The organism is Bacteroides caecigallinarum (assembly GCF_016902295.1).
In the GTDB taxonomy this organism is placed as follows: Bacteria; Bacteroidota; Bacteroidia; order Bacteroidales; family Bacteroidaceae; genus Phocaeicola; species Phocaeicola caecigallinarum_A.
Window position 1 is genome coordinate 1 of record NZ_JACJLQ010000005.1, and the last position, 57671, is coordinate 57671.

Genomic DNA, 57671 nt, shown 5'->3' on the forward strand with positions numbered 1-57671 from the left:
TTATTGTAAATTAATAGTTTGATCACTTCTAATTTACTAATAATCAGCGATAAGCACAACCTTTTATACATATTTATTTTATCAATTTAATTCCGCCAACGGGTTATAATATTAAAACCCTATACAAAACAATAATGCATCATTAATGCATACACTTACGGAAATGTATATAAACAAAAAGTGGAAGTCGTAATAAAAGCAACTTCCACTTCTTTATATTTATTTACATATACCGGTACGATTGCCGGCAATGCAATTTAAAATCAAGCATAAATATTATTCAGCCAATTTGTTGTCTGAACCCAATACGTTGATGATTTTGTGCTTGTAAAGTTTTTCCATGTTGTCACGAGCAGGGCCCAAGTACTTACGTGGATCGAATTCAGCTGGTTTTTCAGCGAATACCTTACGTACAGCAGCAGTCATTGCAAGACGAGAGTCTGAGTCGATGTTAATCTTGCAAACTGCAGACTTAGCAGCCTTACGCAACTGATCTTCTGGAATACCAATAGCAGCTTCCAATTTGCCACCATACTGATTGATTGTATCAACTTCTTCCTGTGGAACTGAAGAAGATCCGTGAAGTACGATAGGGAATCCAGGAAGTTTTTCCATAACAGCATCCAACACATCGAATGCCAATGGAGGAGGAACCAAACGACCTGTTGCAGGATCAACGTGGCACTGTTCTGGTTTGAATTTGTAAGCACCGTGAGAAGTACCGATTGAGATAGCCAATGAATCGCAACCTGTACGAGTAGCGAAGTCGATTACCTCTTCAGGGTTAGTGTATGTGTGGTGGTCAGAAGAAACTTCGTCTTCAACTCCAGCCAATACACCAAGTTCACCTTCTACAGTTACATCGAACTGATGAGCGTATTCAACAACTTTCTTAGTCAAAGCAACGTTTTCTTCGTATGGAAGGTGTGAACCGTCAATCATTACTGAAGAGAAACCTGAGTCGATACAGCTCTTGCAAGTTTCGAATGAATCTCCGTGGTCAAGGTGAAGAACGATTTCAGGATGTGCACAACCCAATTCTTTTGCATATTCTACAGCACCCTGAGCCATGTAACGCAACAAAGTAGCGTTAGCATACTGACGGGCACCTTTAGAAACCTGAAGGATAACAGGTGATTTTGTTTCAACTGCAGCCTTGATGATAGCCTGCATCTGTTCCATATTATTGAAGTTGAAAGCAGGGATTGCATATCCACCTTTGATTGCTCTGGCAAACATGTCTCTTGTGTTCACCAAGCCTAAGTCTTTGTAATTAACCATTGTTTTTGATATTTATAATGTTAGTGATTAAATTCCATTGCAAAAATAACAATTAATATATTCCATACGCATATTTTATAAGAAAAAATATACATAATAACAGAAATACAGATAAAATATGGCAATCAGGCCAAATTTATGTATGCATAATGCAATGTGGATATTGCAAGTTTTACCATCTTATTTATGAAAGAACTTATGCATTAGTGGCGCACTATGACTTCGTTCGAATGAAATCACCCTTAACCTAAATATGATTATAATACATTAATATATAATCTACAGAAAGATTTTAGAAAAAACATCAATAAAGTTTTCCAGTTTAAAATAAATAGTATATCTTTGCACCCCGAAACAGACCATTACACACGACTAAGTGTTACCAACTAAGTCAAAAAAACAATAATAATAAAAAGTATATACTGAAATGAAAAAAGGAATTCATCCAGAAAACTACCGTCCGGTAGTATTTAAAGACATGTCAAACGGTGATATGTTTCTGTCTCGTTCAACTTGTGCAACAAAAGACACAATTGAATTCGAAGGTGAAACTTATCCATTAGTTAAGTTGGAAATCTCTAACACTTCTCATCCGTTCTATACAGGTAAGTCTAAGTTGGTTGACACAGCAGGACGTGTTGATAAGTTCATGAGCCGTTACAACCGTATCAAGAAATAATCTATACGTGTTTTTTTATAATAAAAGCGGGCAATCTTTCAAACAGGTTGCCCGCTTTTATTTTTGATATTATCATTTTTTAATTACCTTTGCGCTATGTTTAACATATAATATAATACAATGAAATATATACTAATCGGAATTCTTTTTTTCATATTTTCATTTACATACGCAGATGCACAAACGAGTGTAATCTATACAACTGGCGACCATATATCCAGCAGTTTGATAAACAACATTTATCAAGACAGAAGAGGATTTATATGGATATCCACAGAATACGGATTGAACAGATTCGACGGTAACAGATTCACCATATATACTCATGATGAAAAAGACTCAACGTCTATATGCAACAACTATCCAAGAGTGGTTTACGAGGACAAGAATGACAATATATGGATAGGCACAGTAGCCGGAATGATGAAATACAATCGTGATGAAAACAACTTCACGAACGTAAACCTTTTCATGAACGGAGAAATAACTACACCACATATTTCATATATACTGGAACGTAAAAACGGAGAGATATGGGCGGCGAGTTCAAATCAAGGTTTATTCAAAATTAATACTAAAAATAATACCGGCTCATACGTAAACGATATAAGTAACAAAGGTATCTCAAAGGTAAATACTATAGCTGAAGACAATTATAGCAGAATATGGATTGGTACTGAGGACAACGGTGTATTTATTTATGATACCCAAAAAGGTCTTATATCAAGGCCTAAAAGCGATGAATTGGAAAACACCAACATTACTTCAATTGCTATCAACAGCAATGGTGATATATATCTTGGTACGTTTTCCAAAGGACTTTATGTGTTCCATAACAATAATGAAAAAGTAGAAAAGATAACGAGTTGTGGAAATATCCCAATAAAAACGCTCATATTTGTTGATGACGATTTATATATAGGCACAGACGGAGCTGGTATAAAAATATACAAGGAAAACAGCAAACAAATCCATGACATACACATATCTGATTCAGCTATAGATTTACGAAACACAAAGGCGCACAGCATATTGTCTGATAAAGAAGGGAATTTATGGTTCGGAATATTCCAAAAAGGAGTAGTACTGGTACCAAGAAAAATAAATCCATTCAGATTTTACGGTGGAAAACAGATAAATGATAGTCCTATTGACAACGGATGTGTCATGTCAATTTTTAGAAACAGCAACAGTGAGATACTTGTAGGGGTTGACAGTAAAGGATTATATATTCTAAACTCCAACTACGAATTAACAAAGCACTATACACCACAAGAAGGTAAAGAGCCATTTCCAAACACTATAATAAATATATTTGAAGATTCAAACCACAATATATGGTTAGGAAGCTACAGTCAGGGGATAGGACAATTCAACACCAAGACAGGCATATTCAAACATATACCTGGGCTTGAAAATGAAAGTGTTTTCAGCATCACGGAAGACCATGAAAAGAATCTGTATATCAGCACTTACGGAAAAGGAATGTGTGTATATAATCTCGACAGCAAGGTAATTACATATTTCAAGGAAAGCGACAAATATGAAAATAAGAACTGCCTTGCTGACAACTGGATAAACACACTATATTGTGATAGTGAAGGATATATATGGATAGGGCATTTCAAGGGAATAAGCTGCTTCAATCCTAAAAACAAAAGTTTTATTAATTTCACAGAGAACAACTATATAATAAAAGACATGATGTGCTACTCTATCCTGGAAGACAATACAGGATTAATATGGATAGGTACATCGGAAGGATTATATTCATTCGACAAGAAAAACAATAAAATAGCCAAATACGGAATTAACGACGGATTATCAAATGAGGTTATATGTGGATTATGCGAAGACAACGGAGGAAATCTATGGATTAGCACATTCAACGGAATTAGTAAATTCAATAAGCAAAACAAGATATTCACCAATTATTATAGTGAAGACGGACTTCAAGGAAACGAATTTACCAGAGGAGCCGCATACAAAGCGACAAACGGAGAAATGATGTTTGGAGGCACAAACGGCATCACATGTTTCTATCCTTCTGAAATAACCGATTCAATATCAAAACCAGAATTAACGATTTCTGACTTTCAGGTGTTTGGAAAAAGTATAAATACAAACACATTGTCCGGAGGGAAAAAAATTATTGCCGAAGACGTGACAAAAGCCAAAACATTCAATCTCAACCATAGAGATAACACATTCAGAGTCATGTTCACAACAATGGACTATGGAAACACATCTCACATTCTATACAAATATAGAATACAACAACTTGGAAAAAACTGGCTGTCAACCAGAAGCGGTGAAAACTATATTACATTCAACAACCTGCCTCCAGGCAATTACAAACTTGAGGTATATGCAGTAAACAGAAATATTTCTTCCGGCACATATATATATAATATAAATATATCCTATCCGTGGTATCAAACGTGGTGGGCATACATCTTATTCTCAATACCTTTTATTGTATTTATATGGCTTACAATAATTTATATTCGTATAAAGATGCGCCGCAAACGTGATTTCATGGAAATACGTCATGCAAGAGATATTAATGAAGCCAAATTACAGTTCTTCATCAATATTTCACACGAAATACGTACTCCTATGACACTGATTATCAATCCACTTGAAAAACTGATAGCGGCGAATAAAGACAAGGAAACAGGAAAGACATACATGATGATCTATAGGAATGCAAAAAGAATACTGCGACTTATCAATCAACTTATGGATATAAGGAAAATTGAAAAAGGACAGATGCAGATGCATTTCAGTGAAACTAACCTCGTAGGCTTCATTAATGATTTGATGATGACTTTCGATAATACTGCCCGCCAAAAAAACATAAGTTTCAGCTTTGAGCATAAAGAAGACACATTAATGGGATGGATAGATATCAATAATTTCGACAAGATATTGATGAACCTGTTGTCGAATGCTTTCAAATATACCCCAAATAATGGTAAAGTATGTGTATGCATATCTCAAGGAGAAAACCCTAACGCTAAAGGTCCATTGAAAAACTATATTGAAATTAAGGTTACAGATACAGGAATAGGACTGGATGAGAACCAAAAAGAACATATCTTCGAAAGATTCTACCAGATAAGCGGAAACGGTGTACATAACCAGGGCGGTACTGGAGTAGGACTCCATCTGACGCGTTCACTCGTGGAAATGCACTATGGAACAATTACAGCCGAAAACAATCCAGACCAACAAGGCTCAACATTTACAGTGAGGATACCTAAAGGATGTGACCATATAAGTCTGGAACAGATTGATGATAACGACACATACGTAAACAATGATTACAGTTTGTCGCAATTACCTACACCAGAACCAGAGACAAAAGAAGCAGAGACAATAACAAAGAAAAAGGCTAAAACCAATTTCACGATACTAATAGTTGATGACGAAAAAGAAATACAGGAATTACTGAAGGAAGAGTTGTCCGACGAATACAAAATATCGCTTGCAAGCAACGGCCGCGATGCTTATGAACAGATACTTACAAGCCATATCGACATTGTTGTGAGCGACGTAATGATGGACGAAATGGACGGACTCACTTTATGTAAGAAAATAAAACAAAATGTTAATACTAACCATTTGCCTGTAATACTACTTACTGCCAAAAGCAAGCCGGAAGAACAAGTTGAAGGAATCGAACATGGTGCAGACGCATACATAGTAAAACCTTTCAATACCGAAGTGCTTAGGAGTACTATTTCCAACCTCCTAAACAACAGACGTATTCTTAAAAACAAGTTCAGCGGTGCACAGGAACAGAAAGAAAAAGTAAAGGGAATTAAACTCAAATCTTCGGATGAGGCATTGATGGAGAAAATCATGTCTGTAATAAACAAAAACATGGCTGAACCAACTCTAAACGTAGAAATGCTCGCCCATGAAGTTGGACTTAGCCGTGTACACTTACACCGCAAGTTAAAAGAACTTACAAACTTATCAACTCGCGATTTCATCAAAAATATAAGAATGCAGCAAGCAGCAAAACTGTTGAAAGAGAAGAAACTTGGAATATCCGAAGTTGCGTACGCCGTAGGCTACAATAACCTGTCGCATTTCTCAAGTACTTTTAAGGAAATATTCGGAGTATCACCAAAAGAATATACTTCAGGACATAGCGACGAGGAAAAAGGTATGAACATTAATAATGAATAATATCATTATATAATAAAGCAATACCGCTATTATCAGGTGGCAAAATCAAAGCTATATGCCAGAGATAATGAACTTCAAACAAAAGCGTAGAGTAATGAAAACATTCTTTTTAAAAAAGATATTATACCTGATAGTAATATTGGCAATTTCACAAAGCGCCTTTTCTGAAAAACATTACGTATTTTCATTGTTGGATGCTTCGGATGGACTATCAGGAAATAAAGTAAGAAACATAGCCCAACTGCCTGATGGACGTATGGTATTCACCACAGAGGGGCAGATGAACATTTATGACGGAACGAGTTTCACATATCTGCATTACAATTCACAGAACATCTGTCGTTTGTCGGAATATTCAGGGTTTAATCACACTTATATTGACAACAGAGGATATATGTGGTTTAAAAACAATCATACCCTGATGATTGCCGACAGTGGTAAAGAGGCTTTTCTGGAACATCCCGATTCATTATTCACACAATTTGGAATCACTACTCCACTGAAGGATCTGTTTGTTGACAAATACAGCAATTTGTGGGTTATCACAGACGAGGACGATTTGTGGGTTATTGATAGTGACAGAACAAGATCTTCTGTATTCATGAATAATGTTTCGTTAGGTAACGACCAGATATATGATTTAGGTGTACTTGACAACAGACTTTACTTGTTCTACCGTTCAGGAACACTTATATGCCATGACTTACCGACAGGAAAAGAATTGTATAGACGTATAATACCAACTCAAACACTCTCAGGAAAATACGGAAACACTTCGTATGTAGTACAGGGGGATGACGTATTTTATCAATTATGCAATGGCAATTCCGGTGGCGTAATGCTGGCTTTCAACATATCCAAGAAGACATGGGACGTAATCATGACAACAGATTCATGGTTCAATTACCTCTCTATCGATACAGACAAAAATTTATGGATTAGTGGACATGACGGACTATACAACATGTCGAACAACCTAAAAGACAAACAGTTCATATCTTCACTAAAGCTCGTTGACGGGAAAAAAATAGAGACTGAAATAAGTACAATTTTCAATGATCTTCAAGGCGGTATGTGGATTGGAACTCTTAACAGAGGGCTTTTGTACTACCATCAAGACCGTTTCCGCTTTCAAAACATTGGAAAGGCTGTATTCCCCATCCAAGGAAATGCCACAATACATATTACCGGATTTGAAGAAACAGACGAAAGTAATATTATCGTAAAAACAGATATCAAAGATTACATTTACGACAGTACATCAGGGAATATATCTGAATATCATGGTAAGACAAATATTGCAGAACAATACAATATTCCTGATATCACCGAAAAGGTATTGCAAATAATAGATATAAATAAGAATAAACAGGCGGGTATCACCCGTAACGGATGGTTCATATATGACAAACAAAATCAAAAAACAGATTTTCATCCCACATATCATCATTGCAATTGTATTGCACAAGCCGACAATGAAAGTTTCTGGATTGGATTCGAAGACGGACTTGCTCTAATTGAAGTTGACGGCTCAGAACAAAGATTTTATTCATCAGACGGACTGGTGAATAATTCGGTACGTTCAATAATACGTACTCCAAACAAACTGACTTGGATTTCAACAGCCAACGGTATAAGCTGTATAAAAAAAGAGAATGACGGGAATGATTCTACGCGTTATTCATTCGTAAACTACAATCAGTACGATGGAGTTATTTCAAATGAATTTTGCGAACGGTCTGTATATTTATCTTCCGAAGGGACTCTATATTGGGGTGGCATAAACGGATTTAATATATTAAAACGACATTCAACTTCAACGAATGAAATGCCATATTTACCTTTGTTTGTTGGATTAAAATTATTCGGTGAGGAAATAGAAAACAGTAAGGCATACCAAGATAACACAATATTAACAGATCCGATAACAAAGACTAAAAGCATCATACTAAAACATGACCAGAACTTCCTGACTATAGAATTTTCTGCAATGAATTACGTAAACCCGACACAGACATACTACAGATATCAACTTTGCGGGATAGACAATACAGAACGTGAAATTCACTCAACAGATGGAAGAGGAGATGCTTCATATACAGATCTTCCTCCTGGTAACTATATATTCAGGGTTAGAGCCGCAGGCAACGGAAAAGATTGGTCTGATAAATATTCTGAACTGAAAATCAGTATAAAAGCTCCTTTTTGGAAAACAGGTTACGCCTATACAATTTATTTATTTCTAAGTGTCTGTATATTGTCGGCTTCAATCATTCTTTATATCAAGAGAAAAAAACGTAACATTATACGTGAACAAAAAGAGAAATTAGATGATATGAAAACGACATTCCTGCAAAATATCAACCAGGAATTGGAGGAGCCTATCAAAAAAATTATATCTCCTTTGGATTCCGTAATAATGTATATGGACGAAGGAAGAAACAAGCTACAACTACAGGAGATAAGACAAAACACATTAGAATTACAGACTCTTGTAAAACAACTATCCAAAGGTATATTGTTACCAATACCGACAGACGAAAACAATTTGAAATTAGACGTATTGATGATTGAAATGCGTCAGTTGCTTGAACAGCAAGAAAAGCGTAAAGTACAATTGGCAAACGCGAAAGAGAATGACAATAAGAATGTTTTATTAAGTGAAGCTGATGAGAAATTTATAAGAAAGATTCTGAAATATGTAGAAGATAATATTGGAAATACTGAATACTCAGTAGAGTCCTTAAGTCGTGACATAGGAATGGATCGTACAGGATTATACAGGAAACTCATGGCCGTAGTTGGAAAAACTCCGACAAGCTTCATACGTTCTGTTCGTTTGAAACGTGCTGCTCAACTACTCGAAGAAGGATATACAGTAGCAGAAGTAGCTGACAGTGTAGGATTCAGTACTTCGAGTTATTTATGCAAATGTTTCCAAGATGAATTCGGGGTTCGCCCATCACAGTATGTTCAAGGACTTAAAAAACATTGAATATGCTTTTTTTCAACATTTATGTTGTAATATGCAACATATTTACTGCTTTTTCTCATCACATAATGATAATTTTGTAACTGAAATTAAGACCTATAATTTTCAGGTTTTAATATGTTACATGCAAGCCTTTTAAAACGACATTATACTTTTATTATAAACCATGAGAAAAAGAGTTTTATTTTTAGCATTATGTTTTATGTCGGCTTTTGCGTGGTCGCAAAAGTACAGTCAAACAGAAACCGGCATTAAAGCTTCCATATCAGACAAACAATATGACGTGGAAGTACAGTGGTTCAATCCAAACAGTCTGAGAGTATTGAAAACTCCTGCAGGAAAAACAGTAGAAAAGAACAGCATTTCAGTAATTGCCAAACCTGAAAAATCAGGAATTAAAATTTCTACGTCCGACAATGGAGATATTGTAATGAAAAGCAATAGCCTCATCGTTACACTTAACCAGAAAAACGGTACGATGACTTATGCTAAAGCTGACGGTACAATTCTGCTTAAGGAACTGGAGAATAACAAAGCTTTTACTCCATTCAATGACGCCGGAAAATCAACTTATACTGTCTATCAGGGATTTCAAACCGACAAGGAAGAAGGTCTGTACGGATTGGGACAATTGCAGAACGGCCAGATGATGCAGCGCAACATGACCAAAGAATTAATTCAAGGAAACATTGAAGATGTCTCCCCTATTTTCCAGTCAACAAAAGGTTATGGAGTATTCTGGGACAACTATTCTGCAACAACTTATACCGACAATGAAAAAGAAACATCATTCAGTTCTATAGTTGGCGACTGTATAGACTACTATTTCATGTATGGAGGCTCAGCAGATGGCATAATAGCACAAATACGTGAACTTACAGGAGAAGTTCCTATGATGCCTTTATGGAGTTACGGTTTCATGCAAAGTAAGGAAAGATATAAAAGTCAGGATGAAACTGTGGGAATAGTCAAAAAATACAGGGAATTAGGTATTCCGCTCGATTGCATCATACAAGACTGGCAATATTGGGGAAATAACTACTTATGGAATGCCATGGATTTCCAAAATCCGTTATTCTATAATCCAAAAGAAATGATAGACAGCATACATGGTATGAACGCACACATGATGATATCTATCTGGTCGTCCTTTGGTCCTGCTACCAAGCCTTATCGTGCTTTAGACCCAAAAGGGCTTCTATTCAATATCGAAACATGGCCTCAATCAGGAATTGAAGGATGGCCTCCAAACATGGAATATCCGTCAGGTGTACGCGTATATGACGCTTACAGTCCTGAAGCACGTGATATATATTGGAACCACCTCAACAAAGGTATCTTCCAATTAGGAATGGACGGATGGTGGATGGACTCTACTGAACCAGACCACTTCAACTGGAAAGACAGTGACTTTGATCATCAGACTTATTTAGGCTCATATAGAAGCGTACGCAATGCCTACCCTATTATGACAGTTGGTGGTGTATATGATCATCAACGTGCAGAAACGAGCGACAAACGTGTTATCATATTAACCCGTTCAGGCTTCCTCGGACAACAACGTTATGGCTCCAATGTCTGGTCAGGAGATGTACAGTCTTCATGGGATATGTTCCGTAAACAGATAACAGCCGGATTGAATTTCTCACTCACAGGTATGCCGCATTGGAACTCAGATTTAGGCGGTTTCTTTGCTGGCTCATACAATACAAACGGTAGTACCAGTGCCACCAAGAATCCTATGTATCAGGAGCTATATGTCCGCTGGGTACAATTCGGAGCCTTCTGCCCAATGATGCGCAGTCATGGTGCAGACACGCCTCGAGAATTTTTCTGGTACGGCAAAGCCGGCGAACCTGTTTACGACGCATTGGTTGATGCCGTAAAACTGCGTTACTCACTGATGCCTTACCTTTACTCAACAGCATGGGACGTTTCACACAATCAATCAACATTCATGCGTGCCCTGTTCATGGACTTTATAAACGACAAAAAGACTTGGAATATAGGTAACGAATATATGTTTGGTAAAGCTATTCTTGTAGCGCCAGTACTTCACGCCCAATACACGCCGGAACAGAAACAAGACCTTCTGAAAGAAAATGAAGGTTGGGGACAAGTGAAAAAAGATAATGGAACTGCAATATGGTCAGTTGATTTTACTCAACCCAAAGATATGGAAGTATATCTACCTTCAGGATGCAAATGGTATGATTATTGGACAAACGAGTATTATGAAGGAGGACAGAATCTGAAAGTCACAACTACTCTGAACAAGATTCCACTTTTTGTCCGTGCAGGAAGCATCATACCTATAGGTCCGGATGTACAATATACAAACGAGAAGAAATGGGACAATCTGATAATAAACGTATATCCGGGAGCGGACGGAACATTTACACTTTATGAAGACGAAGGTGACAATTACAATTATGAATCTGGAGCATATACTGAAATTCCTATGACATGGAATGATACCAGCCATACACTTACCATAGGATCTAAAAAAGGTTCATACAACGGTATGCTGTCAGAACGTAAATTTACAGTTCGCACTCCAAATGGCAATGAAAAGACAATCACATATAAAGGTAAAATAGTTACCGTCAAAATGTAATGTGATAATCTGATTATCAATCCAATCGGATTTAAATAGGAATGCAATATTGCAAACAAGACGAAACAGATGTTTGCAACATTTGCATTCCTATTTATATTTTATTCATTGCAGAAGAAATACATTTTTGTAACTTTGTACCTCAATCATTGAATTTCAACATATATGGAATTAAAAGAACATTTCTCCGATAAAATATTCAATATTATATCAGAAACCGCTGATGAACTCGGACTGGAATGCTACGTAGTAGGCGGTTACGTTCGAGACCTCTTCCTTAAACGTCATTCCAAAGATATTGATGTTGTAGTTGTAGGTAGCGGTATCGAAATAGCTCAGGCTCTCGGGAAAAAATTAGGTAGAGGAGCTAATGTTTCTGTGTTCAAAAACTTCGGAACAGCACAGGTGAAATTCAGGGACTTAGAAGTGGAATTTGTAGGTGCAAGAAAAGAATCATACAGTCATAACAGCAGAAAACCTGTTGTTGAAAACGGGACACTGGAAGACGACCAGAACAGACGTGACTTCACAATAAACGCTATGGCGGTATGCTTGAATAAAAACAGATTTGGTGAGCTTGTGGATCCGTTCGACGGTATGGAAGACCTTAAGGACAGAACAATAAGAACTCCTCTCGATCCGGATATTACATTCAGCGATGACCCTCTACGAATGATGAGATGTATCAGATTTGCCACACAACTGAATTTTTATATTGAAGATGAGACATTCGAAGCATTGGGTAGAAACAAAGAAAGAATTAAGATTATATCAAAAGAACGTATCGCTGACGAGTTAAACAAGATAATCTTGTCTCCTATACCATCGAAAGGGTTCGTAGATCTTGACAGATGCGGACTGCTGGAACTTATATTCCCCGAACTGTGTGCTCTACAGGGTGTTGAGACAAGAAATGGCAGAGCACACAAAGACAATTTCTACCATACACTCGAAGTATTGGACAATATTTCGAAAACTACAGATAATCTTTGGCTCAGATGGTCCGCACTGCTTCATGACATAGGCAAACCCAAGACAAAAAGATGGGAACAGAAAGCCGGATGGACTTTCCATAATCATAATTACATAGGCGAAAAGATGATACCGGACATATTCAGAAATATGAAACTTCCTATGAACGAGAAAATGAAATACGTCCAGAAGATGGTAAGCCTGCACATGCGCCCTATTGTAATAGCCGACGAAGAGGTTACAGACTCGGCTGTGAGACGACTGCTTTTCGAAGCCGGCGATGATATTGACGACCTGATGTGTTTGTGTGAAGCAGATATTACTTCTAAAAATGAAGCCAGAAAACAACGTTTCCTCGACAACTTCAAACTGGTTAGACAAAAGCTGAAGGATCTTGAAGAAAAAGACAGAATACGAAACTTCCAGCCTCCAGTGGACGGCGAAGAGATTATGAGAGTTTTCAATCTTCAACCTTGCCGTGAGATAGGAGACTTGAAAAGTTATATAAAAGATGCTATTCTTGACGGTGTAATACCAAACGAACATGACGCAGCATTTGAATATATGATGGAAAAAGCCAGAAAAATGGGATTAAAACCTGCTAACGGATAAAATAATATATCATATACGTCCTATAGAATATCTTAAAAACTATAGGACGTATTATTATATATTGAGCACAAAACATCCTAAGCAATACACTAAAATATAATATAATTTAAAAATCAGATATAACAAAGTTTTCCAATATATAGCTCTACAAGCCACTACAACGCAATATTACAGCCATTAAGTTTCTATTTTTGAAAATTCAAAGAAAATGCAGATTTTTATTTTCGAAAATTTGTTTTTACTTTTGCAATGTTTTTCAGAGTGACATCAGTCTCAAAAGGGAATACCGTGAAAGTCGGTAACAGTACCCGCTGCTGTGATTCTTGATGAAACGGAACAGGAGCAATCCAACCACTGCCCAATGGCGGGAAGGTGTTCCGTGGAAAGATCAGTCAGAAGACCTACTCTGAAAAAATATTATTAACAGTAGCACAATAAATCAAAAATGGAAACAAAAGAAATCTGTATCATCAAAAGGGACGGGAAGCGGGAAAACTTCTCATCTGCTAAAATCTACAACGCCATCACCAAAGCTTTCGTAGCATCAGACCTGACAGACTGCGAAGCACTGATCGACGAAATAACAAACAGAGTCATAAAACATTTCAACACTCCAACAATCGGTGTGGAAGACATCCAAGACCTTGTGGAAATGGAATTGATGAAGGTAAAACCGGAAGTGGCAAAGAAGTACATAATCTACAGACAGTGGAGAAATACTGAACGCGACCGCAAGACAAAAATCAAACATATCATGGACGGCATAGTAGCCATCGACAAGAATGATGTCAACCTGAGCAATGCCAACATGTCAAGCCACACTCCGGCAGGACAGATGATGACTTTCGCGTCAGAAATAACAAAAGACTACACGTACAAGTATCTTCTGCCTAAAAAATATGCTGAAGCGCACCAGTTAGGCGACATTCATATTCACGACCTGGATTACTATCCTACGAAGACTACTACTTGCATACAATACGATCTTGAGGACTTGTTCGAAAGAGGCTTTCACACAAAGAACGGCAGCATACGTACTCCTCAGTCCATTCAGAGTTACGCCACCCTTGCTACCATAATCTTCCAGACCAATCAGAACGAACAGCATGGAGGACAGGCAATACCCGCATTCGATTTCTTCATGGCTAAAGGTGTTCTGAAAAGTTACCAGAAGAGTGTAGCTTCAATCATGTCTTTCCTGATGGAAATGAAAGGTATCGACATAACAGAAGAAACTCTGAAAGCCTGTGTAAAAAAGCACCTTCTGACAATTGCTCCGCCAGAAGATGCAAAGAAAGCATTGGCAAACGAACTTAAATCTATAGGTGCAAACATAGAAAAAGAAGATTTGGAGCATATACTGAACAAGGCAAATGAACGTACACGCAAAGACACCCATCAGGCTATGGAAGGTTTCATACACAACCTTAACACAATGCATTCCAGAGGAGGTAACCAAGTCGTTTTCAGTTCCATAAACTATGGAACAGACACTTCGGCAGAAGGAAGAATGGTTATAGAGGAATTATTGAAATCGACAATAGAAGGACTTGGAACACATGGTGAAGTACCTGTATTCCCTATACAAATTTTCAAGATAAAGGATGGCGTGTCGTATTCAGAAGAGGATTATCAACTTGCAATGAGCGACTTCGATGCTGCTATGGAAGGGAAGTTGCAGTTTAAGGTCCCCAACTTCGACCTTTTCCTGAAAGCTTGCCGCACTACGGCAAAGGCTTTGTTCCCTAACTTTATGTTCCTTGACACCCCATTCAACAAAAACGAACTATGGAGAGCCGATGACCCACACAGGTATAAATACGAGCTTGCCACAATGGGATGCCGAACAAGGGTATTCGAAAACATTAATGGCGAAAAGACATCGCTCGGAAGAGGAAACCTGTCATTCACCACTATGAACATGCCAAGACTGGCAATAGAAGCCAGAATCAAGGCAGAAAGTATAATCGACTCAAACAACAAGGAAGCTATTGAGCAAAAGGCAAAAGAAGTATTCCTTCAATCCGTAAAAGAAATGGCAGAACTCATTGCTGAACAGCTATACTCAAGATACCAGTACCAGAAAACCGCCCTGGCCAGACAGTTCCCATTCATGATGGGCAACAACGTATGGAAAGGCGGCAGCAACCTGAATCCTAACGAGGAAGTTGGCGACGTCCTGAACCAGGGAACATTAGGAATCGGTTTCATAGGTGGACATAACGCAATGGTTGCGCTCTACGGTCAAGGACACGGACACAACAAGAAGTCATGGGATACTCTTTACGAAGCCGTTGAGAAAATGAATGAAGTAGCCAAGAGATATAAAGAGAAATATCATCTTAACTACTCTGTACTTGCCACTCCCGCCGAAGGATTGTCTGGAAGATTTACAAAGATGGACAAACGTAAATATGGTATCATTGAAGGAGTAAACGACAGAGATTATTATGTAAACTCATTCCATGTAGATGTAAAAGAACCTATCAACATCGTGGATAAGATTAAATGCGAGGCTCCTTTCCATGCACTTACGCTCGGAGGACACATCACATACGTGGAGCTGGACGGCGAGGCACAGAAAAACGTAAAAGCAATAGCCAAAATCGTGAAAGTAATGAACGACGAAGGTATCGGCTACGGTTCGATAAACCATCCGGTTGATACATGCCACAACTGCGGATTCAGAGGTGTAATCTACAGCAAATGTCCGATATGCAATAGCGAGAATATACTCCGTATGCGCCGCATTACAGGCTATCTTACCGGCGACCTGAACAGTTGGAACTCGGCAAAACGCGCAGAAGAACGCGACAGGGTAAAACACGCCTGATTGTAATATGCTGCTATGTTACATTATTTATATACATATCCTGAAACCATTGTTGACGGTGACGGCATCCGGTACTCAATTTATTTAGCCGGATGCAGTCATCGTTGCAAAGGTTGTCACAATCCTGAATCATGGAATCCTAAAGCCGGGAAGCCACTTACCGAAGAAACTTTGGAATACATAATCAAAGGGATTAACAGCAATCCTTTGCTCGACGGAGTAACATTTACAGGAGGCGACCCGTTCTTCAATCCAGAAGAATTCCGCACCGTACTGGAAAAGGTCCGTAAATCCACCGGAATGAATATCTGGTGCTATACCGGATATACTCTTGAAGAAATTTTAAACGATAGCCGACGAAAAGATTTACTACAATACATAGACATACTTGTAGATGGAAAATTCGAAGAAAGTCTCTACTCACCTACCCTTGAGTTCAGAGGAAGCAGCAACCAGAGAATTCTGGACATTAAAGAACTTCTTAAAGAATAACAGAAAAAACATATATGTAAAAAACGCTGACAATAAATACTATACAACATCAATACAAATAGACATTCCCATGTCATATTTAACATTACAATCTCAATCATTACATTTTAATTAAGATTTCATCAACTAAAACACACAAACATCCTATAACACTTTAATAACCCACAAAAACCGTTGTCGCACACGAATCAGTCAAAAGCTGAAAAATGATATAAATCAAGAAAAATACATATTAATATAAAAAACATATCAAAACTATTGCAGATAAAAAAAATATACATACCTTTGTAACGTGGTTGTGAAACCAAAGAGATTATAATTAATAAATAGCACAAAAATATTATAAGGTATTAGACTTACTTAAGGTATTAAAAACATAAGGTATTAGATAAAGGTTATTAGATTAAGGTTAAAGATTAGGTATTAGATTTAAAGTAAGGTATTAGTAAAAAAGGTAAAAGGTTTTCAGTTTAAGGATAAAAAGGTAAAAAGAACAATAGGTTTAGTGCTAAGGTAAAAGAAAGATTTAAAAAGAAGGATAACAAAAAAAACTTGAAAAACCAAAGAAACAAAGAACCCTTAAATGGGGGGTTCTTTCAGGAAACCGGCGGCATTCGGAATGATGAATGACGCCTTTTTTATTTTATACAACATAATAAATTCATCTCAACAATTGCAACATCATCATTACAATTTCTATACATCTAAAATGAAATAATGATTTTTTTCCGTAATTAAGTATAAAAGCACAAAAAATCCTATTTATTTACACGTCCTATATCGATTATTTACTCGATAATTTCTTAACTTTGTAGCGTAAGAAAAAAAAGGGAACTAAACACTTTTATAACATAACATAAATAATTAGAATTATGAATTTTGTAACTAACGAAAAACTTACTATCGTAGGTGCTGCCGGTATGATCGGTTCTAACATGGCTCAGACTGCAATCATGATGGGCTTGACTCCTAACATCTGCTTGTACGACCCATACGCTCCAGGCTTGGAAGGTGTAGCTGAAGAATTGTTCCACTGCGGTTTTGAAGGTGTAAACATTACTTTCACTTCTGATATCAAAGAAGCTTTGACTGGTGCTAAATATATTGTAAACTCAGGTGGTGCTGCTCGTAAAGCTGGCATGACTCGTGAAGACCTTCTTAAAGGTAACGCTGCTATCGCTGAAGAATTTGGTAAGAACGTTAAAGCATACTGCCCAGATGTAAAACACATCGTTGTTATCTTCAACCCAGCTGACATCACTGGTCTTATCACTTTGTTGTACTCAGGTTTGAAACCAGGTCAGGTTACAACTCTTGCAGCTCTTGACTCTACTCGTCTTCGCAGCGAACTTGCTAAACACTTTGGTGTTTCTATGGATGCAGTTGAAAACTGCCGTACATACGGTGGCCACGGCGAACAGATGGCTGTATTCGCTTCTACAGCTAAAGTTAACGGTAAGGCTTTGACTGACATCATCGGTACTGAAGCTCTTAGCGCTGAACAGTGGGCAGAAATCCAGCAGAAAGTAACTAAGGGTGGTGCTAACATCATCAACCTCCGCGGACGTTCTTCATTCCAGAGCCCATCATACGTTTCTATCGAAATGATTGGTGCTGCTATGGGTGGTAAAGCATTCCGTTGGCCAGCTGGAACATACGTATCAAACGATAAGTATGACCACATCATGATGGCATGGGAAACTTCTATCGACACTGAAGGTTGCCACTGCGCTGCTTTGAACGGAACAGCTGAAGAACAGGCTGCTTTGGATAAGAGCTACGAACACTTGTGCGCTCTTCGTGACGAAGTTATCGCTATGGGCGTTCTTCCTCCAGTATCTGAATGGAACGCATTGAACCCAAATATTAAATAATAATATACAGGTTTTAAATTATATCAGGGGAAACCGCTAAATGTGGTTTCCCCTATTTTTATACCCATAAATCATATTTTTTTATGTACTTTTGCAGCTAATATGATAGATCAGGCCACTATAGACAGAATTCTTGATGCAGCACAAATAGTTGATGTTGTTTCCGACTTCGTTACTCTGCGCAAGCGTGGAGTCAACTACGTTGGTTTATGCCCTTTTCATAACGAAAAAACTCCATCGTTCAGTGTATCCCCAAGCAAGGGTGTATGCAAGTGTTTCAGTTGCGGAAAAGGTGGAAACGCTGTACATTTTATAATGGAACATGAACAACTGTCATATTACGAAGCCCTTAAATGGCTTGCAAAAAAATATAATATTGAAATCAAGGAAAGAGAGCTTACAAAAGAAGAAAAACAATCGCAAAGTCTCAGAGAAAGTCTCTTCCTTGTGAATCAATTCGCAGCAGAATATTTCCAGGACGTTTTATACAACAATATTGACGGACAAAGCATCGGTATGACTTATTTCCGTCAAAGAGGCTTCAGGGACGATATTATCAAGAAATTCCAACTTGGCTATTGCACTGAAGCAAAAGACGCATTGGCAAGAACCGCGATACAGAAAGGCTATAAGCAGGAATTATTGCTTAAAACCGGACTTTGCTACATGAAAGACGATGGAAAAACCATACGCGACCGTTTCTGGGGACGAGTGATTTTCCCTGTTCATAACATAACCGGTAAGGTGGTTGCATTCGGAGGACGTGTGCTAAGTGCGGCAACTAAAAACGTACAGATGAAGTACGTAAACTCTCCAGAATCCGAGATTTATCATAAGAGCAAGGAACTGTACGGTATTTATTTTGCAAAACAGTCAATCATCCGCCAGGACAGATGTTTCCTTGTTGAAGGATACACTGACGTTATTTCAATGCACCAAAGCGGCATAGAGAACGTAGTGGCATCATCAGGTACAGCACTTACATCGGACCAAATCAGACTGATACACAGATTTACCAATAATATAACAGTATTATACGATGGCGACGGAGCCGGTATCAAAGCCAGCATCCGTGGTATTGACATGCTTCTTGAAGAGGGAATGAACATTAAGGTATGCCTGCTTCCAGACGGTGAGGACCCTGACAGTTTTGCCAGAAAACACAATGCTACAGAATATCAGGCGTATATCAACAACAATGAAGTCGATTTCATACGTTTCAAGACAAATCTGCTTATGGAAGAAGCAGGAAAAGACCCTATCAAGAGGGCAGAACTGATTTCGAGCATCGTAAAAAGCATATCTGTAATTCCAGACAGTATTGTACGCTCTGTTTACATTAGAGAGTGCAGCCAGTTGCTGAAAATGGATGAAAAAGTCCTTGTTGACGCCACAGCAAAGCTTATTGAACAAGCTGTAGAAAACAAAGCGAAAGAAGAAGAAAGAAAAAAACAGAGAGAGGAATACAACAGAAGACAAGAGATTGCAGCACAGGCTGAAAACCAGACTACTGCCATCGGCAAAAACGAAAATACCGATAATAATATCAACATTACACAAACGGAATACACAGCCTCTCCAACTGAAGGGGATACACCTCTACCGGAATATATCCCAGAGGAAACGCCACAGATTATAGATACATATTCGTCATACATTCCGGCACAGGGAAATGAGAACAAGGTATTCTATAAACAGGAAGAAAACCTCGTAAAGATGATTATCAGATATGGCGAGAAAATAGTATGCTGCGTACAAGACGAGGAAGGCAATGAACAGCCGTTCACCGTTACCGAGTATATAGCATATAACCTGAAGGTTGACGACATCCAGTTCCATAATCCGATACACAGAAGAATTCTCAAAGAAGCGGAAGAGAATGTACGGAAAGAGAATTTTGTCTCAGAGAAATATTTTCTTTCAAATCCTGATCCGGAAATAAGTAAAGTCGCGGCAGACATGTCGAGCGACAGATACCAGCTCAGCAATTATCATTCCAAAGGACAGAAAATAATAACAGACGAAGAACGCTTATACGAACTTGTTCCCCGTCTGCTGATGGATTTTAAAATTTCAATTTTAAAGGAAGAAATGAAACATACGTTGCAAGCCTTGAATGACCCTGCCATAGCTTCAAATCCTGAAAAATGCGCTGAGATAATGACTCATTTCAGAGATTTGACAGAAACACAAAACATGATTCTTAGAGATGCTGGCGACCGTACAACAAGCCTGTATTAACTATTGTTTCTAATCAGATTCATAAACTCTTCGCGAGTCTTGGCCTGATTGAAGGCTCCTGTGAAATCGGATGTGGTGGTAATTGAATTCTGCTTTTCTACACCACGCATCTGCATACACATGTGTTTGGCCTCAACAACAACCATCACTCCAAGCGGATTCAATGTTTCCTGGATACATTCCTTTATCTGCAATGTCATTCGTTCCTGTACCTGCAGCCTGTGGGAAAATATATCAACTACCCGTGCAATTTTACTTAATCCTGTTATATATCCGTTAGGTATATATGCCACATGCGCCTTGCCATAGAATGGAAGCATGTGATGCTCGCACAATGAGAAGAAATCTATATCCTTTACAATAACCATCTGGCTATATTCTTCCTGGAATTTAGCGGCGTTAAGAACAGCCTTCGGATCCATTTCATATCCTCTGGTCAGAGTCAACATAGCCTTTGCGACACGCTCTGGTGTCTTTAAAAGTCCCTCACGTTCAGGGTCCTCTCCAAGTAAAGAGAGTATTTCCTTGTAATGCCCCATCAATTTCTGAACCTTTTCCTCAGGCCAGTTTATTATATCAGTTGTCATCATTATATATTATTCTATAGGAATATTTATCTGTTCACGCACTATTGCCACTTCCTTGAAACTTCCTTCAGCTTTCAGTTGTCTCATCGCCACATGGGCTTCTTCTATACTCTTATAGTCACCTACTCTGCAAAGCCAGCGTGGAGGCTGAAAAAATGTATAAACCGGCATATCAGGAAACTTCTCTTTTACCTTTTCCGCCACAGCGTTAGCCTCATCCCTTGCCTGCCTTGAGTTATTACCTGCATATACCTGCACACGATATCCACGCGACTTGATAACCCTATGGGACTCAGAAGCTCCAGTTTTGACAAAACGCTTACCAATCATGTCGGTTATCTGCGCATCCTGATGTACAGTCACCTTTCCCTGACCGGGAACATTTGCCTGCAAACTTTCAACAATATTACTCTGTGCCACGGCAATACCCGAAGAAACACTAAAGATTAAAGATAAAAGATATTTCATCATACCGATAGATATAATTTTAAAGACAGTATGCCGGACGCAATGTCCGGAATACCGTCATATTAATTTCACAACAGACCTACGTCTGCAAATAAATTATTTGAATGCGTCGATGATACCTTTGAAGTCAGCAGCTTTCAATGCAGCTCCACCGATAAGACCACCATCAACATCAGGATTAGCGAACAATTCCTTAGCGTTAGAAGGCTTGCAGCTACCACCGTAAAGAATAGAAGTGTTTTCAGCTACTTCTTTACCGTATTTAGCAGCAACCAAAGAACGGATGTGAGCGTGGATTTCCTGAGCCTGTTCAGGAGTAGCAGTCTTACCTGTACCGATAGCCCAAACTGGTTCGTAAGCCAAGATTACTTTGCCGAAATCTTCAGCAGACAAAGAGAATACAGAAGCAAGCTGAGCTTCAACAACTTCATTCTGTTTGTTAGCTTCACGTTCTTCAAGAACTTCACCGATACAGAAAATTGGCTTAAGGTTGTTAGCCAAAGCAAGTTTAACTTTTTCTTCAAGGATTTCTACTGTTTCGTGATAGTAAGCACGACGTTCAGAGTGACCAAGAATTACATACTGTGCACCTGTAGAAGCTACCATTTCAGCAGAAACTTCACCAGTATATGCACCTGAAACTTTGTCTGCGCAGTTTTCTGCACCTACACCTATGATTGAGCTGTCAACGATAGGAGTTACAGAAGCCAAGTGGATGAACGGAGTACAGATTACTACGTCACAGTTTGGCTTGTCAGCAGTCAAAACTTCATTCAATTCTTTTGCCAAAGCAATACCTTCTTGCAGGTTCTTGTTCATTTTCCAGTTACCTGCTACAATGTTTTTTCTCATCTGTTTGAAATAATTAAATTGTTAAATATAAAAGGTTATAATCAAATTTTCTTTTCATTTTTTTTCTCAGGAGCCGGTATAAATTTTTTCTTCCTGCGAACATTCAACCAAATAATATCTATAATGATAAACAGTGCCAAAGGCCCAAAGAACCAGATCAGCATTTCCATAATCTTAGTCCACAAAGTGTTATCATCCAAATTTCCTATTGGCAATTTATCCAACGAATCGGTAAGCTGATACTCGTCAGGCATAGAAAAATTACTCCATTTTCTTATTACTGTTCCATTCTTAAGCAAAACAAGTCCCGGATTGGAACGTATTATGGTCTTAAGCGTAATTTCATCCATAGTAGCAAACGGATATTCAGCACCTGTATAGTCTTGCCAACGCGATATGGCCTCGTCTGAAGAAGCCGTTAAGCAATAGAACTTATAACCATAATCCAACGAATAATCATATATCTCGTTGATAAGGTCCATAGAACTGTCGTCGGCATTCTCGAGCCACGGTGATATAAGCAGAAATACATATTCATCGTTTAGAACATCTTCCGTTATATCAAATCCGTCATCATTTGAGATTATGACAAAATCCTTAATCGGAGGTTCATATCCCGCTTTCTTCAATACAGTTTGTGATTCTACAAAATGCCATGTAGAGTCTGTCGGGAAGTTATCAATTGTAAAATCTTTATTTACGCCATCCTTCTGATAAGTAAATATTGTTTCATATTCCGGCAACTCCTCTCCTTCAGGTATTTCCATTCCTGCCTTTATATCTGCTCCGATATGATACGGGCGAAAATCGAACACAGGTAAATGGTTCAGAGTGAAATAAGTGAACAGGAAAATAAACACTGTACTGTACATCGCAACAAGCCAGTCCATCTTGTCGGATACAAGTTTTACTATATCCCTATTACGTATGAAAACAAATATTGTCGCAATGAGCAATACAACATTTTTCCAAAAAGTATTCCAATTGGACAAATGTATGGCGTCACCAAAACATCCGCAATCGGAAATTGGATTTGCCACAGCCAGCCATAATGTTAACGGAGTCATTACAAGCATAAACAGAAGACACAATATCGAAGCCAATCGTCGTCTGATACCAAAAAGCAAATATGAACCTAAAGTGAATTCCACTATCGCCAAAGCCCAAGCTACAAGATATGGAATAAATCCTGAATTCCACACCTCACCCCCCCAGGCCTCAAAATAGTCTTGTATCTTATAAACCGTTCCCATTGGATCATTTGCCTTTATAAATCCCGAGAAGAGAAACACAAAAGCTAAAAGAAAACGGCAAATATTAACGCCTGTAACAGCTATCTTATGTATATATTTATTCTCCAAATTCCAGTTTTATTAGTCCGAATACAGAATAATTAATCATATCCATATAATTGGCATCAACACCCTCGGAAACAAGTGTTTCCCCGCCAAGTTCTTCAATCTGCTTGGTTCTGTATATCTTCATGAGAATTAAATCTGTATATGACGATATACGCATACTGCGCCATGCTTCATCGTAATCATGATTTTTTGCCAACATAAGTTCAAGGGCTTTCTTCGCATACTTATCATACATTTCAAGAGCACATTCAATACTCATATCGTTTGTCTCGGCAAAACCAAGCTCAAGCTGAATCAGTCCTATTATTCCATAATTTACGATTGCAATAAATTCCGAACGGATTCCTTCGTCGATAAGAGCCACCCCTTTAACCTCAATACTACGAATACGGTTTGCCTTTATGAATATCTGATCTGTAACAGATGACGGACGCATAATACGCCACGCCGCGCCATAATCATGCAATTTCTTTTCGTAAAGGCTACGACATATTTCTATAACGTGTTCAAACTGTTGTTTAGTATCTTTCATAAACCATAATGAATATGTGGCAAAGTTACTTATTTTTCAAATAAACGCATAATAAAAAAGGTGGAAATGATTTCTCACCCCACCTTTTAATCATATTAACGTCAAATAAGATTTCTATATTTAAGTATATATACAGACTTAAGAACAACGCAATACCTGTCCAATCCTAAGCACTGTATTGCGCTTAATACCATTCATACTACAAAGTTTATCTATCGAGATATGATATTTTCTTGATATAGAGCCCAAAGTATCTCCGCTCTTAATTTTATGATAACGTATTGAAGCGGCAGCTACTGTAACCTTATCCAAATCGCCTCTCTTCAAAGCGGCCAAAGCTTTTGTTCTCTGGTAGTTGTACATGTTTGCACCTTTGATGAACAAATAACTGTCCGAAACAATGTCCTGATTTGGAAAATCGAACAGGAATTCAGGATTTATCACCTGACCAAGAAGTCTTGTTTCGAAATGCAGATGCGAACCTGTAGAACGTCCTGTATTACCACCAAGACCTATAACTTCACCAGCCTTTACAAACTGGTCTTCCTTTACAAGCTGTTTTGAAAGATGACCATAAATTGTTTCAAGGCCGTTATCATGACGTATTACCACATATTTTCCATAACCAGACCTTTCGTATCTCACGATTCTTACTCTTCCGCTGAATGCAGCACGGATTGTATCACCTATATAGACTTTAATGTCCAACCCATTGTGCATACGTCTCCATCGAGGGCCACACTTTGAAGTAATTTTTGTATGCGGTGTCGGCATACAGAATCCGGTAAGATCTATTCTGAAAGTATCAGGTACTGTCACTTTATTGCCATAAGCATGCACTCTTTCATTACTCCATTCAGGATACAATGAATATGCAGGATAAAAGGCCTGTTCTGTTTCAATCTGACGTACCAAAGCTAATGAGTCAACAGACTTGAGCTTTCTGTCTATAGGTGCTTGCTTAGCCAACAAGTCCTGTGCCGAAGTATTTATTGACACCAAAGCAAAAGCTGCGACTGATAATGTTCTAAGAATTTTAATAAGCATTTCTATTACAAATATTTTTATCTATACGTATAAGAAAAACATCATTAATTACGACAAATAGAACTTATACGTAATAATTCGAAATCAATTTTAGTTCAAAAATCTTTGTAAAGATAAGTTTTTTTGTAAAGGGAGACAAACCGAATTAAATATTTTTTGCGTACTTTCAGACATTATATATGTAATCATATTGGTTTTATGCTTAACAACATATATACAACCTGATAGTATGTTACTATTCCTTTACAAATGTACCATCAACCCATTTATAGTTCAATGAATCTGCCGTATAAGGTTTCAATTTTTCGGCAGTCTCCTTATCCATTGCCTCAAAGGAAGTAATCTTAAAAACAATATCATTATCATTGCTTGAAAGATTTGCTTTCATAACAGGCATATCCATCGTAAAATCGTCTATACTTACACTGTTGATACTGTCGTTCTGAGATTTGTAGAAATCTTTATAATCCGGCAGCTTAATAAAGTCACTCAACGGCAGCTCTTTCCAGTCTGTAGTATAGAATGAAACCTTGCTGTCTTCGGCAGGGCCTGAATATGTATTTACCACACAAACCACATTGACTGAATCGTTGAGCGGCAACAATTTCATTTCTTCCGAAGATACAGATGTAGTTTTCAGCAGCAGATAATCATCTGTCAATTTAAGCATTTCTGATTTCCCGTCAAATTTATTCTTTACTACAGCTTTCATGCCGGATGACAAGAAATCGGAAAAATCCTGACGGTTTACTTTTGTCAGTATCGGAGAAAGGGAATCCGGCATTGAAATAAATACAGAATTTATGTCTTGGGCATTTACCGACAAGCCAAAGAATATAGAAAACAATAGAATAAATCTCATATATACCATTATAAAAACATTAAACTCAAATTGAAGCAACATGACTCTTCTGTCTGCCGACTATAGTCAGCAATGGTGCCGACTACAGTCAGCAATGCTGCCCACTACAGTCGGCAGCTCTGCCCACTATGGTCGGCAGCAGAATATTCATAGTCTTAACGGAAAAGTTTCTCTATATCATCATCATTCATGAGCGCAAGGACAGTTTTTCCATCCGGTGTATAATTAGGAGCCGAAACAGAAAACAGCCCGTCAACCAAAGCATTCATCTCGTCATTTGAAAGAATCTGCCCGGCAACTATGGCCGACGCCCGTGCCATGGAAAGCGCAATCAGACTCTGAACTTCTTCTTTCACCTTGCATCCCTTCTCAATAGCAGAATGAACGATATTGGTTATCAACGTTTCCGGATTCAATCCCTCAATATCGGCCGGAACGCCATTTATAGAATAAGTACCGCCTCCAAGAGAACTTAAATCGAATCCTAATGACACAAGATCGTCCATTATTTCTTCCACAACCGGGACTTCAGACGGAGAGAAATGCACCATATCAGGAAACAACATTCTTTGTGACAGACCTACATGTTTTTGTATCTGCTCCATGTATTTGTCATACAGGATACGCACATGAGCCCTATGCTGGTCTATTATCATAAGACCCGACTTTACAGATGTAAGAATATAAGTACCTTTATACTGATAATGCTGTGCCGACTTCTCTGCTACCAACGCATCAGGATGTTCATGATAAATAGTCGGTTCATCTGTTCCACCAGCATGCGAAGGTGAATCTACAAAACTTTCCTCCTCTGGAAATACGTCGGCTGCTTCATTATAATAAGAAGTTTTTTTCTCGAGTCCCTGATAAAAAGGTTCCCACTCAGTTTTCTTCTTACCAGCGGAAGAATAAGATGAAGGAGGAACAATAGACGACTGATTGAATGGATTGTACGAAGGGTCATACGATGTGGCCGGCAGCTCACCTCCGGAATAATTACCCATATCGATTGCTGGAATTTCAGGCATTCCTTCTGTATCGAAATCTATCGAAGGTACCGCATTAAACCTCCCTAATGTCTCTTTCACAGCAGCTGACAATATCTGCCATATAGCCTGTTCATTTTCAAACTTGATTTCAGTTTTTGTAGGATGGATATTAACGTCAATATTTGCAGGATTGACATCGAAATAGATGAAATAAGACACCTGTTCGCCGATAGGCACCAAATGTTCATAGGCATCGGCTACAGCCTTATGGAAATATGGATGGCGCATATATCTGCCGTTAACAAAGAAGAATTGTCTTGCACCTTTTTTTCTGGCAGTTTCCGGCTTCCCGATAAAACCGTTAATATTCACCATAGTTGTATCAATATCGAGTGACAGAAGCTCTTGATTCAGCTTTTTACCGAAAACCCCCATTATTCGCTGTCTTAACTGTATGGAAGGCAGGTTAAGTATCTCGGTCCCATTATGATGAAACGTGAACGACACATCCGGATTAACCAAAGCTATCCTTTCAAACTCTGAGATTATATTGCTCAGTTCTGTCTGGTTTGATTTCAAGAATTTTCTTCTTGCCGGCACATTGAAAAACAAATTTCGAACTATGAAATTACTTCCTTCAGGACATGCTACAGGCTCCTGCTTTTCAACCTTCGATCCGGATATAATAATAGAAGTACCCAACTCCTCGCCGTGCTGACGGGTTCTTAACTCCACCTCAGCTACAGCGGCAATAGACGCAAGTGCCTCGCCCCGGAAGCCCATTGTCCTTAGAGCGAACAAATCCGAAGCCTCGCGTATTTTTGACGTTGCATGACGTTCAAAAGCCAGTCTGGCATCTGTTTCAGACATACCCTTACCATTATCTATCACCTGTATGCAGGTTTTTCCGGCATCGGTCACAGACACATCAATATGAGTGGCTCCGGCGTCAATGGCGTTTTCCACCAATTCCTTAATAACCGAAGCCGGTCTCTGAATAACCTCTCCCGCAGCTATTTGATTTGCAACGGAGTCGGGCAACAATCGGATTATATCGCTCATAAATTATTATTCTCCCTTTAAATCAAAATGTAAAGCTACCAGTAATCAGATAATGCAGTATATATAGCAAAATCAGTATGGCAACGAACAATGTAGCATAGCTCAATGGCTTTCTTCCACTATCCTTTCTGCGTTTCAGATAAGTAGTACCTTCTACAAACTTTCCTCTGATGTCTTCAGGAGAAAATTCCTTTGGCGGGAGCATTCCCAGTTCACGTTTTGCAGTTTCCTCTATCTTCTGCAACTTTTCCTTACGCTCATCCACATAAATATATTCGTGGTGGTAAGCTCTTGGCTTTCTCATTGTAAACATTCCCATAATACTATCTATTTATTGTTAAACAAATGCTCATTAGGCAACTCAACCGGTCCACGCACCTTCTTCTTGAACTGGTCTTCCAATTTCTTGCCTCTCCATATAAATATATCTTTCTTATTCAAAGGGCGAATATAGTCAAACCAGACGAAATTGTCAAGATGACTCTTCTCCAAAGGAATCTGCGTCATAGGATAAAGCGTACCGTTGGACTTCGGACTCATCACCATACGCTCCAACTGCTGATTTTCCAAATAAATGTCGAGCTGACTGGTTTCTGAAACATTCATTCCTATAAGCAGACTGTCAGAGTCCATTGGGTAATAAACGAGTCTCACAGACCCTATAACTTCAACCTTCTCCATAAGTCCGTCCTCAAAATAAGCCTTTATTTCTTTGCCGGTTATCTGATTGTACAATGTAGTATCGACCGGTATCTGTTCAACCGACAAGGCCTGATTAATAATATGTGCCCAGTCAATGGTACTGTCATTCATATAGATATTAATCTGCTCACCGAGTAATTGCTGATTTTCATTCCACAACACCGGATCCTTATACATTATCAGACACGAATCTTTAGAAGAGAAAACAAGCGAATCGGCAACTCCCTGTATGTCAGTCCTGTAAAATCTCACCTTGTGATATGCTCTGACTTCCCTATACATGGAATCAGTATCGAGATGAAACGTATTAAGACTGAGCGTATCTGCATGAAGGAAAAGGCTGTCACCCTGAGAATAGTCCACCGCAAGAGCATTCTTAGTAACGAAAGCATTTTTCAGTCTTTCATTATAAAACCCATAGTCGCCAAACATCATATTCTTATTTACAGTATCTGTCAATACAATATTCGAAAAAGCCTCACCTATACCTGTGTTTCTATCGTAAAACAAGGAATCGCCAGTCAGTTCTTTTCCATCATTCGACAATATTGAACGCTGATACAAGTCTGCCTTACCAGTCTGGGTATAATAATATCCGGATTCAGAATATATATAATTGTCGTCACTGTAAATATCGGACGGACCAACAATATTTGCGACCTTAGTCATCGTATTGTATCGCAATGTATCAGACAGCATTGTAAACTGCGGATTTTCAAGTTTTACGTTATAGTAAAACACCGACATCTTGGTAGCCGGACTATATTCACCCCACTCGGAAGTCAATACGTTCTGATCGTCCATCATTGTACCACCATCAAAAAAATATCCCAGATTGAATATTCTATCATAGTTCAAACTGTCTGTCAGTAAGGTTGTATTACGGTTCTCCATCCTTACGTTCATCCTCATCTGCGCTATCTGGGTCAATCCGTCATAGTACAGTCTGTCCCCATACAGGAACAGCGTATCACCCTGCTCCATACGTACGTTACTGAACGCCTCGAAAGAGTTTATCTTATCATAATAATATGCACTGTCGCAATACATATATACACTGTCATGACGGAAAACCACATTACCTACTACAACCTGCGCATCAGGATTGGCAGCATCTTTCTTCAACTTATCAGCCTTCAACAAATACACTTTACTTTTCTGCTTAGGCTGTGTGTTATTCCTTCCGTCCTGTAAATTAGCAGCAGTCAGGCAAAAGCCCAACAGGCAGAGAGCACACAACAACAGTACTCTCTGCCCGCCAAATAATCTTATTTTATTTTTTAAGTCAAACATTCAGTCTATTTAGGCAATAATGAAAATTTATCATTCCTTAATCCATCCCGGATATTTAAAATCACATTTTCTCCACTTAGGATTTATTCTGACATAAGTACTTTTCTGTTTCTGCAGAATCCATTCCTGAAGTTTCTCCTCACTGCGTTTGGCTGTCACCATACTTTTCAGTCTCTGATAATCTTCTGTGATAGTAGCCTTATGAGCATCTATTCTGTTTTTCAACTTAACTATGGCACAAACCTCTTTACCCTTGGAATTAATCATTGTGAATGGCTTTGACACTTCACCTATCTGCATACCTTCTACAACCTTAGCAACCTCCTGAGAAACAAGTCCGGCAAGATGCTGCATCTCAAATCTTGCAGTACCCGTCTGTGGATTAGCCAACAAACCATGGTTATTTCTTGTATCCTTATCCTGTGATACCCATGTAGCAGCCTCGTCGAATGTAACCTTTCCCTTTCTGATGTCATTAGCCAAAGTATCAAGTTTATTCAGGGCTTCTTCTATTTCCTGTTCGTCCACTTTAGGTTTTATAAGGATATGTCTATAACTGACACGGTCACCACGTTTTTCAATCAACTGCGCTATATGATATCCATATTCTGTTTCAAACACTTTTGAAATCTTTTTAGGATCTGTCATGTTGAATATCACATTTGCAAATTCAGGAGTCAATTCACCTCTACCTGTAAATCCGTATTCACCACCACGGCGTGCAGATCCAGGGTCCTCAGAATAATACATCGCCAATACCGAAAATGAAGATTCACCCTTATAAATCTGTTCTGTGAAATCACGCAATTGTTTCTTAACTCTTTCTATTTCCTCTTCCTTGATTTTAGGCTCACGTATTATAATCTGCACCTCTACCTGTGTTGGAATACTCGGAATACTATCTGAAGGCAAGTTCTTGAAATAATTTCTAACCTCAGCAGGAGTAAGTTTTATATCCCCCACAAGTTCACGCTGCATTTGCTGTACAATCAATCCATTACGGATATTTTCCCTTAACATCTCACGTATCTGAGTAGATGTCTTGTTATAATATTCCTCCATTTTTTCTTTAGAGCCAATCTGGTCTATCAGCCATGAAGCCTGTTGCTCAACTTTCTGAATAACTTCCTGTTCAGAAACTTCTATACTATCAATTTCAGCCTGATGTAAAAACAATTTCTGAACTGCAAGTTCCTCAGGGATAACACAATATGGGTCTCCGTCGAAACGTCTTCCTTCGTATTGGGCATTCAATCGCTCGTTTTCAACATCCGATTTTAAGATAGCCTCGTCTCCTACTACCCAAACGACTTCATCAATCACATTGTCCTGGGCTTTCACGGTTAATCCTACAAACATCAGGAGTAGGAATAAACTTGATTTTATTACACCTAAATTATTCATTTGAGCTATTAAAATATTTTATATCATTACTTTCAAGAGCTTCATCATACAAATCTTCCTTCATCTTTGTTATAAACTCCACTCTTTTATTATTCATTATTATTTCTCTAATATCATTACCAGCATATTCCAAAGGCAAGATTTCACCCTTTCCCAAATAATCTTCAACATGAAGGAAATAATGAAAAGCCGAATCACTAACCTCTATATTCTTATTCTTACCGATACTATTCTTCACCTTATCACCTTCCTTAAGCGGAAACTTGAGAAAGATTTCATTTACAGGTCGCCATTTGTCATAGAAATATTCATAATCTACAGCATTACGCAAACCATATTTTTCAATTCTGTCAACAGAATACTCAGAAGAATTTTTATACCATTGTCTTACTTGAGATATTCCTGAAGCCGTTTTCGGAACTTTAATATATAAACCTTTTATGTAAGGTTCCGAAGCCAGAAACACTTCCTTATTCTTATCATAATATTCCTCTATCTCTCTATCAGGAATAGCGTTTCCTACTTCCTGACTGACGATATGTTCTATATAGGTATGAGTAATCAACACCTTACGATACGAATTGACCAATTCGTTTATCCTTTCATTATCAGGAATATTACCTTCAGCTTTTGTATAAAGCAATATATCATCAACCCAGTTTCTTATATACCTATCTGCTATATCGGCACTGTCTTTTTCTGACACATTAGGAGGAATTACAGACATGACATCCTCTTTATACAGAAAATTCTTACCCACCTGTACCAATGGGGTTTTACCTCTATGGTCAACAGTTTCCGTACAACCAACAGTAAGTAATCCTAAAACCGTTATTACACAAAAAAGATACTTATAATACATTTTTCCATCAATCAGTGAACGAAGATACTGTATAAATCAATTACTTCCACAAGAATTAACTGTTTTTAAAACGTCAATATACTTTTCTACCTTAAATTTACGTTCCAAATCTCCAAAATAAAGTTTCTCACGTTCTTGTTTATAGTCCTGAAGGAGTGTCTCATAAACATCTTTGTAACTGTCTGGCATATAATCAATACGCTTACCTATAAGAAAAGTATATGGATATTCATCCATTGCTTTAAAATCACCACACTTAAAAGCAAGTTTATCTACATATTCATTTTCACCAATACTGAAAAGACCTACATTTATCATAGACTGATAGTCCGCATTATCTTCGATTAATTCATTCAATCTGTCAGTCCATTGTTCCATAGGCAATTTCTTCAACCTTCGTTTTATCTTCGAAGCGACCTTCTTACTTTTACAATGAACCACCGCTCCCTTATAATGAGGATATTCCCATTTATATTTTTTCTTATGCGATTTGAAATATCTTTCAAGCTCGTAATCCGAAAATTCGCCGTAAGCCAAAATTATATTTTTGTCAAGTTCAGCAATAAGCAACGCTTCATAAGCATGTTTAAGCACTGTTTCAGTTTCACATTCACAACTTGTTTCTCTCACTATATGCACTCCTTCCGGAGAGACAAATGGCTTGGAATATTCACCTGAAGGAGTTCTCCCTAATGCTTCTTTCGTTTCATTTAGTAATGCACTTAAATCATGAATCCCTTCGATTTTTAGCATTTCATCCGGATATTTACGGGTTGCCTCAATAATGGATACTCCTGACGAAAATTCGGAATACAATTTTTTCATGAAATTCAATCCATTATCCGTATCCTCATTCTGGCGTAATTTGTATGTCAATATCTGAATAACAACATTATCCCCATTCTGTTCATTTCCTTTCACACAGTGCAAAGATTTATTATATAAAAGTTCCTGTCTTAAAGCGCCAAACTCCCTTATGAATTTTTCGTCTTTATCAAGTTTCCTCTCTATCGCCTCACGAACCTTCAGCTTATATCTGAGGAAATAGTAAAAATAATCTTCTTTTGAGCAACTGGACATCCCATCAATACTCCTGTAATAATCCTCATATTCTGACAAATAAATATTACTGCCATCTATCTTTAACAATACCACGTCAGAGTTATTGCCGGAATACAGATACTGGCAACACCAAATAAACATCAGACAAAATAAACAGAGCTTTTTCATGTCATCAAAAAAAAACATGGACCATACATAAGCGTAAGCGCATTATATATGATCCATGCCAACACTAATATTCAGTTAATATTATTGAGGACGGCTATAGTTAGGAGCCTCACTTGTAATAGCTACATCATGTGGATGGCTTTCCAAGACACCTGCATTTGTGATTCGAGTGAACTTGGCATTATGAAGTTCCATAATGTTATGAGCCCCACAATAACCCATACCGGCACGCAGACCACCAGTCAACTGATAGATTACTTCATAAAGTGTACCTTTATAAGGAACACGTGCAGCGATACCTTCCGGAACAAGTTTTTTAACATCAGTAGTAGAACTCTGGAAATAACGGTCCTTAGAGCCATTTTCCATAGCTTCCAACGATCCCATACCACGGTAAGACTTGAATTTACGTCCGTTGAAGATAATTGTATCACCAGGAGCCTCTTCAGTACCTGCAACCAACGAACCTATCATTACGCTATATCCACCGGCAGCCAATGCTTTAACAACGTCGCCGGAATAACGCAATCCACCATCAGCAATCAAAGGAACTCCTGTACCTTCCAAAGCTTTTGCCACATCATAAACAGCTGTCAGCTGAGGTACACCCACACCGGCTACCACACGTGTAGTACAGATAGAACCCGGACCGATACCTACTTTAACCGCATCTGCACCAGCTTCAACCAATGCTTTTGCAGCTTCGCCTGTAGCAACATTTCCTACTACGATATCCACATTAGGGAAACGTTTTTTTGCTTCTCTAAGTTTATCTATAACATATTTGGAATGTCCGTGAGCAGTATCGATAACAATGGCATCTGCGCCTGCATTAACCAAAGCTTCCATACGTTCCAGGGTATCAACTGTAACACCAACTCCAGCAGCGACGCGCAAACGTCCCTGAGCATCCTTACATGCCATAGGTTTATCCTTAGCTTTAGTTATATCTTTATAAGTGATAAGACCGATTAACTTGCCTTTTTCGTCAACTACAGGAAGTTTCTCTATTTTATTTTCCTGAAGAATCTGTGCTGCAGTCTCCATATCAGTTGACTGAGTTGTAGTAATGATATTCTCAGAAGTCATAACTTCATTAATCTGCTTATCCATATCCTTCTCGAAACGAAGGTCACGGTTAGTAACTATACCTACAAGATTATTTTCATTATCTACAACAGGAATACCACCGATTTTGTATTCAGCCATTATATTAAGGGCGTCTTTCACTTTTGCATCTCTATTAATTGTAACAGGGTTTGAAATCATACCATTCTCAGCACGTTTCACTGTTGCAACCTGGCGAGCCTGCTCAGCAATAGACATATTCTTATGAATTACACCGATACCACCCTCTCTGGCAATCGCTATAGCCATTTGAGATTCTGTAACTGTATCCATAGCCGCAGTTACGAAAGGGATTTTCAACTCGATGTTACGTGAGAACTTAGTCGTTAATTCGACTGTTTTAGGCAATACTTCAGAATAGGCAGGGATTAACAAAACGTCATCATAAGTCAATCCATCCATAACAACTTTATCTGCAATAAATGACATAGGGCTTTATGCTTTTGATTATTATTGCGTGCAAATATACTATTTTTATACGAATTATATAAATGAGAATTATTATATTAACATATTTTTATGACAAAAAAAATGCTTCGCCACAGTTAACAAACCGGCGAAGCATCTCATATCTTTAACAAGCTTCAATTAATTAGCCATTTCAGAAATAAACTTAATTCTAACCAACCTTATTTCTTCTTCAGTGTAGTCATCACCAAGTTCATCCATAGCATCCTCGATTTTATCTGTTTCAGATTCCTTGAAATAATCATAGATATCCAACATGTGGTCCTCATCCATTATTTCATCAAGGAAATAATCAATATTCAGTTTTGTACCCGAATATACTATAGCTTCAACTTCATCAAGCAGTTCCTGAAAATCTATACCTTTTGCAACAGCAATATCATCCAATGCCACCTTTCTGTCAATACTCTGTATAATTGATACTTTAAGTTTAGACTTATTAGCAACCGTACGGACTCTCAAATCTTCAGGTCTGTCAATTTCATTTTCCTCACAATGAGTTTTAATCAAATCGCAGAATTCCTGACCATAACGTTTTGCCTTTCCAGCTCCTACTCCCGGAATATTCTGCAATTCCTCAAGAGTTATAGGATATATAGTAGCCATAGCCTCAAGCGAAGGATCTTGGAAAATAACATAAGGAGGAACATCCAATTTCTTGGACATTTTCTTACGCAAATCTTTAAGCATAGAATACAACACCGGATCCACCGCACATGAAGCGCCGCCTCGCATTGGAGTTTCTTCTACCTCATCCTCGTCAAAATCAGTGTCTTCAACAATCTTAAAAGATTTTGGATTCTTAAGGAACTTATGACCGCTCGGAGTAACCTTAAGCAATCCATAATTCTCCACATCCTTTGTCAAATATCCAGCAATAAGAGCCTGACGTATTACCGAGTTCCACAAGCGTTCTTCTTCACCCATACCCGAACCAAACACTTCCAGTTCATCATGTTTATGGGCCAACACCTCTGATGTCTCTTTACCAAGCAATACATCTATTATATAATCTTGTTTGAAATTTTCTTTAACAGCAACGATTGTTTCAATCACTGCACACAATAATTCCTGAGCCTCCACTTGTTTCTTTGGATTTAAACAGTTATCACAATTACCACAATTATCTTCCGTATATTCCTCACCGAAATAGTGCATCAAAACTTTCCTTCTACACACGGAAGTCTCCGCATACGCGGCAGTCTCCAGAAGGAGTTGTTTACCTATTTCCTGTTCAGATACAGGTTTTCCCTGCATGAACTTTTCAAGTTTCTGTAAATCCTTATTCGAATAGAATGCTATACACTGTCCCTCGCCACCATCTCTACCTGCACGTCCGGTTTCCTGATAATATCCCTCAAGACTTTTAGGAATATCATAATGCAATACATATCTCACATCCGGTTTGTCAATACCCATACCGAAAGCAATTGTCGCAACTATCACGTCAATATTCTCCTTAAGGAAATCATCCTGATTAGTATTTCTTGTTGCGGCATCCATACCTGCATGATATGGTCTTGCCTTTATACCGTTTGCTACAAGTATTTCGGCCAGTTCTTCAACCTTCTTTCTGCTCAAGCAGTATATAATACCTGATTTCTCAGGATTCTGCTTAATGAATTTTATTATATCCTTGTCTATATTATTGGTTTTCGGACGTACCTCATAATATAAATTAGGACGGTTAAAAGAAGATTTAAACTCTGCGGCATCAGTCATGCCCAAATTTTTCTGGATATCCATTTTCACCTTAGGTGTAGCCGTTGCTGTCAGTGCGATAACAGGCGCCTTGCCTATTTCGTTTATTATAGGACGAATCCTTCTATATTCAGGTCTGAAATCATGTCCCCATTCCGAGATACAATGAGCCTCGTCAATAGCATAGAAAGAAATCTTCACATGCTTAAGGAAGTCCACATTCTCTTCTTTCGTAAGAGACTCAGGAGCGACATACAACAATTTTGTCTTACCTGACATGATGTCCGATTTAACCTGATCTATAGCCGATTTTGATAATGAAGAATTTATGAAATGCGCAACTCCATCTTCTTCACTAAAGTTACGCATAGCATCCACTTGATTCTTCATAAGCGCAATAAGCGGTGATATTACAATAGCAGTACCTTCCATAAGCAAAGAAGGCAACTGATAGCATAACGATTTTCCCCCTCCGGTCGGCATCAGTACAAAAGTATCATTACCATCAAGCAGACTTCTTATTATAGCCTCTTGATTTCCCTTGAAAGTATCAAAACCGAAATACTTCTTCAATTGTTCTGCTAAGTTGATTTTTTCCGCCATTGCTCCCTATGAATTAAATGATTCAACTATATACTGAAAAGTTCTTATGTAACAAAGTTATAAACAACTTTCAATATTTTACAAATAAATACAGAAAAAAAATCATCTGAACATGTATTTTTTTCATTTACAATTTATACAGACTGTAAACGCGACAAGTTAGATTTTTCAACCTGTTCTTTGGCATAATCAAGCGTTACCACGAACTCTTTTACGTCATGGGAAGGCACATTATACATGACATCTATCATAATCGTCTCAACGATAGATCTCAATCCTCTGGCTCCCAATTTGTACTCAATAGCCTTATCTACAATATAGTCAAGAACTTCTGGCTGAAATATTAATTTTACTCCATCCATTTCAAGGAGTTTGATATATTGCTTAATAATAGAGTTCTTAGGCTCTGTCAGAATATTACGCAAAGCTGTTCTGTCCAATGGATTAAGATAAGTCAATATAGGAAGACGGCCAATGATTTCAGGTATCAGCCCAAAGGATTTCAAATCCTGAGGAGCGATATACTGCATCATATTACTCTTATCAATTTTCACAGATTCTTTCACAGAATTATAGCCTACTACATTAGTATTCAGTCTCTGAGCTATTTTGCGTTCTATACCTTCAAACGCTCCACCACAAATAAAAAGAATATTCTTGGTATTTACAGGTATCATTTTCTGTTCAGGATGTTTTCTACCACCCTGTGGCGGAACATTTACAATCGAGCCTTCAAGCAGTTTCAATAAACCTTGCTGAACACCTTCACCGCTTACATCCCTTGTAATAGAAGGATTATCTCCCTTGCGGGCTATTTTGTCTATTTCGTCAATAAATACTATACCGCGTTCAGCCTCTTCCACATTATAATCGGCAACCTGCAGTAATCGTGTAAGAAGGCTTTCAATATCCTCACCCACATAACCTGCTTCGGTCAATACTGTAGCATCGACAATTGTAAATGGAACTTTCAATAGTTTAGCTATAGTTCGTGCAAGCAAAGTTTTACCTGTACCTGTACTTCCCACCATGATAATGTTAGATTTTTCAATTTCCACATCATTATCATCAGGGCCTTGAAGAAGACGTTTGTAATGGTTATATACAGCCACAGACAAATATCTTTTGGCATCATCCTGACCAATTACATACTGATCAAGAAAGTCCTTGATTTCAGCAGGTTTAGGCAGTTCATCCATTCTCAGATTACTGTTATGTCCTGCATGCGAACGTTTATTTGCTTCCTTTACTATCTCGTGAGCCTGCTCTACACATAAATCACAGATACAGCCGTTAACACCAGTAATCAGAAAACCAACCTCGTTTTCCGAACGTCCGCAAAAGCTGCACTTATTTTTATTTCTGGTTGTTTTTGAATTTTCCAATGACTATAATTATTTAGTTATAAAGTTTTCTATACAGTAATTTTCAGGTAATACGCAATCAACTGACCGCATATTCACCTTAAGCATACACTTTATTTATTTTACTAAACAAGTTTACATAGAAGGTTTGCGAGACATTACCTCGTCAATTATACCATATTCCTTTGCTTCCTGTGCTGTCATCCAATAGTCGCGGTCTGAATCAGCCCAAACCTTATCAAAATCAGTATGCGAGTGTTCTGCAACGATTGTATATAATTCTTTCTTCAGTTTCATTATTTCACGTGCAGTGATTTCAATATCCGAAGCCTGTCCCTGAGCTCCGCCAAGTGGCTGATGAATCATTACCCTTGAATGTGTCAAGGCCGAACGTTTTCCTTCCTGTCCTGCAACAAGCAATACAGCTGCCATAGAAGCGGCAAGTCCTGTACAAAATGTCGCCACATCACTTGTAATAAACTGCATCGTATCATATATACCCAAGCCGGCATATACAGAACCGCCAGGTGAGTTGATATATATAGAAATATCTCTTCCTGAATCTATTGAGTCAAGATACAACAGCTGTGCCTGAAGAGTATTGGCAGTATAATCATTAATTTCGGTACCTAAGAAGATGATGCGGTCCATCATCAATCGAGAGAATACATCAAGCTGAGTTACATTCAGTTGTCTTTCTTCCAAGATATAAGGATTTAGATATCCAGCCTGCGACTTGATAACATCGTCAAGCACCATTCCGCTCATACCCAAATGCTTGGTTGCATATTTTCTGAAATCATCCATCATATTATTGATATTTATACGTTTAAATATAGAGAAAGAGACTTTTACCCATTCTTTTCTGTGCACAAGACCCAAAACAGCTTGCCCCAACAGAAAAGCCTCGGTTAAAAGCCTCTTCCATTAATAAGCCTCAGCAATTAACTTCAGCCTTGGACTATATTATTGAAACATTTTGTTAAACTCTTCAGCAGAAACAGCTTTGTGGTTCAATGAAACTTGTCCCTTAACAGCTTCAGCAAGCTTAGATTCAATTACTCTGTTTACAAGAGCTTCTACGCTTTCACGCTTCTTCAACATTTCCTTAGAATAGTTTTCAAGCAATTCTTCAGGAACATTAATCATACCGTACTGAGCGAACTGAGCACGAGTAGCTTCCTTAGCCATGTTCTGGATATCAGCCTGTTCAACCTTGATACCGTTAGCTTCAACAAGTTTTTCCTTAATCAGGTGCCATGTAAGTTCCTCAAGACTCTTATCGTAGTTTTCGTTTACGTATTCTTCACCTTTTTCCTTGTTATTGTCAAGCATGATACGTTTCATCAAGTCGTCAGCAAATTCCAATTTACCAACCTTGCCCATAGTGTAAGTACGCAAGTCGATAAGGAACTTATAATCGCTGTCAGCTACGAACTGAGTCGCGATGCTTTCCTTAACCTGAGCACGGAATTCTTCTTCGTTTGAGGCCTTGCCTTCACCAAGAACCTGATCGAACAATTCCTGATTCAGTTCACCCGGAATCATACGAGTGATTTCCTCAATCTGGAAGCTGAAGTTGCCTTTGTAGTTAGCGACATCTTCTTTCTTAACTTTAAGAAGAGAAGAGAGTTCAGCTTCGTTGTTATCGAAAGCTACTGAAGGGTTGAACACCAATACAGTGTTTACCTTAGCACCGTTGAAGATAGCTTTCTGGTCGTCGTTCTTCATGTATGTAGGCATCATAACTGCACCTTCTACCTGAACACCACCTTCTTTTGTATTTCCGTTCTCGTCAAGCTCAGCCAAAAGACCTTTCAGCATATCCTTTTCCTGATAGTCTTCAACCTTGTCATATTTAGCTGTACGCTGTCTGTACATATTAACCTGCTGTTCTACCATTTCGTCAGTTACATCGATATCATAGTAGTCAACAGTATCATTGTTTGACAATTCTATAGAGAATTCAGGAGCCAAAGCGATATCGAAAGAGAATTCGAAGTTTTCGTCTTTTTCGAAGTTAGCGTTGTTTTCCTTTGGAAGTGGAGCACCCAACATATTTACTTTATTCTCGCGGATATATTCACCAACCTTTTCCTGCAACAATTTATCAACTTCCTCAAGAAGTACAGATACACCATACTGCTTCTTGATAAGTCCCATAGGAACCATACCTTTACGGAAACCTGGCATATTAACTCTCTGACGAAGTGTTTTCAACGCTTTTTCAACTTTTTCCTGATAATCAGCTTTTTCAATCTGCGCAGTAAGCACAGCGCTTACATTGCTTACATTCTGTAATGAAATATTCATTTCTTAAAGTGTTTTATATTAATTATTTATTCTTATTTCAAAAGTATAAACTTTTTGGGGTGTGCAAAAATAGTGTTTAATCTTGCAACTACCAAAAAGTCAGCACAAAAAAAATTTAAGCATGTCTCTTCACATTTGCATCATTCACGCACGTTCTGAATCTGGAAGTCCTTTTTCCTCAATACGAAACTGTTACTCAAATATTTCTCGCGCACAATTTTGTTTTCAGCCAGCTCTTCCGGAGTACCTTGGAACAGGATTTTACCCTCGAACAACAAATATGCCCTATCAGTAATACTCAATGTTTCCTGTACATTATGGTCAGTAATCAATATACCGATATTCTTATCCTTAAGTTTCCATACGATATGCTGGATATCCTCCACGGCAATAGGATCGACACCGGCAAACGGTTCGTCAAGCATTATGAATTTTGGGTCAATCGCAAGACAGCGGGCTATTTCAGTACGTCTTCGTTCTCCTCCCGAAAGCTGGTCTCCAAGGTTCTTTCTCACCTTCTGCAGTCTGAATTCAGCAATCAGGCTTTCAAGTTTATCCTTCTGATATTCAGGACTCTTATTGGTAAGTTCCAGTACTGAAGCTATATTATCCTCTACACTCATCTTTCTGAACACAGAAGCTTCTTGGGCAAGATAACCTATACCCTTCTGCGCACGTTTATATACAGGATATGACGTTATATCCTCATCATTCAAAAAAATATGTCCTTCGTTTGGCACAATCAAGCCGGTTGTCATATAAAAAGAAGTTGTCTTACCGGCACCATTCGGACCAAGCAATCCGACAATCTCACCCTGTTTTACATTGATTGATACATTGTTGACAACAGTTCTTTTACCATATTTCTTTACAAGATTCTCCGTACGAAGTACCATACATTCCTTGTTATCAGGCTGAGAACCTTCGCCAATAGGTTTATCTTCGTGTTCCTTATCCCTAAGTTGTTCCATATAGCTAATTTTGGCACAAAAGTAGTAAATTTCTTGGGTTATATGGTCTTTTACATTAAAATCATCCCATCTTTTATTATTTAATAGCTAAAAAACCGTACTTTTGCAGCAAATTATTAAACGTCATGATAAAACCTATCAGCATTCTTGGTAAATATATTATCCTTATGGGCAGAGTTTTTTCACGTCCTGAAAGGTTTAGAGTATATTTCAAGCAGTATTTAAACGAGTTATACCAGTTGGGAATAAACTCTATAGGTATAGTACTTCTGATTTCATTTTTCATAGGAGCGGTTATATGTATCCAGATCAAGTTGAACATTGAGAGTCCGTGGATGCCACGTTTCGTAGTAGGATATACTACACGTGAAATTCTGTTGCTTGAGTTCTCATCAGCCATCATGTGTCTTATACTTGCCGGTAAAGTAGGTTCAAACATAGCCTCCGAGTTAGGGACCATGCGTGTCACCCAGCAAATCGACGCTCTTGAGATAATGGGTATAAACTCAGCCTCATATCTGATTTTACCAAAGATTCTCGGACTTATGACAATGATTCCGTTCCTTGTCATTTTCAGTATATTCGCCGGAATAGTGGGAGCTTTCTGTACCGCATGGTTTGCAGGAATAATGAACGCCACCGACCTTGAATACGGTCTTCAGTACTGTTTCATTGAATGGTACATCTGGTGCAGCTTCATCAAATCACTTTTCTTCGCATTTATAATCGCCAGCGTATCAGCATATTTCGGATACACTGTAGATGGAGGTTCTATTTCAGTAGGTAAGGCAAGCACCAATGCTGTCGTTTCAAGCAGCGTGCTCATACTTTTCTCCGATTTAATTCTTACACAACTCTTAATGGGATGATACAGGTAAAATCTATAAGTAAGTCTTTCGAGGACAAGACAGTCCTCGACGACATCAACTTCACTTTCGAAAACGGAAAGACCAACCTCATCATAGGTCAGAGCGGTTCAGGTAAAACCGTTCTAATGAAATGTATTGTGGGACTTCTGACACCCGAAAAAGGTGAAGTGCTTTATGACAACAGAAATCTCCTGAGCATGGGAAAAGACGAAAAGAAAACTCTACGCAAGGAAATGGGTATGATATTCCAAAGCGCAGCATTATTCGATTCACTGTCAGTACTGGAGAATGTAATGTTCCCTCTTGACATGTTTTCAAATGACACTTACCGCGACCGTGTACGCCGCGCCCAGTTCTGTCTTGACAGGGTAAATCTTTTAGACGCACAGAACAAATACCCCGGCGAGATAAGCGGAGGTATGCAAAAGCGAGTAGCCATTGCCAGAGCAATAGCTCTGAATCCACAATATCTGTTTTGCGATGAGCCTAACTCAGGACTTGATCCAAAAACGTCGTTAGTAATAGACGAGCTTATCCATGATATCACAACAGAGTTCAACATGACGACTATTATCAACACCCACGACATGAACTCCGTAATGGGTATAGGCGACAGCATTCTATACATCTACCAGGGACATAAGGAATGGTCCGGGACAAAAGATGAAGTTTTCACAGCTACAAACGAAAGACTGAACAACTTTATTTTCGCATCAGATCTTTTAAGAAAGGTAAAGACTGAAGAGAACAAGAGCAAGAAAATACAATAAGACATACTTATTATATAGCAAAAACAGGTTTGATACATCAATAATCTCAAACCTGTTTTTGTTTATTTATCATTCCATAATCAATTATCAACTTTCCTTTCTCATCTTATATCCATAAACCACAATCACGACAAAGCAAAACAATGGCAATATAAAAGACACATTCACTGCAGGCATTCCAAACAATGTTTTACAGTCAATGATAGATGCTTGAAGCGGAGGTAATACTGATCCGCCGAGAATCGCCATTATCAGACCTGCAGCACCAAACTTGGCATCATCGCCCAAACCTTTCAATGCTATACCGTATATGGTAGGAAACATCAATGACATACACGCAGACACTCCCACAAGACAATACATTCCCCATATATTCTCAAATATTATTACACAGGCTGTAAGTACTATTGCTGCTGCTGACAATACCATAAGCAATCTGCCAGGTTTTACATATTTAAGTATGAAAGTACAGATAAAGCGGCTGACACAGAAAAATATCATTGCCAAAATATTATATTCCTGCGAAAGTACCTCTGCCGCCTGTTCTTCCATTCCCTGCGACATAAACAGGCGCGTTCCATATTGAATAATAAATGTCCAACACATTATCTGGGCACCTACATAAAAGAACTGGGCTATCACACCATACTTATATCGCCTTCTTGAGAATATACGTTTCAGAGTAGGAATAAAGTCTATTGAATGTGAATTATCAGCATTCCTTGGCATTTGCGACATCCTGATTACTAAAAGCATAACTATTATCACCAGACCTATAACAAGATATGGAGCTATAAGAACAGACAAATCATAATCCTTTACTGCCTCGAATTCTGCTTGAGTCAATTGTGCTCTTTCCGCTGTATCAATGGGATGTAACTTATTCTGTATAAAGTTCATGGCCACATACATTCCCATCAGAGACCCTATCGGATTGAATGCCTGAGCCAGATTAAGACGGCGGGTAGCTGTCTCTTCAGGTCCCATAGAAAGTATATAAGGATTGCAACTTGTTTCAAGGAATGACAACCCACAAGTCATAACGAAATATGCCAACAAGAACGGATAATATTCTCCGGTAAGCTTTGCCGGGAAAAAAGCAAGCGCTCCTAATGCATACAGCCCTAAGCCTAACAAGACTCCGGCCTTATAAGTATATTTTCTGATAAACATAGCAGCCGGAAAAGCCATCGCAAAATATCCGCCATAGAATGCCACTTGAACCAAAGCACCATCGGTTACGCTCATTCTGAATATCTTGGAAAAAGCCTTTACCATAGGATTGGTTATATCGTTTGCAAATCCCCATAATGCAAAACACATTGTAATCAATATGAAAGGATACAAATAACTGTTCCCGTCTTTACTGATAATAGATTGTTTCATGAATAATTTAAAGTTTAGGTTAATGAATAAGGCGAAATAGACCAATCTTTCATTTATGTTTTATCTGAACCAAGATGTTACCTATTGCGGTAGCTTCCACCGGACCAGCATCAACTTCAAGGCCTGTCGCCAAGGCTGTCAGCCGGTTGAGATATTTATTCTGCGAACCGCCTCCTATAATATGGAGTTTTTCAACGGGACGAGGCAGCAATCTGTTCAGCCCTTCAATTCCTTTCCTATATCTTTCAGCTAATGACAACAATACACATTTCACGAATTCTCCCTGAGTCCGTGGAAGTTGCTGTCCGCTTTCCCTACAGTAGGATGTTATTGCTTCCGCCATATTTATAGGACTGGCAAAAGAATTATCATCAACATCCACCACCGATGAAATTTCAGCTTTCTCCGCATCTGGAATCAACACGTCATATTCGGTACATTTGCCTTCTTTCTCCCATTCAGACATCAGTTTCTGAAGAATCCATAGTCCGGTGATATTCTGTAGAAAGCATATTTTTCCATCTACACCACCTTCATTAGTGAAACCATTAACTCTGGCTTCTTCAGAAAGAATAGGTTCTTCTGCCACCACACCAAGCAGAGACCATGTTCCTGAACTCAAGAAAGCAGTCACTTTACCATTGTCCGCCGAAGGCACTGCATATACAGCGCTCGCTGTATCGTGCGACGCTACAGCTATGACCTTCACATCGTAATCCAGTCCGAGTTCCTCCTTTAAATCCGGTTTCAGTGTTCCCCTTTCCTGACCTGGCATAACTATATCACAGAATATATGTTCCGGAAGTCCAAGTTCTTTTATTAAACCGAAATGCCATGCACGGGCCTTGATATCCATCAATTCTGAAGTTGAAGCTATGCTATATTCATTGTTCGCTACCCCTGTAAGAAAATAGCTGAACAAGTCTGGCATGAACAGAAGCTTGTCTGCAACAGAAAGCAAAGGACTTTTTTCTTCTTTCATGGCATAAAGCTGAAACAGAGTGTTTATCGCCATCACCTGCGTTCCGCTTATAGAATAATGCCTGCTTTGGTCAATAAAGCTAAAAACTTTTTCAGGCATACCGTCAGTCCGGCTGTCACGATAGCACACAGGATTGCCTATAAGGTTCCCATTCCTGTCAATCAGTCCGAAATCCACCCCCCATGTATCAATACCGATACTGTTTATTCTATATCCTTTTTCAACAGCCATACGTATTCCTATTTTCATGTCCTCAAACAAAGAAAGGAAATCCCAATATATATGACCACCCATCCTGACCTGTCTGTTCTGAAAACGGTATATCGTATCCAGACGGAGTTCACCATCGGAAGTGTAGCCGGCTATTACACGCCCGCTACCTCCTCCAAAGTCTATCGCTAAATATGCTTCTCTCATTTTGTTTTCTTTCCTAATACGTATGTTTCCAGATCGTCAATCTCTGTATTTGAAAGGGTTTCATACTTACCTCCTGTCAGTATAATGATACGACATGCCATTTCAAAAAACATCGCTCTTTCGAAAGCCTCATCAAAATCTTTTCCGCAAACCACCTGCCCATGCTTTTTAAGCAACACAGAGTTATGTTCTTTCATTGCCGCTATCACGCCTTCAGCAAGTTCCTTAGAACCCGGTCTGTAATATGGCACTACAGGGATTTCTTTCCCCACATGACATGGTACTTCAGCTGTAACATTATAATCATCCGGCAATTCTTTCATACATGCAACAGCTGTAGCGTATGGCGACTGGAAATGCAAAACGACATTCACATCAGGTCTTTCCCTCAATACTCCAAGATGAAAGCCATGTTCCATCGATGGTTTTACTCCATTCAGCACCTCACCCGTCTCAAGCTTGCAGATTGCGACCTTCTCCTTAGGCAACGACGGAACCCATGACCCTGTTCCAGAAAGAAGGACTTCGTCACCTATTCTCCACGAAATATTTCCACTGCTGCATATTGTCAATCCTGCATCTCCTACACGATGAGCTTCAGAAATGAATTTTTCTATTTGTTCGTTAGTTATCATAATAATCTGATTTTAAGAAGCTTTACAAGCAGACGGAGAAAAAACTGATATTTCACCGTCTGTTCTTAAGCCTCAAAATTAACTATAATCACACAATCAACAACTGTCTATCAGTTTTTTTATTTATAAATAGGTCCATAATTCTGGCAAGCCCTATAATCGGCACCTTCCTTATCCATACCGAACGCATTCCATGCAGCAGGACGGAATATCTTATCATCGTCAACATTGTGCATACATACAGGGATACGGAGTATTGAAGCCAAAGTAATCAAATCCTGACCGATGTGTCCATAGCTGATAGCCCCGTGATTTGCTCCCCAGTTATTCATCACAGAATATACATCCTTGAAAGCAGGTTTGTCGCACAAGCGTGGTACGAACCATGTAGTAGGCCACGTGCGGTCAGTACGTACATCAAGAAGCGTATGTATTTCAGGGTCAATTTCCACAGTCGAACCTTCGGCTATCTGAAGTACAGGGCCAAGACCTTTCACCAGGTTAAGACGGCTCATAGTGACAGGCATACCGCCTTTTGAAAGGAAGTTCGAAGAGAAACCGCCGCCACGGAAATAATCTCTGTTTGCCGGATACCATGTAGTAGCTTCAAGACACTTTTCCATCTCTGCTTCCGAGATTTCCCAAAATGGTTTCATTGCCGGATTACCTTCCGCGTCTGTCTGCTGTCCCGTACCGTCAAGTGTAGTGGCACCGGAATTGATAAGGTGTATGATACCGTTCTTTGCCAGTCCTGTAAGTTCTTTTCCTGTCACACGCTTAACGGCTTCCGGACTCCAGTATGTACGTACATCAGAGAAGATTTGCGCGCGGTTTGTCAACAAATGACCGAAGAGCATAGCCACACCGTTGCATGCGTCATTCTCTGTTGCGACAACAAATGCCTCACGGATACCGTTCCAGTCGAACGATGTATTAAGCAACGCCTCTGAATAGTCACCGTTTGGATAGAAGTCAGTCCACTGACGCTGTCCCTGGAAACCGGCAGCTATCGCATTATGTCCGAGAGCCTCTTCCTTGAATCCCATTTCTTTCAGTTTCGGATTGCCTGTCATAAGGTCACGCATGATGATAGTCATCTTGACGATAAATTCCCAATCGGCATCCTTTTCCTCACGGGTCTTAACTTTTGCTTCGATATTGAAATCCTTGCCTTCATTCTTCTTGCAATATTTCTCTGTCCACGCCATAGCTTTGGCATATTCTTCCTTATCATATATGCTTTCGGTCATACGGCGGATAATTTCAGTAAGGTCAACAGACTCATTACGCATTCCAAGGTATTCCTGGAAGAAATCAGGATTTACGATAGAACCCGCAATACCCATTGACACACTACCCATAGAGAGATATGACTTTCCACGCATTGTAGCGACAGCCTGTGCCGCACGAGCAAAACGAAGTATCTTTTCCGCTACATCAGCAGGGATTGTATTATCTTCAATATCCTGTACATCGTGACCATAGATACCGAATGCAGGCAAACCTTTCTGTGCATGACCTGCAAGTACGGCAGCCAGATAAACGGCTCCCGGTCTTTCAGTTCCGTTAAATCCCCATACAGCCTTTGGATAATAAGGGTTCATATCCATAGTTTCAGCTCCATAGCACCAGCAAGAAGTAACGGTTATGGTAGAGCCGACACCTTCACGCTCAAACTTTTCCGCACATGCGGCACTTTCAGCAACACGTCCTATAGTAGAATCGGCTATTACACATTCCACAGGGCTTCCGTCTCCATTTTTCAGATTCGACGAAATAAGTTCCGCCACTGCTTTGGCAAGATTCATAGTCTTTTCTTCAAGGCTTTCGCGGACACCACCCTGACGTCCGTCAATTGTGGGACGAATCCCGATTTTCGGATAATTTTTCATTGTTTCGATAGTTTTTAAAGTTTACATTTAATATTTTTATAACATCTTCCGGCATACGGCAACTATGCTGAACTATGCTGATTAATCTATCTTCCAAAAGGAACACTGCAATTAAAAAAACACGTTGTTATCAAACTGATTTTCTCAGACGAACCTCTGTATGCAGATATTCATGAATTTTTTCTCCTGTAAGTATAAACCTGGCAGCCTGTTTTCCCATATACTCCCAGTCTATACTAAGCGACGTAATCCCATCATCTATTACTTCGTATGCAGGCGTATCATTATATGCTACAAGACCGAAATCTCGGCCACATTTCATTCCATTTTCCCTACTTCTCTTTATTATATTCACAACATCAGTCTGACGTATAACGATGTATGCCACATCTTTCTCTACATCTGTAATATCCTCCAGTCCTGATATCTCAGAGATAAGCTCATTATCATCACAATACTGTCTGAAGCTGTCAGCCGATGCCCTCGGATGTTTGGAATCAACAGGCAACTGGAATACAATCTTACGATATCTTTTCAGTCTCCCTGTCAGTTGCGTAAGGGCATTATAAAATTCATCATCAAAATTCTGGCATATATAGGAATAATTCTCCTTCTCAAACTTTCCGAAGTCAAGCAACAACAGACGGGAAGGATTTATTTTATTGAATAAAGGAGAGAATTTCTCATTATCAAAATTCATCACGACATAATAATTATAACGGCCAATAGCTTCGCGAAGAATTGTATTGAAAATATGTTCATTATATTGATGAAACCATAAATCTACCTTATACGATGTGGAAAGCTTACGTACAAAACTATTATAAAGAGTATTTTTAAAAGGTGAGTATTCATCAAGCAGAAGAAATATCTTTTCCTGACGGTTTGTTACGTAATAGCCCTTACCGGGAGTTGAATCAATCAGCTTCCTTTCGCGCAAATCAGAGAATGCCTTGAATACCGTATCGCGCGACACATTATAAGCTTTACTTAAATAATTTATCGAAGGCAGACTGGTATCTGTCTTGTATTTTCCCATCATGATATCCTGTTCTATGATATCCGACAGTTGTTTAACCTTAGTGGACTGCTGTCCGAAACTGACTTTTTCCTTCATTTGCGACGAAAGGCTAACTGTGCTGAACTGTTCTGACACAAAGGAAAAGATTTTATTCTTCACAGCAAAAGAATATTATATGTTTGACAGCACATTAAGAAGCTTTATATTTTAATCGATATGCCTCAATACGTTTGATTTCAAATAAACTGTCATTCAATTCAAAACTCTTTGTCATCCGATTTAAAACGACAAAGAGTTTTTTTAACGATTAATAATGGCTGATTTCAGTCATTACTTGTCAACTAAAAAACTCGGATTTGCACAACTCGAAAAAAATTATTTATATTGCATAAGATTTTAAGACTTGAAAGAATGAACAATGAAGTAACAAAAGAAATAGCACTACTGCTTCAGAATTTAGGAGTAGAAAAAAATGACATAAACTGGGGTACACAGCTTACAATCTTGGCGGCAATCATAATTATTACATACCTATGTACCAAACTTTTCAGACACGTAGTAATACCATTGATTCATAAAATCACAGCACGCACTAAAGCTAAATGGGACGACTATCTTTTCAATACAGAAATGATGAAAGCTTTCAGTCGTCTGATTCCACCAATAATGCTTTATGTATTGCTCCCTTTTGCCTTCAGCAATTCACCGCAACTCTTGAACTTCAGTCTCAAAGTATGCCTCATGTATATGGACATAGTAACGATTCTACTTGTAGGAACTTTCCTGAACTCATTATATAATATATCCAATGAACATGAGAAATTAAGGAACCGTCCGCTCAAAGGCATATACCAGATGATAAAACTCATTACAATCATTATAGGTATAATAATCCTGTTCAGCATTATCCTCGACCAGAATCCTACAAACATACTTGCAGGATTGGGAGCATCGGCCGCAGTGCTTATGTTGATATTCAAGGACAGTATTTTGGGACTGGTGGCAGGAGTGCAACTTTCGGCTAACGACATGCTTCGCCCGGGCGACTGGATTACGATGACTAAATACGGAGCCGACGGATACGTGATAGAGGTATCACTGACAACGGTAAAAGTACAGAACTTCGACAAGACGATAACCACCATACCGCCCTACGCACTGGTGAGCGATTCATTCCAGAACTGGAGGGGAATGCGCGAAACTGGAGGACGAAGAATTAAAAGATCCGTTAATATAGATATGAATACCATACATTTCTGTACCGAAGGAGAAATTCAGGGTTTTATACAGAAAGGGTTCTTGGACAAAAAAACAGACACAAGCGAGAAAATTGTAAACCTGGCTGTATTCAGAAGCTATCTGCTGAACTATCTGAACAATAATCCGAAAGTAAACAAAGATCTGATGATTATGGTACGCCAACTGCAACCTGCTTCCGAAGGTATGCCCCTCGAGATTTACTGTTTCTCCGACACTCCTGACTGGATTCCATACGAAACTCTTCAGTCTGAAATATTCGAGCATGTTATGGCTATGGCACCGGAATTCAACCTGCGACTGTTCCAGCGTCCTGCAGGAACGGACTTACAGTCATAATATAATAAGGAATTAAACAACAATCCCCGACACTTAATTTTGAAATGCCGGGGATAGTTGTTTTATTTTATATGTTATACAATAACCAACGCTATGAACTGTATGAACAATATCAGGAACACCATCGCTATAGGATAAACCGTAGCGTATGCCACTCCGGGGATGTTACTGTCTGTCATAGAATCGGCAGCTGCCAGACCAGGGGTACTTGTCATACCACCGGTGATAGTTCCAAGCAAATCGAGTATGCTTATCTTGAATACCAGACGGCCAACTATTGCGGCGACAAACATAGGAACTAATGTAATCAAAGCACCTACTCCAAATAGCAGGAATCCGCTTTCCTGGAATGTAGAAATCAGATTTTTCCCCGCAGATGTGCCAACTTCAGCAAGGAACAGCAACAAGCCCAACTGTCGCAAGAGCTGGTTTGCAGGACCTGACATGGACCACAAAATAGGACCTGTCTTACCTATGGCACTCAAGAAGAGAGCCATCATCAGTACTCCACCTGTCAGTCCGGGAGAGAATGACATTCCGTCACCAAATGATATATTCAGTTTTCCGAACAAGACTCCAAGCACTATACCCATTGCTATAGGGAAGAAATCTGTGTCAGACAAACGCTTTTCGTCATTGCCCAGCAAACGGCCTACAGCCTGTACACCATCCTTCTCACCCACTACCATCAGCTTGTCGCCAAACTTCAATGCCAGTTCAGGTGAAGGTGAAAGGTCGATACCGCTTCGGCGGATACGGGTTACGGTACATCCGAAGTTACGCTGGAGATTAAGATCGCCCAACTGCTTGTTTATCATATCCTTTTTGGTAAGCAACAGCGATTCTATTACCTGTGTATTTATCAACGGCAATTCACCTTCTTCGCGCTCACCAAGCATAAGAGCCAGATTATTAAGCGACTCATCGCTACCTACGGCCTGTATAACATCTCCTTTGTCAATCACAATTGAGGCTGTAGGAACAATAATATCATTATTTTTCTTAAGGCGTGAAACCACAGCACCAGTAATGGCACGTATATTCAACTGAGCCAATGTACGTCCACAAACAGTATCGTTTGTAACACGGAAAACACATGTTTTAAGTTCCGGGAACTGTCCGCGACGTTCCTTTTCAAGACGTTTGGCTTCCTCGTCCAAATCTACACGAAGAATCTTAGGCAGAAGTTTCACAAAAAGAATCACACCAATAACTCCAAACGGATATGCTATACCGTATGCTATTGAAGCCAATGGCGACTGTGTACTGTCAATTGCCACAGCAAGACCTGGCGTACTGGTAAGGGCTCCTGCCACGAGTCCCACAACACTTGGCGTATCTATTCCGAAAGCATATTTCAGCCCTATTGCCGTAAGACATGCCGACGCAATGATAAGCACTGTAATAAGAATAAGAGTCTTGCCCTTGGTGCGGAAAGAATCAAAGAATCCGGGACCGGCCTGAATACCGATTGTAAAGATAAACAACACTAACCCGAAGTTACCAAGTTCCTTTGGAATTGAAACTCCCCAATGGCCGAAAGCCAGGGCAATGAAGATCACGGCTGATACATCCAGAGATAATCCCTTTATCTTGATGCGTCCGAGCATAAATCCCAGGGCAACAATCAGGAATACAGAGAAATAAGACGATTGTAATAAGTCGTTAAACATAAAAAATTTTAATTGTGATTATTTTCTGCACAAAGTTAATAAATAATGACTTATCACACAAATCAAAACAGACTCTCTATATACTCGTTAAGTTTTTTATAGAAAGGATGTTTTGTCAGCGTCGCAACATCTCCCAGGATAATCAGTTTCATTCTGGCACGCGTTATCGCCACGTTCATTCGTCTGAGGTCGTTCAGGAAACCTATCTGACCTTCCTCATTTGCCCTTACAAGACTGATAAGTATCACGTCGCGCTCCTGTCCCTGAAAACCATCTACGGTATTGACAGTAATATATTGGCGATACGGCTTGAACCATGCATCCTTGCGTATCAGCTGGCGGAGATACTGTACCTGAGCCTTATATGGAGAAATCACTCCCACGTCTATACGTTCGTCAAGGAAGCGTTCGCGTCCTATCTTCTCTATGTATTCCTTCAGTTTTCCAACGGAAAGTTCTGCTTCCTGCTTGTTTATACGGCCGTAATTCTCGCCAATAAATTCCTCATTGCAGTCCATGCCTTCGGTATTCACCCATTCTATAGGCGTGTCGAAATCAAGGATGCTGCGATATTTCACTTCGGGAGCCGACTGCAACATTCCGCCATAAAACCAGTCGGAAGAGAAACGCATTATCTCATTGTTCATTCTGTATTGCACCTTCAGTAAAGAAACAGCCTGAGGTTTGTTTGCCACAATGCTTTGCATCAGCGTATGACCAAGACCTCCACGCAATGCCACAGGACTTTTCACCGTAGGCGGAAGCTGGCAATGGTCGCCGGCAAATATAACACGGTCCGCCTTCGCAATAGGAATCCAGCATGCCGCCTCCAATGCCTGGGCAGCCTCATCTATAAACAGAGTGCCAAATTTGTGCCCCATAAGGACACGGTTCGCACTGCTCACCAAAGTGCATGATATAACCCTCGCTTCGGCAAACAAAGATTCGTTTATCCTTATCTCCAGCTCCGTAGCACGGTCTTTCAGCGAATTAATCTTCAATCTGATACTTTCCCTGTCGGCACCTTTACGGTTTGCTGAATACAGTTCGCGGATAGCCTTTCTTATGCTCCACAACTGTGAATAATCGGGATGCGACTCGAATTTCCTTTCGTATGTAAACGACAGCATCTTGTCATTCACACGCGAAGGATTTCCTATTCGCAACACACTTACCCCCCTATCAATAAGTTTTTCGCTTATCCAATCGACGGCCATATTACTCTGCGCGCACACCATCACCTGGTTCTCACGGTGCAATGTTTCGTATATGGCCTCAACAAGAGTGGTTGTCTTTCCGGTTCCCGGAGGTCCGTGTACAATAGCCACATCCTTGGCATGAAGCACCTTATTGACAGCCTCTTCCTGAGTACGGTTCAGCCACGGAAATCGGATTGGATTGAAAGAAAATTCCGATACAGGCTGCTGTCCGTGGAAAATATCACGCAACTCGGCAAGACGGTTGTTCTTTGCACCTATCACACGGTTCAACGCCTCAAACATAAGGCGGTATGAAGTTTCATCAAAATACAGCTGTACTCCAAGCACATCATATCTCTGCAAGGCAATCATGGCATCAGGTCCGGGCAGTATCACAACCATACGGTCCTCGTCAACATAATTCACCGTTGCAACGAAATTCATATATGTCAGTCGCCCGCCCGCATCCTGAGTAAAGAAACACACCGGACGGCCATACTCGAAAAGATGCTCTATCTCCTTATCCTCGGTACGGAATATCTCCACCACGAACTGATTGAGAGCATTATAGTAACTTCGTCCCACAGATATGGGATACCAGCACATTCCGCGCTTCACCTTACGGCCGATACCCATCACCTCCGTCTGCTGGCGGAACTGCTCCTTCTCATACTCATATTCAGCTTTCAGCAATTCGTAGTGATGCTGCAGATAAAGCACTGGAGACACTATATTCGGTTTTTCCTTCATTATATTCTTTATTGTTTTGACGCAGCTTCTTCCTTAATCATTTCGGCACGCGATTTACTTTGCGTAACGAGATATACACCGGCAAATATCGATATGGCAGCAATAGCCTTTACCCATCCGAATGACGACATTCCCATCAGTATCGCCACACTCGAACCGACAACGGGCTGCATATAGTTGTACATACTTACTACTGTAGGACGAAGTGTTTTCTGACCGACAAGCATCAGAATATATGCAATATATGTTCCGAACAATATCACATATCCCACCTGCATCCATACATCAATGGAGAATGAAGAGAACTGCATCTCCGAAAAATCCCTGTAAGAAAACGGGATGAAACATATCGCCGCATAGCTGAACATCCATTTCATCAGAGTAAACACACTGTACTTCGAAATCAGTTTCTTGAATATAGTAAGATAACATGCGAAGCTTACCTGTGCCATCACGCAAAGCACATCGCCCAGCACACTGCCTTCCCTGTCACTTCCGCCTGTATTGCTCAGTATTAAAGCCAAAGCGCCGACTGAACCCATAAGAATACCTCCTACCTTCAACGGTGTAACAGGCTCTTTAAGGAAAATTGCAGCCAATATCATTGTGACGATAGGCATTGTAGTAGTCATTATTGAAGCATCGACAGGCGACGTAAGCGACAAACCGAAAGTATAGCATCCCTGATTGCATACGATACCAAGCATTGACGCAAAAAACAGGAGCATAAGGTCGCGGGGAGGGACATCCTCCTTTTTGACAAACAAAGATGTTATCCAGAAACATAACGCACCGCCTATCATACGCATATTGGCAAGTGCCAGACCGGAAATTCCGGCATCCATGTCAGCCTTACCCACAGGCGCCATTAGCCCCCACATACTGGCAGCAAACAATAGTGCCAGATGGGCTTTCAGATTAGAACTCTTCATATCTTTTATACCTTAAATTTATTTTGCTGCGCAAAGTTACAAGATATTTGAAAAATTGGTGGAATACGGTTGATTTATTCAAAGAGATTGATTAAATTTGTTGGATAAGAACGATAAAAGACACACAAATGAAGAAACAAGCCGAGTTCATAAAGCGTATTGTCATAAAAGGCCTCTGGGGCAGAAAAGACATTGCATGGGATTTGAGAAAAGACGTCAACATCCTAAGTGGAGTGAACGGTATTGGAAAAAGTTCAATACTGAACAGTTCCGTGAGAAGGCTGAACGAAAACAATGAAGTGGAACTGACAAACGGAATAAAAGACATCGTAACATTCACGTTCAGTCCTGAGGACGCTGATTTCATTCCATTCGACGTAATACGCAGTTTCGACCGTCCGCTCATCGACTTCGGGCTGCTTAAGAAGATTGGCGACCAGGATGTACGTACTGAATTAGACTGGCAACTATACCAACTGCAACGCCGCTATTTAGACTATCAGGTAAACATCGGCAACAGAATCATTGAACTGCTTACAAGCGGAGACCCTGAAAAGCAGATGATGGCAGCCGAGATTTCAAAGCCCAAAACAAAATTCCAGGACCTTATAGACGAACTGTTTGCCGAAACAGGCAAGAAGATAAACCGCAGAAGCAACGAGATTCTCTTCGAACAGGATGGAGATATCCTGACTCCTTACAAACTTTCGTCCGGAGAAAAGCAGATGCTTGTAATCCTGCTTACAGTACTTGTACAGGACAATGCCCACTGCGCCTTGTTTATGGACGAGCCGGAAATCTCACTCCACATAGAATGGCAGCAAAGGCTTATCACACTCATCAGAAACCTTAATCCTAACGTCCAGATTATACTTACAACCCACTCGCCCGCACTTATCATGAACGGATGGATGGACGCAGTTACCGAAGTGAGCGACATTACTACTAATTAGTTTT

General features: G+C 39.2%; 41 protein-coding genes and 1 riboswitch. Of the genes, 13 read left to right on the forward strand and 28 right to left on the reverse strand.

Annotation, left to right across the window (positions count from 1 at the left end):
• Positions 1-276: 276 nt before the first annotated feature.
• Positions 277-1281, reverse strand: coding sequence for a class II fructose-bisphosphate aldolase (locus H6A27_RS02440; RefSeq protein WP_204401493.1), 1005 nt, complete (start codon positions 1279-1281; stop codon positions 277-279).
• A gap of 427 nt (positions 1282-1708) precedes the next feature.
• Between H6A27_RS02440 and H6A27_RS02445 the strand changes: the two genes are divergently transcribed.
• From H6A27_RS02445 to dnaG, 9 genes are all read left to right on the forward strand, one after another.
• Positions 1709-1960: a type B 50S ribosomal protein L31 gene (locus tag H6A27_RS02445; protein ID WP_087428283.1), complete on the forward strand. Its 252-nt coding sequence runs from the start codon at positions 1709-1711 to the stop codon at positions 1958-1960.
• A 120-nt stretch (positions 1961-2080) separates the two neighbouring features.
• On the forward strand, positions 2081-6160 hold the full coding sequence (locus H6A27_RS02450) for a hybrid sensor histidine kinase/response regulator transcription factor (protein ID WP_204507547.1): 4080 nt from the start codon (positions 2081-2083) through the stop codon (positions 6158-6160).
• 94 nt (positions 6161-6254) lie between these two features.
• Complete coding sequence (locus H6A27_RS02455; protein ID WP_204507548.1) at positions 6255-9155, forward strand: AraC family transcriptional regulator; 2901 nt, start codon at positions 6255-6257, stop codon at positions 9153-9155.
• A gap of 163 nt (positions 9156-9318) precedes the next feature.
• Positions 9319-11769, forward strand: a complete 2451-nt coding sequence (locus H6A27_RS02460; protein WP_204507549.1) for a glycoside hydrolase family 31 protein — start codon at positions 9319-9321, stop codon at positions 11767-11769.
• 165 nt (positions 11770-11934) lie between these two features.
• A complete protein-coding gene (locus H6A27_RS02465; RefSeq protein ID WP_204507550.1) occupies positions 11935-13353 on the forward strand; it encodes a CCA tRNA nucleotidyltransferase in 1419 nt (472 codons plus the stop codon).
• A 242-nt stretch (positions 13354-13595) separates the two neighbouring features.
• Positions 13596-13776, forward strand: a riboswitch (cobalamin riboswitch).
• Between the two features lie 22 nt (positions 13777-13798).
• Positions 13799-16186, forward strand: a complete 2388-nt coding sequence (locus H6A27_RS02470) for an anaerobic ribonucleoside triphosphate reductase (protein ID WP_204507551.1) — start codon at positions 13799-13801, stop codon at positions 16184-16186.
• A 15-nt stretch (positions 16187-16201) separates the two neighbouring features.
• Positions 16202-16678 carry an anaerobic ribonucleoside-triphosphate reductase activating protein gene (gene nrdG, locus H6A27_RS02475; RefSeq protein WP_204507552.1) on the forward strand — a complete coding sequence of 159 codons (477 nt, stop codon included), beginning with the start codon at positions 16202-16204 and terminating at the stop codon, positions 16676-16678.
• Between the two features lie 872 nt (positions 16679-17550).
• Positions 17551-18552, forward strand: a complete 1002-nt coding sequence (locus H6A27_RS02480; protein ID WP_204401508.1) for a malate dehydrogenase — start codon at positions 17551-17553, stop codon at positions 18550-18552.
• A 102-nt stretch (positions 18553-18654) separates the two neighbouring features.
• Positions 18655-20793, forward strand: a complete 2139-nt coding sequence (dnaG, locus tag H6A27_RS02485; protein WP_204507553.1) for a DNA primase — start codon at positions 18655-18657, stop codon at positions 20791-20793.
• Here the strand turns inward: dnaG and folE are convergent.
• The 19 genes from folE to lptB all read right to left on the reverse strand — a co-directional run bounded on the left by folE (position 20790) and on the right by lptB (position 42517).
• Positions 20790-21383: a GTP cyclohydrolase I FolE gene (gene folE, locus H6A27_RS02490; RefSeq protein WP_204401512.1), complete on the reverse strand. Its 594-nt coding sequence runs from the start codon at positions 21381-21383 to the stop codon at positions 20790-20792. The genes dnaG and folE overlap by 4 nt on opposite strands.
• A gap of 6 nt (positions 21384-21389) precedes the next feature.
• Positions 21390-21851: an SPOR domain-containing protein gene (locus tag H6A27_RS02495; protein ID WP_204401514.1), complete on the reverse strand. Its 462-nt coding sequence runs from the start codon at positions 21849-21851 to the stop codon at positions 21390-21392.
• A gap of 93 nt (positions 21852-21944) precedes the next feature.
• Entirely contained in the window at positions 21945-22700 is a 756-nt protein-coding gene (gene tpiA / locus H6A27_RS02500; RefSeq protein ID WP_204401516.1) for a triose-phosphate isomerase, read from the reverse strand.
• A gap of 41 nt (positions 22701-22741) precedes the next feature.
• A complete protein-coding gene (locus H6A27_RS02505) occupies positions 22742-24061 on the reverse strand; it encodes a BT_3928 family protein (RefSeq protein ID WP_204507554.1) in 1320 nt (439 codons plus the stop codon).
• Complete coding sequence (locus H6A27_RS02510) at positions 24051-24593, reverse strand: DUF1599 domain-containing protein (RefSeq protein WP_204401520.1); 543 nt, start codon at positions 24591-24593, stop codon at positions 24051-24053. The genes H6A27_RS02505 and H6A27_RS02510 overlap by 11 nt, the downstream gene beginning before the upstream one ends.
• Positions 24594-24731: 138 nt before the next feature.
• Positions 24732-25640, reverse strand: coding sequence for a peptidoglycan DD-metalloendopeptidase family protein (locus H6A27_RS02515; RefSeq protein ID WP_204401522.1), 909 nt, complete (start codon positions 25638-25640; stop codon positions 24732-24734).
• Between the two features lie 235 nt (positions 25641-25875).
• On the reverse strand, positions 25876-26502 hold the full coding sequence (locus tag H6A27_RS02520) for a DUF3256 family protein (RefSeq protein ID WP_204507555.1): 627 nt from the start codon (positions 26500-26502) through the stop codon (positions 25876-25878).
• 155 nt (positions 26503-26657) lie between these two features.
• Complete coding sequence (mutL, locus tag H6A27_RS02525; RefSeq protein ID WP_204401526.1) at positions 26658-28553, reverse strand: DNA mismatch repair endonuclease MutL; 1896 nt, start codon at positions 28551-28553, stop codon at positions 26658-26660.
• A gap of 22 nt (positions 28554-28575) precedes the next feature.
• Positions 28576-28872: a hypothetical protein gene (locus H6A27_RS02530; RefSeq protein ID WP_204401528.1), complete on the reverse strand. Its 297-nt coding sequence runs from the start codon at positions 28870-28872 to the stop codon at positions 28576-28578.
• Positions 28873-28880: 8 nt separating this feature from the next.
• Positions 28881-30548, reverse strand: a complete 1668-nt coding sequence (locus H6A27_RS02535; protein WP_204401530.1) for an OstA-like protein — start codon at positions 30546-30548, stop codon at positions 28881-28883.
• A 30-nt stretch (positions 30549-30578) separates the two neighbouring features.
• Positions 30579-31952, reverse strand: coding sequence for a peptidylprolyl isomerase (locus tag H6A27_RS02540; RefSeq protein WP_204507556.1), 1374 nt, complete (start codon positions 31950-31952; stop codon positions 30579-30581).
• A complete protein-coding gene (locus H6A27_RS02545) occupies positions 31945-32814 on the reverse strand; it encodes a peptidylprolyl isomerase (RefSeq protein WP_204401534.1) in 870 nt (289 codons plus the stop codon). Before H6A27_RS02545 ends, H6A27_RS02540 begins: the two co-directional genes overlap by 8 nt.
• Positions 32815-32850: 36 nt before the next feature.
• On the reverse strand, positions 32851-34044 hold the full coding sequence (locus H6A27_RS02550) for a hypothetical protein (protein WP_204507557.1): 1194 nt from the start codon (positions 34042-34044) through the stop codon (positions 32851-32853).
• Between the two features lie 81 nt (positions 34045-34125).
• Positions 34126-35601, reverse strand: a complete 1476-nt coding sequence (gene guaB, locus H6A27_RS02555; protein ID WP_204401538.1) for an IMP dehydrogenase — start codon at positions 35599-35601, stop codon at positions 34126-34128.
• A 159-nt stretch (positions 35602-35760) separates the two neighbouring features.
• Complete coding sequence (recQ, locus tag H6A27_RS02560; RefSeq protein WP_204401540.1) at positions 35761-37944, reverse strand: DNA helicase RecQ; 2184 nt, start codon at positions 37942-37944, stop codon at positions 35761-35763.
• 134 nt (positions 37945-38078) lie between these two features.
• Positions 38079-39329, reverse strand: coding sequence for an ATP-dependent Clp protease ATP-binding subunit ClpX (gene clpX / locus H6A27_RS02565; RefSeq protein WP_204401543.1), 1251 nt, complete (start codon positions 39327-39329; stop codon positions 38079-38081).
• Between the two features lie 114 nt (positions 39330-39443).
• Entirely contained in the window at positions 39444-40115 is a 672-nt protein-coding gene (clpP, locus tag H6A27_RS02570) for an ATP-dependent Clp endopeptidase proteolytic subunit ClpP (protein ID WP_204401642.1), read from the reverse strand.
• A 159-nt stretch (positions 40116-40274) separates the two neighbouring features.
• Positions 40275-41621: a trigger factor gene (tig, locus tag H6A27_RS02575; protein ID WP_204401544.1), complete on the reverse strand. Its 1347-nt coding sequence runs from the start codon at positions 41619-41621 to the stop codon at positions 40275-40277.
• 140 nt (positions 41622-41761) lie between these two features.
• On the reverse strand, positions 41762-42517 hold the full coding sequence (gene lptB / locus H6A27_RS02580) for an LPS export ABC transporter ATP-binding protein (RefSeq protein WP_204401644.1): 756 nt from the start codon (positions 42515-42517) through the stop codon (positions 41762-41764).
• Between the two features lie 200 nt (positions 42518-42717).
• Between lptB and H6A27_RS02585 the strand changes: the two genes are divergently transcribed.
• Positions 42718-43461 (forward strand): MlaE family ABC transporter permease, encoded by a 744-nt coding sequence (locus H6A27_RS02585; RefSeq protein WP_204401546.1) that lies wholly within the window; start codon positions 42718-42720, stop codon positions 43459-43461.
• Complete coding sequence (locus H6A27_RS02590) at positions 43458-44231, forward strand: ABC transporter ATP-binding protein (protein ID WP_204507558.1); 774 nt, start codon at positions 43458-43460, stop codon at positions 44229-44231. The genes H6A27_RS02585 and H6A27_RS02590 overlap by 4 nt, the downstream gene beginning before the upstream one ends.
• Positions 44232-44318: 87 nt before the next feature.
• Here the strand turns inward: H6A27_RS02590 and fucP are convergent, their stop codons facing one another.
• The 5 genes from fucP to H6A27_RS02615 all read right to left on the reverse strand — a co-directional run bounded on the left by fucP (position 44319) and on the right by H6A27_RS02615 (position 50660).
• Complete coding sequence (gene fucP / locus H6A27_RS02595) at positions 44319-45617, reverse strand: L-fucose:H+ symporter permease (RefSeq protein ID WP_204401550.1); 1299 nt, start codon at positions 45615-45617, stop codon at positions 44319-44321.
• Between the two features lie 49 nt (positions 45618-45666).
• Positions 45667-47016, reverse strand: coding sequence for a rhamnulokinase (locus tag H6A27_RS02600; RefSeq protein WP_204507559.1), 1350 nt, complete (start codon positions 47014-47016; stop codon positions 45667-45669).
• Entirely contained in the window at positions 47013-47651 is a 639-nt protein-coding gene (locus tag H6A27_RS02605; protein ID WP_204401555.1) for a class II aldolase/adducin family protein, read from the reverse strand. The genes H6A27_RS02600 and H6A27_RS02605 overlap by 4 nt, the downstream gene beginning before the upstream one ends.
• A gap of 119 nt (positions 47652-47770) precedes the next feature.
• Entirely contained in the window at positions 47771-49543 is a 1773-nt protein-coding gene (gene fucI / locus H6A27_RS02610; RefSeq protein WP_204507560.1) for an L-fucose isomerase, read from the reverse strand.
• Positions 49544-49673: 130 nt separating this feature from the next.
• Positions 49674-50660 carry a GntR family transcriptional regulator gene (locus tag H6A27_RS02615; protein ID WP_204507588.1) on the reverse strand — a complete coding sequence of 329 codons (987 nt, stop codon included), beginning with the start codon at positions 50658-50660 and terminating at the stop codon, positions 49674-49676.
• 315 nt (positions 50661-50975) lie between these two features.
• On the opposite strand from H6A27_RS02615, the gene H6A27_RS02620 reads away from it, so the two are divergent.
• Entirely contained in the window at positions 50976-52160 is a 1185-nt protein-coding gene (locus H6A27_RS02620; RefSeq protein WP_204507561.1) for a mechanosensitive ion channel family protein, read from the forward strand.
• Positions 52161-52234: 74 nt separating this feature from the next.
• Here the strand turns inward: H6A27_RS02620 and H6A27_RS02625 are convergent, their stop codons facing one another.
• From H6A27_RS02625 to H6A27_RS02635, 3 genes are all read right to left on the reverse strand, one after another.
• On the reverse strand, positions 52235-53833 hold the full coding sequence (locus H6A27_RS02625; RefSeq protein ID WP_204401561.1) for an aspartate:alanine exchanger family transporter: 1599 nt from the start codon (positions 53831-53833) through the stop codon (positions 52235-52237).
• A gap of 62 nt (positions 53834-53895) precedes the next feature.
• Complete coding sequence (locus tag H6A27_RS02630; protein ID WP_204507562.1) at positions 53896-55782, reverse strand: AAA domain-containing protein; 1887 nt, start codon at positions 55780-55782, stop codon at positions 53896-53898.
• A gap of 8 nt (positions 55783-55790) precedes the next feature.
• On the reverse strand, positions 55791-56714 hold the full coding sequence (locus H6A27_RS02635) for a DMT family transporter (protein ID WP_204507563.1): 924 nt from the start codon (positions 56712-56714) through the stop codon (positions 55791-55793).
• Positions 56715-56842: 128 nt separating this feature from the next.
• Here H6A27_RS02635 and H6A27_RS02640 point away from each other — a divergent pair, with 128 nt between their 5' ends.
• Positions 56843-57667 carry an AAA family ATPase gene (locus tag H6A27_RS02640; RefSeq protein ID WP_204401567.1) on the forward strand — a complete coding sequence of 275 codons (825 nt, stop codon included), beginning with the start codon at positions 56843-56845 and terminating at the stop codon, positions 57665-57667.
• Positions 57668-57671 lie beyond the last annotated feature (4 nt).

What these genes read in the sequence shown, in the direction of transcription:
- H6A27_RS02440 (WP_204401493.1), bottom strand. Translation starts at nt 1,281, where the DNA reads ATGGTTAATTACAAAGACTTAGGCTTGGTGAACACAAGAGACATGTTT.
- H6A27_RS02445 (WP_087428283.1), top strand. Translation starts at nt 1,709, where the DNA reads ATGAAAAAAGGAATTCATCCAGAAAACTACCGTCCGGTAGTATTTAAA.
- H6A27_RS02450 (WP_204507547.1), top strand. Translation starts at nt 2,081, where the DNA reads ATGAAATATATACTAATCGGAATTCTTTTTTTCATATTTTCATTTACA.
- H6A27_RS02455 (WP_204507548.1), top strand. Translation starts at nt 6,255, where the DNA reads ATGAAAACATTCTTTTTAAAAAAGATATTATACCTGATAGTAATATTG.
- H6A27_RS02460 (WP_204507549.1), top strand. Translation starts at nt 9,319, where the DNA reads ATGAGAAAAAGAGTTTTATTTTTAGCATTATGTTTTATGTCGGCTTTT.
- H6A27_RS02465 (WP_204507550.1), top strand. Translation starts at nt 11,935, where the DNA reads ATGGAATTAAAAGAACATTTCTCCGATAAAATATTCAATATTATATCA.
- H6A27_RS02470 (WP_204507551.1), top strand. Translation starts at nt 13,799, where the DNA reads ATGGAAACAAAAGAAATCTGTATCATCAAAAGGGACGGGAAGCGGGAA.
- nrdG (WP_204507552.1), top strand. Translation starts at nt 16,202, where the DNA reads ATGTTACATTATTTATATACATATCCTGAAACCATTGTTGACGGTGAC.
- H6A27_RS02480 (WP_204401508.1), top strand. Translation starts at nt 17,551, where the DNA reads ATGAATTTTGTAACTAACGAAAAACTTACTATCGTAGGTGCTGCCGGT.
- dnaG (WP_204507553.1), top strand. Translation starts at nt 18,655, where the DNA reads ATGATAGATCAGGCCACTATAGACAGAATTCTTGATGCAGCACAAATA.
- folE (WP_204401512.1), bottom strand. Translation starts at nt 21,383, where the DNA reads ATGATGACAACTGATATAATAAACTGGCCTGAGGAAAAGGTTCAGAAA.
- H6A27_RS02495 (WP_204401514.1), bottom strand. Translation starts at nt 21,851, where the DNA reads ATGATGAAATATCTTTTATCTTTAATCTTTAGTGTTTCTTCGGGTATT.
- tpiA (WP_204401516.1), bottom strand. Translation starts at nt 22,700, where the DNA reads ATGAGAAAAAACATTGTAGCAGGTAACTGGAAAATGAACAAGAACCTG.
- H6A27_RS02510 (WP_204401520.1), bottom strand. Translation starts at nt 24,593, where the DNA reads ATGAAAGATACTAAACAACAGTTTGAACACGTTATAGAAATATGTCGT.
- H6A27_RS02515 (WP_204401522.1), bottom strand. Translation starts at nt 25,640, where the DNA reads ATGCTTATTAAAATTCTTAGAACATTATCAGTCGCAGCTTTTGCTTTG.
- H6A27_RS02520 (WP_204507555.1), bottom strand. Translation starts at nt 26,502, where the DNA reads ATGAGATTTATTCTATTGTTTTCTATATTCTTTGGCTTGTCGGTAAAT.
- mutL (WP_204401526.1), bottom strand. Translation starts at nt 28,553, where the DNA reads ATGAGCGATATAATCCGATTGTTGCCCGACTCCGTTGCAAATCAAATA.
- H6A27_RS02530 (WP_204401528.1), bottom strand. Translation starts at nt 28,872, where the DNA reads ATGGGAATGTTTACAATGAGAAAGCCAAGAGCTTACCACCACGAATAT.
- H6A27_RS02535 (WP_204401530.1), bottom strand. Translation starts at nt 30,548, where the DNA reads ATGTTTGACTTAAAAAATAAAATAAGATTATTTGGCGGGCAGAGAGTA.
- H6A27_RS02540 (WP_204507556.1), bottom strand. Translation starts at nt 31,952, where the DNA reads ATGAATAATTTAGGTGTAATAAAATCAAGTTTATTCCTACTCCTGATG.
- H6A27_RS02545 (WP_204401534.1), bottom strand. Translation starts at nt 32,814, where the DNA reads ATGTATTATAAGTATCTTTTTTGTGTAATAACGGTTTTAGGATTACTT.
- H6A27_RS02550 (WP_204507557.1), bottom strand. Translation starts at nt 34,044, where the DNA reads ATGAAAAAGCTCTGTTTATTTTGTCTGATGTTTATTTGGTGTTGCCAG.
- guaB (WP_204401538.1), bottom strand. Translation starts at nt 35,601, where the DNA reads ATGTCATTTATTGCAGATAAAGTTGTTATGGATGGATTGACTTATGAT.
- recQ (WP_204401540.1), bottom strand. Translation starts at nt 37,944, where the DNA reads ATGGCGGAAAAAATCAACTTAGCAGAACAATTGAAGAAGTATTTCGGT.
- clpP (WP_204401642.1), bottom strand. Translation starts at nt 40,115, where the DNA reads ATGGATGATTTCAGAAAATATGCAACCAAGCATTTGGGTATGAGCGGA.
- tig (WP_204401544.1), bottom strand. Translation starts at nt 41,621, where the DNA reads ATGAATATTTCATTACAGAATGTAAGCAATGTAAGCGCTGTGCTTACT.
- lptB (WP_204401644.1), bottom strand. Translation starts at nt 42,517, where the DNA reads ATGGTACTTCGTACGGAGAATCTTGTAAAGAAATATGGTAAAAGAACT.
- H6A27_RS02585 (WP_204401546.1), top strand. Translation starts at nt 42,718, where the DNA reads ATGATAAAACCTATCAGCATTCTTGGTAAATATATTATCCTTATGGGC.
- H6A27_RS02590 (WP_204507558.1), top strand. Translation starts at nt 43,458, where the DNA reads ATGATACAGGTAAAATCTATAAGTAAGTCTTTCGAGGACAAGACAGTC.
- fucP (WP_204401550.1), bottom strand. Translation starts at nt 45,617, where the DNA reads ATGAAACAATCTATTATCAGTAAAGACGGGAACAGTTATTTGTATCCT.
- H6A27_RS02600 (WP_204507559.1), bottom strand. Translation starts at nt 47,016, where the DNA reads ATGAGAGAAGCATATTTAGCGATAGACTTTGGAGGAGGTAGCGGGCGT.
- H6A27_RS02605 (WP_204401555.1), bottom strand. Translation starts at nt 47,651, where the DNA reads ATGATAACTAACGAACAAATAGAAAAATTCATTTCTGAAGCTCATCGT.
- fucI (WP_204507560.1), bottom strand. Translation starts at nt 49,543, where the DNA reads ATGAAAAATTATCCGAAAATCGGGATTCGTCCCACAATTGACGGACGT.
- H6A27_RS02615 (WP_204507588.1), bottom strand. Translation starts at nt 50,660, where the DNA reads ATGAAGGAAAAAGTCAGTTTCGGACAGCAGTCCACTAAGGTTAAACAA.
- H6A27_RS02620 (WP_204507561.1), top strand. Translation starts at nt 50,976, where the DNA reads ATGAACAATGAAGTAACAAAAGAAATAGCACTACTGCTTCAGAATTTA.
- H6A27_RS02625 (WP_204401561.1), bottom strand. Translation starts at nt 53,833, where the DNA reads ATGTTTAACGACTTATTACAATCGTCTTATTTCTCTGTATTCCTGATT.
- H6A27_RS02630 (WP_204507562.1), bottom strand. Translation starts at nt 55,782, where the DNA reads ATGAAGGAAAAACCGAATATAGTGTCTCCAGTGCTTTATCTGCAGCAT.
- H6A27_RS02635 (WP_204507563.1), bottom strand. Translation starts at nt 56,714, where the DNA reads ATGAAGAGTTCTAATCTGAAAGCCCATCTGGCACTATTGTTTGCTGCC.
- H6A27_RS02640 (WP_204401567.1), top strand. Translation starts at nt 56,843, where the DNA reads ATGAAGAAACAAGCCGAGTTCATAAAGCGTATTGTCATAAAAGGCCTC.